54 protein-coding genes (1 of these 54 cut by a window edge) are annotated in these 57,671 nt (G+C 50.9%); 24 read left to right on the plus strand and 30 right to left on the minus strand.

What is annotated here, in order from left to right:
- Positions 1-80 precede the first annotated feature (80 nt).
- The gene (msrA, locus tag K6Q96_RS15175) at positions 81-716 is read left to right on the plus strand and encodes a peptide-methionine (S)-S-oxide reductase MsrA (RefSeq protein ID WP_251879656.1); all 636 of its coding nucleotides are present in this window, start codon (positions 81-83) and stop codon (positions 714-716) included.
- Positions 717-792: 76 nt separating this feature from the next.
- Here the strand turns inward: msrA and K6Q96_RS15180 are convergent, their stop codons facing one another.
- A complete protein-coding gene (locus K6Q96_RS15180; RefSeq protein ID WP_251876701.1) occupies positions 793-999 on the minus strand; it encodes a DUF1107 domain-containing protein in 207 nt (68 codons plus the stop codon).
- A 430-nt stretch (positions 1,000-1,429) separates the two neighbouring features.
- On the opposite strand from K6Q96_RS15180, the gene K6Q96_RS15185 reads away from it, so the two are divergent.
- Both K6Q96_RS15185 and K6Q96_RS15190 read left to right on the plus strand, forming a co-directional pair.
- The gene (locus K6Q96_RS15185; protein ID WP_251876702.1) at positions 1,430-1,984 is read left to right on the plus strand and encodes a YtfJ family protein; all 555 of its coding nucleotides are present in this window, start codon (positions 1,430-1,432) and stop codon (positions 1,982-1,984) included.
- Between the two features lie 292 nt (positions 1,985-2,276).
- Entirely contained in the window at positions 2,277-3,194 is a 918-nt protein-coding gene (locus K6Q96_RS15190) for a TIGR03899 family protein (RefSeq protein ID WP_251876703.1), read from the plus strand.
- Positions 3,195-3,289: 95 nt separating this feature from the next.
- Here the strand turns inward: K6Q96_RS15190 and cysC are convergent, their stop codons facing one another.
- From cysC to cysG, 5 genes are read right to left on the minus strand one after another with little or no spacing between them, the layout of a single operon-like run.
- Positions 3,290-3,910: an adenylyl-sulfate kinase gene (cysC, locus tag K6Q96_RS15195; RefSeq protein WP_251876704.1), complete on the minus strand. Its 621-nt coding sequence runs from the start codon at positions 3,908-3,910 to the stop codon at positions 3,290-3,292.
- A gap of 51 nt (positions 3,911-3,961) precedes the next feature.
- A complete protein-coding gene (locus K6Q96_RS15200; protein ID WP_062666566.1) occupies positions 3,962-5,689 on the minus strand; it encodes an SLC13 family permease in 1,728 nt (575 codons plus the stop codon).
- A 5-nt stretch (positions 5,690-5,694) separates the two neighbouring features.
- Complete coding sequence (gene cysN, locus K6Q96_RS15205) at positions 5,695-7,128, minus strand: sulfate adenylyltransferase subunit CysN (RefSeq protein ID WP_251876705.1); 1,434 nt, start codon at positions 7,126-7,128, stop codon at positions 5,695-5,697.
- A gap of 10 nt (positions 7,129-7,138) precedes the next feature.
- Positions 7,139-8,047 (minus strand): sulfate adenylyltransferase subunit CysD, encoded by a 909-nt coding sequence (cysD, locus tag K6Q96_RS15210; protein WP_002536513.1) that lies wholly within the window; start codon positions 8,045-8,047, stop codon positions 7,139-7,141.
- A 14-nt stretch (positions 8,048-8,061) separates the two neighbouring features.
- Positions 8,062-9,483 carry a siroheme synthase CysG gene (gene cysG, locus K6Q96_RS15215; protein ID WP_251876706.1) on the minus strand — a complete coding sequence of 474 codons (1,422 nt, stop codon included), beginning with the start codon at positions 9,481-9,483 and terminating at the stop codon, positions 8,062-8,064.
- Between the two features lie 271 nt (positions 9,484-9,754).
- Here cysG and K6Q96_RS15220 point away from each other — a divergent pair, with 271 nt between their 5' ends.
- Both K6Q96_RS15220 and K6Q96_RS15225 read left to right on the plus strand, forming a co-directional pair.
- Positions 9,755-11,707: a bifunctional 2',3'-cyclic-nucleotide 2'-phosphodiesterase/3'-nucleotidase gene (locus K6Q96_RS15220; RefSeq protein WP_251876707.1), complete on the plus strand. Its 1,953-nt coding sequence runs from the start codon at positions 9,755-9,757 to the stop codon at positions 11,705-11,707.
- Between the two features lie 166 nt (positions 11,708-11,873).
- Positions 11,874-12,326 (plus strand): GNAT family N-acetyltransferase, encoded by a 453-nt coding sequence (locus K6Q96_RS15225; protein WP_251876708.1) that lies wholly within the window; start codon positions 11,874-11,876, stop codon positions 12,324-12,326.
- Between the two features lie 60 nt (positions 12,327-12,386).
- Here the strand turns inward: K6Q96_RS15225 and K6Q96_RS15230 are convergent, their stop codons facing one another.
- Positions 12,387-13,010, minus strand: a complete 624-nt coding sequence (locus K6Q96_RS15230) for a LysM-like peptidoglycan-binding domain-containing protein (RefSeq protein WP_251876709.1) — start codon at positions 13,008-13,010, stop codon at positions 12,387-12,389.
- 243 nt (positions 13,011-13,253) lie between these two features.
- Here K6Q96_RS15230 and bamJ point away from each other — a divergent pair, with 243 nt between their 5' ends.
- The gene (bamJ, locus tag K6Q96_RS15235; RefSeq protein WP_002539493.1) at positions 13,254-13,874 is read left to right on the plus strand and encodes a BamJ family beta-barrel-assembly machinery protein; all 621 of its coding nucleotides are present in this window, start codon (positions 13,254-13,256) and stop codon (positions 13,872-13,874) included.
- A 56-nt stretch (positions 13,875-13,930) separates the two neighbouring features.
- Here bamJ and K6Q96_RS15240 read toward each other — a convergent pair whose 3' ends face one another.
- A complete protein-coding gene (locus K6Q96_RS15240; RefSeq protein WP_251876710.1) occupies positions 13,931-14,866 on the minus strand; it encodes a LysR family transcriptional regulator in 936 nt (311 codons plus the stop codon).
- Positions 14,867-15,014: 148 nt separating this feature from the next.
- On the opposite strand from K6Q96_RS15240, the gene K6Q96_RS15245 reads away from it, so the two are divergent.
- The 8 genes from K6Q96_RS15245 (at position 15,015) to K6Q96_RS15280 (ending at position 21,973) form a co-directional block, all read left to right on the plus strand.
- On the plus strand, positions 15,015-15,563 hold the full coding sequence (locus K6Q96_RS15245) for a rhodanese-like domain-containing protein (RefSeq protein ID WP_251876711.1): 549 nt from the start codon (positions 15,015-15,017) through the stop codon (positions 15,561-15,563).
- A complete protein-coding gene (locus K6Q96_RS15250) occupies positions 15,560-16,456 on the plus strand; it encodes a quinoprotein relay system zinc metallohydrolase 2 (protein ID WP_251876712.1) in 897 nt (298 codons plus the stop codon). The genes K6Q96_RS15245 and K6Q96_RS15250 overlap by 4 nt, the downstream gene beginning before the upstream one ends.
- 15 nt (positions 16,457-16,471) lie before the next feature.
- A complete protein-coding gene (locus K6Q96_RS15255; protein WP_251876713.1) occupies positions 16,472-17,257 on the plus strand; it encodes a quinoprotein dehydrogenase-associated SoxYZ-like carrier in 786 nt (261 codons plus the stop codon).
- 516 nt (positions 17,258-17,773) lie between these two features.
- The gene (locus K6Q96_RS15260; protein ID WP_251876714.1) at positions 17,774-19,582 is read left to right on the plus strand and encodes a methanol/ethanol family PQQ-dependent dehydrogenase; all 1,809 of its coding nucleotides are present in this window, start codon (positions 17,774-17,776) and stop codon (positions 19,580-19,582) included.
- A 117-nt stretch (positions 19,583-19,699) separates the two neighbouring features.
- A complete protein-coding gene (locus K6Q96_RS15265) occupies positions 19,700-20,149 on the plus strand; it encodes a plastocyanin/azurin family copper-binding protein (protein WP_251876715.1) in 450 nt (149 codons plus the stop codon).
- Between the two features lie 26 nt (positions 20,150-20,175).
- Positions 20,176-20,553: a hypothetical protein gene (locus K6Q96_RS15270; protein WP_062666584.1), complete on the plus strand. Its 378-nt coding sequence runs from the start codon at positions 20,176-20,178 to the stop codon at positions 20,551-20,553.
- A 9-nt stretch (positions 20,554-20,562) separates the two neighbouring features.
- Entirely contained in the window at positions 20,563-21,432 is an 870-nt protein-coding gene (locus K6Q96_RS15275) for a quinoprotein dehydrogenase-associated putative ABC transporter substrate-binding protein (RefSeq protein WP_251876716.1), read from the plus strand.
- On the plus strand, positions 21,419-21,973 hold the full coding sequence (locus tag K6Q96_RS15280; protein ID WP_251876717.1) for a DUF2380 domain-containing protein: 555 nt from the start codon (positions 21,419-21,421) through the stop codon (positions 21,971-21,973). Before K6Q96_RS15275 ends, K6Q96_RS15280 begins: the two co-directional genes overlap by 14 nt.
- Positions 21,974-22,124: 151 nt before the next feature.
- Here the strand turns inward: K6Q96_RS15280 and K6Q96_RS15285 are convergent, their stop codons facing one another.
- The 6 genes from K6Q96_RS15285 to nosP form a co-directional block, all read right to left on the minus strand.
- Complete coding sequence (locus K6Q96_RS15285) at positions 22,125-22,883, minus strand: phosphoadenylyl-sulfate reductase (RefSeq protein ID WP_251876718.1); 759 nt, start codon at positions 22,881-22,883, stop codon at positions 22,125-22,127.
- Positions 22,876-24,594 carry an assimilatory sulfite reductase (NADPH) hemoprotein subunit gene (gene cysI, locus K6Q96_RS15290; protein ID WP_251876719.1) on the minus strand — a complete coding sequence of 573 codons (1,719 nt, stop codon included), beginning with the start codon at positions 24,592-24,594 and terminating at the stop codon, positions 22,876-22,878. The genes K6Q96_RS15285 and cysI overlap by 8 nt, the downstream gene beginning before the upstream one ends.
- Entirely contained in the window at positions 24,594-26,417 is a 1,824-nt protein-coding gene (locus K6Q96_RS15295) for an assimilatory sulfite reductase (NADPH) flavoprotein subunit (protein WP_251876720.1), read from the minus strand. The genes cysI and K6Q96_RS15295 overlap by 1 nt, the downstream gene beginning before the upstream one ends.
- A 242-nt stretch (positions 26,418-26,659) precedes the next feature.
- Positions 26,660-26,890: a hypothetical protein gene (locus tag K6Q96_RS15300; RefSeq protein ID WP_002539472.1), complete on the minus strand. Its 231-nt coding sequence runs from the start codon at positions 26,888-26,890 to the stop codon at positions 26,660-26,662.
- Between the two features lie 117 nt (positions 26,891-27,007).
- Positions 27,008-29,638, minus strand: a complete 2,631-nt coding sequence (locus K6Q96_RS15305) for a hybrid sensor histidine kinase/response regulator (protein ID WP_251876721.1) — start codon at positions 29,636-29,638, stop codon at positions 27,008-27,010.
- A 3-nt stretch (positions 29,639-29,641) separates the two neighbouring features.
- Positions 29,642-30,844, minus strand: a complete 1,203-nt coding sequence (gene nosP, locus K6Q96_RS15310; protein WP_251876722.1) for a nitric oxide-sensing protein NosP — start codon at positions 30,842-30,844, stop codon at positions 29,642-29,644.
- Positions 30,845-31,157: 313 nt separating this feature from the next.
- Between nosP and K6Q96_RS15315 the strand changes: the two genes are divergently transcribed.
- Entirely contained in the window at positions 31,158-31,826 is a 669-nt protein-coding gene (locus tag K6Q96_RS15315) for a response regulator (protein WP_251876723.1), read from the plus strand.
- Positions 31,827-31,837: 11 nt separating this feature from the next.
- On the opposite strand, the gene K6Q96_RS15320 is transcribed toward K6Q96_RS15315, so the two are convergent.
- The 11 genes from K6Q96_RS15320 to pedF all read right to left on the minus strand — a co-directional run bounded on the left by K6Q96_RS15320 (position 31,838) and on the right by pedF (position 44,760).
- The gene (locus K6Q96_RS15320) at positions 31,838-33,868 is read right to left on the minus strand and encodes an insulinase family protein (protein ID WP_251876724.1); all 2,031 of its coding nucleotides are present in this window, start codon (positions 33,866-33,868) and stop codon (positions 31,838-31,840) included.
- 32 nt (positions 33,869-33,900) lie between these two features.
- A complete protein-coding gene (pqqE, locus tag K6Q96_RS15325) occupies positions 33,901-35,031 on the minus strand; it encodes a pyrroloquinoline quinone biosynthesis protein PqqE (protein ID WP_251876725.1) in 1,131 nt (376 codons plus the stop codon).
- On the minus strand, positions 35,003-35,269 hold the full coding sequence (gene pqqD / locus K6Q96_RS15330) for a pyrroloquinoline quinone biosynthesis peptide chaperone PqqD (RefSeq protein ID WP_165015652.1): 267 nt from the start codon (positions 35,267-35,269) through the stop codon (positions 35,003-35,005). The genes pqqE and pqqD overlap by 29 nt, the downstream gene beginning before the upstream one ends.
- Positions 35,270-35,306: 37 nt before the next feature.
- Positions 35,307-36,065: a pyrroloquinoline-quinone synthase PqqC gene (gene pqqC, locus K6Q96_RS15335; RefSeq protein ID WP_251876726.1), complete on the minus strand. Its 759-nt coding sequence runs from the start codon at positions 36,063-36,065 to the stop codon at positions 35,307-35,309.
- Positions 36,066-36,079: 14 nt separating this feature from the next.
- A complete protein-coding gene (pqqB, locus tag K6Q96_RS15340) occupies positions 36,080-36,997 on the minus strand; it encodes a pyrroloquinoline quinone biosynthesis protein PqqB (protein ID WP_251876727.1) in 918 nt (305 codons plus the stop codon).
- 102 nt (positions 36,998-37,099) lie between these two features.
- Positions 37,100-37,171, minus strand: a complete 72-nt coding sequence (gene pqqA, locus K6Q96_RS24940; protein WP_081796241.1) for a pyrroloquinoline quinone precursor peptide PqqA — start codon at positions 37,169-37,171, stop codon at positions 37,100-37,102.
- A gap of 119 nt (positions 37,172-37,290) precedes the next feature.
- Positions 37,291-39,432 carry a NosR/NirI family protein gene (locus K6Q96_RS15345; protein ID WP_251876728.1) on the minus strand — a complete coding sequence of 714 codons (2,142 nt, stop codon included), beginning with the start codon at positions 39,430-39,432 and terminating at the stop codon, positions 37,291-37,293.
- A gap of 216 nt (positions 39,433-39,648) precedes the next feature.
- Positions 39,649-41,157, minus strand: coding sequence for an acetaldehyde dehydrogenase ExaC (exaC, locus tag K6Q96_RS15350; RefSeq protein ID WP_062666612.1), 1,509 nt, complete (start codon positions 41,155-41,157; stop codon positions 39,649-39,651).
- A 304-nt stretch (positions 41,158-41,461) separates the two neighbouring features.
- On the minus strand, positions 41,462-43,219 hold the full coding sequence (locus tag K6Q96_RS15355; RefSeq protein WP_289623562.1) for a PQQ-dependent methanol/ethanol family dehydrogenase: 1,758 nt from the start codon (positions 43,217-43,219) through the stop codon (positions 41,462-41,464).
- A gap of 125 nt (positions 43,220-43,344) precedes the next feature.
- Positions 43,345-44,292, minus strand: coding sequence for a substrate-binding periplasmic protein (locus tag K6Q96_RS15360; protein WP_251876729.1), 948 nt, complete (start codon positions 44,290-44,292; stop codon positions 43,345-43,347).
- A 15-nt stretch (positions 44,293-44,307) separates the two neighbouring features.
- Entirely contained in the window at positions 44,308-44,760 is a 453-nt protein-coding gene (gene pedF, locus K6Q96_RS15365) for a cytochrome c-550 PedF (RefSeq protein WP_251876730.1), read from the minus strand.
- 192 nt (positions 44,761-44,952) lie between these two features.
- Here pedF and K6Q96_RS15370 point away from each other — a divergent pair, with 192 nt between their 5' ends.
- The 4 genes from K6Q96_RS15370 to K6Q96_RS15385 are packed head-to-tail and all read left to right on the plus strand — an operon-like array spanning position 44,953 to position 48,693.
- Positions 44,953-46,140, plus strand: a complete 1,188-nt coding sequence (locus tag K6Q96_RS15370; protein WP_251876731.1) for an ABC transporter substrate-binding protein — start codon at positions 44,953-44,955, stop codon at positions 46,138-46,140.
- A gap of 41 nt (positions 46,141-46,181) precedes the next feature.
- On the plus strand, positions 46,182-47,159 hold the full coding sequence (locus tag K6Q96_RS15375) for a PQQ-dependent catabolism-associated beta-propeller protein (protein WP_251876732.1): 978 nt from the start codon (positions 46,182-46,184) through the stop codon (positions 47,157-47,159).
- A gap of 20 nt (positions 47,160-47,179) precedes the next feature.
- Positions 47,180-47,902 (plus strand): ATP-binding cassette domain-containing protein, encoded by a 723-nt coding sequence (locus K6Q96_RS15380; RefSeq protein WP_251876733.1) that lies wholly within the window; start codon positions 47,180-47,182, stop codon positions 47,900-47,902.
- Positions 47,899-48,693, plus strand: coding sequence for an ABC transporter permease (locus K6Q96_RS15385; protein WP_251876734.1), 795 nt, complete (start codon positions 47,899-47,901; stop codon positions 48,691-48,693). The genes K6Q96_RS15380 and K6Q96_RS15385 overlap by 4 nt, the downstream gene beginning before the upstream one ends.
- A 77-nt stretch (positions 48,694-48,770) precedes the next feature.
- Here K6Q96_RS15385 and K6Q96_RS15390 read toward each other — a convergent pair whose 3' ends face one another.
- From K6Q96_RS15390 to K6Q96_RS15405, 4 genes are all read right to left on the minus strand, one after another.
- A complete protein-coding gene (locus tag K6Q96_RS15390; RefSeq protein WP_251876735.1) occupies positions 48,771-49,418 on the minus strand; it encodes a TIGR04219 family outer membrane beta-barrel protein in 648 nt (215 codons plus the stop codon).
- Positions 49,419-49,560: 142 nt separating this feature from the next.
- Positions 49,561-49,827, minus strand: coding sequence for an envelope stress response protein PspG (pspG, locus tag K6Q96_RS15395; RefSeq protein WP_251879658.1), 267 nt, complete (start codon positions 49,825-49,827; stop codon positions 49,561-49,563).
- Positions 49,828-50,271: 444 nt separating this feature from the next.
- Positions 50,272-51,312: a tRNA dihydrouridine(20/20a) synthase DusA gene (gene dusA / locus K6Q96_RS15400; RefSeq protein WP_251876736.1), complete on the minus strand. Its 1,041-nt coding sequence runs from the start codon at positions 51,310-51,312 to the stop codon at positions 50,272-50,274.
- 198 nt (positions 51,313-51,510) lie between these two features.
- Positions 51,511-51,771 carry a DUF2024 family protein gene (locus K6Q96_RS15405; RefSeq protein WP_251876737.1) on the minus strand — a complete coding sequence of 87 codons (261 nt, stop codon included), beginning with the start codon at positions 51,769-51,771 and terminating at the stop codon, positions 51,511-51,513.
- Between the two features lie 261 nt (positions 51,772-52,032).
- Between K6Q96_RS15405 and K6Q96_RS15410 the strand changes: the two genes are divergently transcribed.
- The 3 genes from K6Q96_RS15410 (at position 52,033) to K6Q96_RS15420 (ending at position 53,702) form a co-directional block, all read left to right on the plus strand.
- Positions 52,033-52,596, plus strand: a complete 564-nt coding sequence (locus tag K6Q96_RS15410; protein ID WP_251876738.1) for a MarR family winged helix-turn-helix transcriptional regulator — start codon at positions 52,033-52,035, stop codon at positions 52,594-52,596.
- Positions 52,597-52,764: 168 nt separating this feature from the next.
- Positions 52,765-53,223: a zinc uptake transcriptional repressor Zur gene (gene zur / locus K6Q96_RS15415; protein WP_251876739.1), complete on the plus strand. Its 459-nt coding sequence runs from the start codon at positions 52,765-52,767 to the stop codon at positions 53,221-53,223.
- Positions 53,224-53,240: 17 nt separating this feature from the next.
- On the plus strand, positions 53,241-53,702 hold the full coding sequence (locus tag K6Q96_RS15420) for a chemotaxis protein CheX (RefSeq protein WP_251876740.1): 462 nt from the start codon (positions 53,241-53,243) through the stop codon (positions 53,700-53,702).
- 236 nt (positions 53,703-53,938) lie between these two features.
- On the opposite strand, the gene pgi is transcribed toward K6Q96_RS15420, so the two are convergent.
- Positions 53,939-55,591 (minus strand): glucose-6-phosphate isomerase, encoded by a 1,653-nt coding sequence (pgi, locus tag K6Q96_RS15425; RefSeq protein ID WP_251876741.1) that lies wholly within the window; start codon positions 55,589-55,591, stop codon positions 53,939-53,941.
- Positions 55,592-55,947: 356 nt separating this feature from the next.
- Between pgi and K6Q96_RS15430 the strand changes: the two genes are divergently transcribed.
- Together K6Q96_RS15430 and K6Q96_RS15435 are read left to right on the plus strand one after the other, a co-directional pair.
- Positions 55,948-56,373, plus strand: a complete 426-nt coding sequence (locus tag K6Q96_RS15430; protein WP_251876742.1) for a secondary thiamine-phosphate synthase enzyme YjbQ — start codon at positions 55,948-55,950, stop codon at positions 56,371-56,373.
- Positions 56,374-56,487: 114 nt separating this feature from the next.
- Positions 56,488-57,671 carry the 5' portion of a GGDEF domain-containing protein gene (locus K6Q96_RS15435; RefSeq protein ID WP_251876743.1) on the plus strand. 580 nt of this gene lie beyond the right edge of the window, so 1,184 of the gene's 1,764 nt are visible here — the first part of the coding sequence; its start codon is at positions 56,488-56,490; its stop codon lies off the right edge, out of view.

Here is a 57,671-nt window from a genome sequence, read left to right on the forward strand (position 1 = left end):
CTGCCTGTCCGGTTCCGATTGTGGATACCTTACAGAAAAACAGGCGCAACCCAGACACGACAAGGAGTCGACATATGCTTATCAACCACAAGCAACTCTCCATCACAGCGGATCAGGCGTTGCCAGATCGACTCGAGGAAATTATTCCGGCTGAAGCGCATGCCGTCAATGGCTCAATGTTGAGCAAAGAGGCACCTGCAGGCCAAGCTCAAATCCTTTTGGGTATGGGTTGTTTCTGGGGCGCAGAACGACTGTTCTGGAAGCTCGATGGCGTAACATCCACGTCAGTCGGCTACAGCGGTGGTTTTACCGTGAACCCCACTTACAGAGACGTGTGCAGCGCCCAGACAGGTCACACTGAAGTGGTGCAGGTCGTTTTCGACCCTGAGCGCATTTCACTGGAAGAAATTCTGACACAATTTTGGCAGAGCCACGATCCAACGCAAGGTATGCGTCAGGGAAATGACAAAGGCACGCAGTATCGCTCGGCTATTTATTACTTCGATGAAGATCAAAAGGCGGCAGCAATAGCCAGCCGAGATGCGTACCAAGCAGCATTGACTTCAGCAGGTAAAGCAGAGATCACGACAGAGATCGCCCCAGCAGGCCCGTACTACTTTGCTGAAACGTATCACCAGCAGTACCTGGAGAAGAATCCAAACGGTTATTGTGGCATCGGTGGAACCGGAGTTTGTCTGCCTCCTTGGGAAAGATAACTTAATAAAAAATGCTGCACTTTAAATGCAAAACGCCCGTCAAATGACGGGCGATTTTATATGTTCTTTAACGAAGTCAGGCTGCGGCTGCCATGGCCTTGATTTCATTATTTACCTCGGTCATGACCGCTAACGCACGTTTGTCTTTTTTGTGCGGTGGCAGCAATCTCCCACGGTCAAACTCAAAGGCTCCCACGCCATCGATGTAAACTCTGCCGCGGAAAAAGCCTTTAACATAACGGGCAACCTGACGAGGGCGGTATTGATGAAAAATGCGCAACATTGGTGAACTCCTCCATGCCTATGATAAAAGACCTGCATCACACACCAATGCTTTCCACATTGGCCGACATTTGTACAATGCAATCTAAATGCCAAGTATTCGGGGTTGTCGCCATTACTTTTTTGACAACAAAATCGTCACAGGTTTCCGAACAAACCAAAACAATCAGAAAGCCGAAGATTGTTTAGTTATCTATCACGACCAGATAAGCGTAGACAAAAATTCTCACATGGTAAAATTACGACACACTGTCTTGAAAAAGATTCAATTTGAACTGGGTTGAATTTCTCATTTTGAGTGGTTGGGCCAGTTATTGGTTCGGGCTCACTTTCTGTATCAGCTATATTCAATACCGTACCCCGTAAACTGAACAAATTCAGAGGGGTTACGCATAAAAACAAATACATCAATGAACAGGAAATAATCACTCATGCGTCGTATTAAAACTCTAGCCTTGGCGACTGCTCTCATCTCAACCTTTGCCTCGGCTCACAATCTCTCTAACGGGCAGGCATTGCCTTCCGTATCCGTTGAAAAGCACGGTGAACTCACCCTGAATGGTGACAAAATCGGTTACGAGACCTGGAACAGTGCTGACCTTGACGGAAAAGTCCGTATCATTCAGGCCATTGCTGGCCGTAGCAGCGCAAAGGAAATGAATGCGCCTTTGATTGAAGCGGTAAAAGTCGCTGATTTCCCTCGTGATAAATATCAAACCACCACCATCATCAACCAAGATGATGCTATTTGGGGGACGGGTGGTTTTGTGAAATCTTCTGCGGAAGACAGCAAAAAAGAATTTAGTTGGTCGTCCATTGTATTGGATAAGAGCGGTGCTGTCGCTGGTGCATGGCGGCTTCAGGACGAAAGCTCGGCCATTGTCGTGCTGGACACCGACGGCACCGTCCGTTTTGTCAAAGAAGGTGCCCTGAGCGAAGCTGAAATCACTCAAGTCATTGATTTGGTGAATAAGCTGATGAAGTGATCTGGCTCACTCCCTGAAACGAAAAAACCCGCTCTTTGCGGGTTTTTTTAATGTTTAGCGGAATTTAGCCGATAAACTGAGAAAGATAGAGCAGCGTGGCAATGTAAAACGCGACAAGCAGGAGATTGACAGGATTCATTTTGAACTTCTTCACCGCAATGATCCTCCTTTCGCTTCCACACACTGAGTAAATGTTAACAAGTTTAATTTAATTTTAACATAGTTGATTGCACACGAATTGCGCTAAATCATCGCGAAAACATCACCTTAACGTGTTCAAAGCGGGTACAGCATGGCCGAACCAAACAAACCTGTCGTGATTGAAGCAGAAAGCGTCGAAAAAGAGAGCCCGAAGCGTGGCGAAAAGTCACAAAGCCAGCAGGAGAGCCACATTAAATCCAGCCAGCATCGTCTGGCCGCCATTGCTGCTGCTCACCATATTGATGCAAAGTTGCACGATATTGAACACGACACCCTGACTACCCGAGCTGCTTACCGCCAACTTGAGATCAAACAAAAGCAGCAGGAAAATCTCGAGCAAATCATCAAGATCTGTAACGATCTTTGCCGCGATGAAACGGCGAGCTCACCGGATCCTGACTGGCTGTACCGATTCTTTGAAATGGCGAAGAACATCTATGGCGATGGCATGCAGAATTTGTGGGCGCGAATTCTGAAACAGGAAATCATCAGACCCGGTAGTACTTCGCTGAAGGCCCTGTCATTGCTGGAGACCATGACACAACGCGAAGCACAAGCTCTTCAACGTGCTTGCGCATTGGCCTGTACCTTCGGCGGCGATGGCAGCAACAAGCTGATTACGGGATTTAGAAAACCGGAAGATGGCATGAAGCGCTATTTCAAACCGGACATTGCCGAGCGTTTGGCGTTGGGAAATTTCAAATTGCCATTCACCGACCTGATGCTCTTGATGGATTTGGGACTCATATTGAGAACCGAATTGGAATCCGGTTTGCTTGAGCCGCCAGCTTCCTTCCCGCTGATAGGACAAAACAAAACCTTTATGCTGACACCGCTGCGAAAAGGTATCCGGATTTACTACTATCGCTTCAGCCCAACAGGCAATGAACTGGCAAAACTGGTGGGTCAAAAAGCCCACCCTGAATATCTCGATGCCCTGATGGCGCTGCTTTCGAAAGCATTTGTGGTAGAGAGCGATGTAGGCTCCACCGTCAACGAGAAAGCCTAATCTCCACCCTATTTTGGGGATGAAGCGCTGAAAGGCTAAAAACAAAAACGGCCGGGAAACCCCAGCCGTTTTTCATTTTTCAGCAACTATCAAAGTCAGCCGATAATGCCTGCCTGGCGCAGTGATGCGATGCACTGATCCACCAAAGCTTCAACCGAATGCTCGTCAGTATGAAGATGCACTTCCGGTGCTTCCGGCGCTTCATACGCAGAGCTGATACCGGTGAAGGCTTTGATCTCACCCGAACGGGCTTTTTTGTAGAGGCCTTTCGGGTCGCGTGATTCACACACTTCCAAAGGCGTATCGACAAAGACTTCCAAGAACTCCCCTTCAGGCAGAAGTTCACGCACTAATTGGCGCTCTTCGCGGAACGGAGAGATAAACGCGGAGAAGACAATCAAACCCGCATCAGTCATCAGTTTCGCCACTTCACCCACACGGCGAATATTCTCGCGGCGGTCGTGATCGGAAAAGCCTAGATCACGGCAAAGACCATGACGTACGTTATCACCATCAAGCAGATAGGTGTGGTAACCCATCTGTGCCAGTTTACTCTCCAGAGCGCCAGCTACAGTGGATTTGCCAGAGCCTGAAAGGCCAGTAAACCAAAGCAGCGCCGGACGCTGTTTTTTCTGTTCTGCGCGGTATTGTTTGTCGATAACGTGCTTGTGCCAAACGACGTTTTCATCCGGATGCGGCGTATCCGCTGCACTCATAACTCAATCCTTTGTTGACCTCATCTCAGGCTCTATTGGCCTTTGAGGTGATTAAAATGGAAAAAACAGAGGGATAAGACCCAACACCAATGCGGAGTACACCAACGACAACGGCAATCCAATCCGCAGGTAATCCGTTAACTGATAATTACCCACACTGTAGACCAGAAGGTTAGTCTGGTAACCATATGGCGAAATAAAGCTCGCACTGGCACCAAACAAGACTGCCATAATAAACGGCATCGGATCTACGCCATATCCGAGAGCGAGGCTATATCCGATCGGAAATGACAGTGCCGCTGCGGCATTGTTGGTCACAAGCTCAGTTAACACTAGCGTCAGCAAATAGGTTGCAATCAAGGCGCCATAAACGCCCCAGCCGTTAAACCAGTAGATAAACAGCTCGCCCATTTGCTCAGAAAGCCCAGACTCAATCATCAACTGTGCAAGACTTAGCGCGCTGCCGACAATCACCACGATCTCAACCGGGAAGCGGCGTTTCAGCTCCACCAGATTCACGACACCTGTCAGCAACAGCACAGTCAGATAGGCAGCCAAACCATTCAGCAGTGGCATCCACTCCATTAAAGCGGAACCAATTACTGCGGCAAAACCTGCCAGCACCCAAGTGCTCATTTTGCTATCGAGACGCGCACTGGAGTCCAAACCATTCACCAGCACGAATTCGCGCTGCATGCGTTGTTGTTCTTTCGCAAATCCTTTACCAGGGACAATCACCAAAGTGTCACCGGCAAGCAGGGTAATATTGCCTAAACCGCCTTCGAGCTTTTCATGACCGCGACGGATAGCGACGACGACCGCATCAAAGTTTTCACGGAATTTGGCCTCTTTCAGCGTCTTACCGAGAATCGATGCACTGTGGCTCACCACCACTTCAAGCAGGTTCTGTCCGTTGATGTGATGCTGACCAAACAGCGCCAAACCCTCGATTTCCTGCAAGGTGGCCACGCTTTCCACATCGCCACAGAACTGAAGCTTATCGCCTTCGCGCATCACAGTATCCGGGCAAACCGGGGCGATCAGCTCACCATCGCGAACAATTTCGGCCAGATACAAACGGCGAAGCGCACGCAACCCATTTTCAGACACGGTTTTACCCGCTAATGGAGAGCCCCTTTTGACTTCTGCTTCCAATACATATGGCAAATCGTCATCGCTATCGTCGTCATAGTTAGGAAGGAGATAACAAAATGGGATCAACACCAGAAGACCGCCAGCCAATACGGCAAGGCCAATCGTGGATGGCGCAAAGAAGCTCAGTGTAGGCAGACCAGCACTTTCCACAAAGCTGTTGATGATGAGGTTTGTCGAGGTGCCAATCAGGGTAAGGGTACCCCCAAGAATGGCTGCGTAAGAAAGAGGAATGAGCAGTCGTGATGGCGCATGACGACGGTTACGCTTCACCGCACCAATAAGGGAAACCACGACAGCGGTGTTGTTGGTAAACGAGCTTAGAAACGCGGTCGACACGCCTAATTTAGCAACGACAGTTCCTAAACGGCCGCTGGCAAGTTGCCCGCTGACCCAACTGACCAAACGTGTTTTTTCCAGTGCCGCAGAGGCAAGGATGAGGAGTACCAGCGTTAACAGGGAACTGTTGGTGAAGTTCCCTGCCATCGCTTCCACCGATACCAGCCCGGATTGAAATGCAACGAAAGCTACACCTGCGAAAAGCACGGCAGGTTTGATTTTGGTAAACACCAAACCTGCCACAATCGCCAGCAGCAATCCCAATACCAGAGACTGATCCCAGCTCATTGGAATTACCCCAACAGCTTACTGATGTCGCGTGCATTCCAGTGTGGGAAGTGCTTGCGGATCAGCGCGTTGAGTTCTACCTCAAACGCAGAAATATCAGTACCTGAAGTTTGGGCAACGCTGTCTTCAAGCAGCTCGCTGATCATTCCTGCACCCACGGTCACGTTGGTCAGGCGATCAATCAGGATGAAGCCACCGGTGTCGGCGCAATCAGTGTAAACGTCGAGCGGCACAGATTCGGTCAGTTCAACCTCACATTCAGCGATGCCGTTCAGTGGCAGGCTTTCAGTGTTGAAAGTTTCCAGCGAGTTGATGTCCACCTGATGACGGATTTTGCTCACGGAACCCACGGTTTTCTTACCCGCGACTTTGACATCGTACTGGCGACCCACTTCCAGTGGTTGCTCAGCCATCCAAACAATGCGTGCAGCCAGTTTGTTGGTCGCTTGCTGGGTATCAGCAGCTGGCACAATCAAATCACCGCGGCTGATGTCGATTTCATCAGTCAGAGTAATCGTTACGGCCTGACCTGCGTGTGCATAATCCAAGTCACCATCAAAGGTAACGATACGCGCGACTGTCGAGGTTTTACCCGATGGCAGCACTTTGATTTCATCACCTGGGCGTACTTCACCACCAGAGATGGTGCCGGAGAAACCACGGAAGTCGAGGTTTGGACGGTTCACGTACTGCACTGGGAAACGGAATGCACCGTTATCTTTCTCCGCAGTCACGTTTACATCTTCCAGCAAGGTCAGCAGGGTGTCACCGTCATACCAAGGGGTGCTTGGGCTGCGGTCTACCACGTTATCGCCTTCCAGTGCTGACAGTGGCACCAGTTTGATGTCGATGTCCGCATTCAGCTTTTCAGCAAACGCCAGGTAATCATCACGGATGCTTTCAAAACGTGCCTGATCGAAATCCACCAGATCCATTTTGTTCACCGCAACCACAAAGTGGCGGATGCCCAAAGAGCTCGCGATAAACGAGTGACGACGGGTTTGATCCAATACGCCTTTACGCGCATCAATCAGGATCACAGCGAGATCACAGGTCGACGCACCGGTCGCCATGTTACGGGTGTACTGCTCATGTCCCGGAGTATCCGCGATGATGAACTTACGTTTTTTGGTCGAGAAGTAGCGATATGCCACGTCGATGGTGATGCCCTGCTCGCGCTCCGCGGCCAGACCATCTACCAACAGCGCCAGATCGGGTTTTTCACCTGTGGTGCCCACTTTCTGGCTGTCTGCGTGGATCGCTGCCAGTTGATCTTCATAAATTTGCTTAGAGTCATGTAGCAGGCGGCCGATCAGCGTACTTTTGCCGTCATCCACCGAGCCACAAGTCAGAAAACGCAGCAGGGATTTGTTCTGATGTTGGTCCAGATAGGCCTCAATACCCAGCTCGGCCACTTGTTGTTCAATAGCACTATTCATGTTTAATCCCTTAGAAATATCCCTGACGCTTCTTCAATTCCATGGAGGCAGACTGATCGTGGTCGATCGCACGTCCCTGACGCTCACTCGACGTCGCCACCAGCATCTCTTCAATGATCCCTGTCAGGGTGTTGGCTTCCGACTCCACAGCACCAGTCAGTGGGTAACAACCCAGGGTGCGGAAACGGACGCTCTTGTGTTCAATCTCCTCGCCTTCCTGCAGCTTCATACGGTCGTCATCGACCATGATCAGCATGCCGTCACGCTCAACCACTGGACGCACGTCGGACAGGTACAGCGGCACGATATCGATGCCTTCGAGGTAGATGTATTGCCAGATATCCAGCTCGGTCCAGTTCGACAGCGGGAACACGCGGATGCTTTCACCTTTGTTCACCTGACCGTTGTAGGTGTGCCACAGCTCAGGACGCTGGTTCTTTGGATCCCAGACGTGGTTCTTGTCGCGGAAGCTGTAAACACGCTCTTTAGCGCGGCTTTTCTCTTCGTCACGACGCGCACCGCCGAATGCTGCATCAAAACCGTATTTGTTCAGCGCCTGCTTCAAACCTTGGGTTTTCATGATGTCAGTGTGCTTGGAAGAACCATGGTCAAACGGGTTGATGCCCGCTGCCAGACCTTCTGGGTTTTTGTGTACCAGAAGTTCGAAGCCATATTTCTTCGCCGTTTCATCGCGGAACTTGATCATTTCCTTGAACTTCCAGTCAGTGTCGACGTGCAGAAGAGGGAAAGGGATCTTGCCCGGATAGAAGGCTTTACGAGCCAGGTGAAGCATCACGGAACTGTCTTTACCGATGGAGTACATCATCACCGGGTTATCGAATTCCGCCGCCACTTCACGAATGATGTGGATACTTTCTGCCTCAAGCTGTTTGAGGTGGGTAAGAGTTTTGGCTTCCATTCTATGTTGTTTCCTTAGCCTAAATTAACCACGGACGGTGCACGAACATCACCTACCGCTTCGAATGATTGCTTTCCGTACCAGTTCAACTGGTCTGCGAGCTGCACCACTTCACCGACGACGATCAATGCAGGGGAACCTACACCTTCCGCCAGCGACTCCAGCTCGTTGAGTTTGCCTTTATAGATTTTCTGATTGGTACGCGTGCCGTTTTCTATGATTGCAACCGGGGTCTCCGGGTCACGTCCATGCTGAATTAATTGCTGCTGAATATGGGCGCTTTTCATCAGACCCATGTAAATCACCAGCGTCTGGCGACCACGCGCAAGTGTCGCCCAGCGGAAACTGTCATCTTCTTTCTTGAGGTGTCCGGTAATGAACATCGCCGTTTGCGCATAATCGCGGTGTGTCAGCGGAATACCGGCATACGCGGTTGCACCGGCTGCAGCAGTAATGCCCGGTACTACCTGAAATGGAACGCCCGCTTCCTGCAGCACTTGTAGCTCTTCACCACCACGGCCAAACATGAAGGGGTCGCCGCCTTTCAGGCGCACCACGCGGTGGCCTTTCTGCGCATACTTCACCAACATGGCGTTGGTTTCTTCCTGCGATACGCTGTGATAACTCGCGCGCTTACCGACACAAATCAGCTCGGCATCACGGCGGCAAAGCTCCATGATTTCGTCAGACACTAAGTAGTCATAAAGCACCACATCGGCTTGCTGCATCAGTTGCAGCGCACGCAGGGTCAGAAGACCCGGGTCGCCCGGACCAGCACCAATCAGCGCCACTTCACCTTGCAGGGAAACGCCGTCAGTCAGTCGCTCGAGCTCTGCTTTGGCACCTTCTTCGTCGCCAGAAGCAACCAGTGAGGAAAAACGGCCATCAAACGCCATTTCCCAGAACTTGCGACGACCATTCAGGGTCGAGATTTTCTGTTTTAAGGTGTCACGGAAATCGCCAGCCAGTTTTGCCATTCGGCCAACGTGCGACGGGATCAGGGTTTCGAGTTTCTCTCGAATCAATCTTGCTAACACCGGTGATTTACCGGCAGAAGAAATCGCAATCACAATTGGGCTGCGATCAACAATAGAGGGAACAATGAAGCTGCACTTTGGGGTGTCATCCACAACGTTAGCCAGCACACGACGTTTGTCGGCAGCTTTAGAAACCAGCTCATTCACCAGCGGGTTGTCAGTCGCGGCAATTACCAGAAACACGTCATCGAGGTGCTCTGGTTTAAAACCTTCTTTCAGCCACACCAGCTCGCCATTTTCAGCCGCTTCAATAACTTCATGATCCGCTTCAGGTGCCACGATGGTGACAGACGCCCCGGCTTTCATCAGCATGCGCGTTTTGCGCCATGCGACTTCACCGCCGCCGACGACCAGACAAGCACGTCCTTCAAGCTTTGCGAAAATTGGCAAGTAATCCATAGTGTCAGCCCTTTCAATCCATTGAGGCCACTATAGAGAGTTGATGTTATTACTTGAAATTCTAAAAATTCATTTTTTATAACGTTATGGCTATTAGACCTTCACTCTCTTAGCGACGAAATTTTCTCCAACCGCCGCAAAGCCGCGCCAGCACTGCATTCGATTACATATCACTTAATCAAGTCATAGATCACAGTTAGAGATGAAATGTAACTATTCCTAGTCGTCGATATGCAAAATACAGGCACATTTCTGTCCTTGGGAGATAATCATGACTCTTTCAGCCCGTCCGCTTTCCATCGCTGTACTGACCGGTATGCTTACAATGGCAGGCCCAGCAATGGCGGACACCATTAAACTGCGCATCATCGAGACTACCGACATTCACACCAATGTGATGGATTACGACTACTACAAGGACAAGCCGAGTGAAAAAATCGGTCTGGTGCGCACTGCAACGCTCGTGAAGGCTGCACAAGAAGAGGTCGAAAACAGCGTATTGGTCGATAATGGTGACCTAATTCAGGGCAGCCCGATGGGTGACTACATGGCTACGAAAGGTATCGAGAAAGGCGAAGTTCACCCCGTCTATAAGGCAATGAACCTGCTGGACTACGATGTGGGCAACATCGGTAACCACGAATTCAACTACGGCCTCGACTTCCTCGACCGTTCGCTGGAAGGCGCGAAGTTCCCCTATATCTCCGCTAACGTTATTGATGCCAACTCCGGTAAGCACTACTTCAACCCTTACATCATCAAAGAACACACCTTCAAAGACACCGACGGCAACGCTCATCTAGTGAAAGTCGGTTATATCGGTTTTGTACCACCGCAAATCATGGTGTGGGACAAAAAGAACCTTGAAGGCAAAGTGATTGCTGAAGACATCAAAGCCAGCGCTGAAAAGCTGGTGCCAGAGATGAAAGCCAAAGGCGCAGACGTGATTGTGGCAGTGCCGCACTCTGGCCTGTCGCAAGATGAATATAAAGCTATGGCGGAAAACTCGGTGTACTACCTTGCCGATGTTGAAGATATCGATGCCATCGCCTTCGGCCACTCTCACGCCGTGTTCCCAGGCAAAAGCTTTGACAACATCATAGGCGTCGATAACGAAAAGGGCACCATCAAAGGTGTTGCTGCCGTAATGCCGGGCCGCTGGGGCAGCCATGTCGGTATCATGGATCTGCAACTCGACAAGCAAGGCGATGAGTGGGTTGTAACGCCAGTGCAAAGTGAATCGCGCCCTATTTTTGATGGCAAATCACTGGCAGCTGCAGATATGGAAATGCGTAAAGTACTGGCGCATGACCATAAGGGCACCCGCGATTTCGTCAACCAGCCTATCGGTAAAGCTAACGACGTGATGTACAGCTTCCTCTCGCTGGTGCAGGACGACCCAACGGTACAAATTGTTAACCTGGCGCAGAAAGATTACGTCGAACGTTTCATTCAGGGTGACCCGGATCTGGACGGCATTCCAGTACTGTCAGCCGCAGCGCCTTTCAAAGCTGGTGGCCGTAAGAATGACCCAGCGAATTTCACCGAAGTGGAAGCGGGCGAACTGACGTTCCGAAATGCAGCAGATCTCTACCTTTATCCGAATACCTTGGTGGCACTGAAAGTGACCGGTAAAGAAGTGAAAGAGTGGCTGGAATGCAGTGCGGGTCAGTTTAATCAAATCGACCCTCAATCCAGCGCCCAGCAATCACTCATCAACTGGGATGGCTTCCGCACCTACAACTTCGATGTGATTGATGGCGTGAACTATCAGGTAGATATCACCCAGCCAGCACGTTACGACGGTGACTGTACACTGGTTAACGAAGGTGCCGAGCGTATCCAGAACCTGACCTTTAACGGTAAACCTGTCGATATGGCGCAGTCGTTCCTGATTGCAACTAACAACTACCGTGCGTACCTGGGTAAATTCCCTGGTACAGGTAATGACTTCATCGCCTTCGCCTCTCCCGACGAAAACCGCACCGTGGTCGCCAACTACATCAGTGCCGTGACTAAAGAGAAAGGGGAAGTGAAACCGACTGCAGACAACAACTGGTCATTTACTCCTATCGAAACCGACGCTGATCTGAACGTGGTGTTTGAAACCTCACCAAGTGACAAAGCCGCTGATTTCGTAAAAGCCAAAGGTCAGTACCCAATGGAGAAAGTGGGTACTGATGATGTGGGCTTCGCACAGTACCGCATTGACCTGAAAAAATGATTAACGATTGGTTAACTCAATGTTTAATTATTGAAAATCTCCAAAATTGATACAGAAAAACCGCGGCTTTGATCGCGGTTTTTTTATAAGTTATCCGGCTACCCAAAGGGAAATGGGCTATGAAAAAAGTAGCCCAAGAGATTTTTAAAAATCAGGAATAACAATAATGCAATGGATAACCCTGACCTTTGGTCAGTTGTCGACCCGGCAACTCTATGACCTATTGAGGTTGCGCACCGACGTGTTCGTCGTAGAACAGAACTGTCCGTATCCGGAGCTGGACGGTCACGATACCCATCCCGAAACCCGACATTTACTGGGTTACCGTGATGACAAAATGACAGCCTACGCCCGCATTCTGCCAGCCGGCCTCACCTATCCGGAAATGAGTATCGGACGCATTGTGACCGCCAATACCGAACGCGGAAACGGCTGTGGCAGTGAGCTGGTCAAACAAGCCATCATTCAGGCGCATGACGTGTGGCCAAAAGCGCCGATCACCATTGGTGCTCAATATCACCTGCGGGAGTTCTATCATCGTCACGGCTTTGAAGAAATTTCCGAGCAGTATCTGGAAGACGGGATTCCGCACATCGACATGCGCCGCGTCGCAGCCTAATTGGCGGTAAACAGATGTAAAAAAGGCTGCTCCATGGCAGCCTTTCTCTGTTCTCAGCATTTACTTGCGGCGGGCAAAGCTGCCATCTGACAACCGGAAGAAAATCACTGATGCACCCGACGTTTCAATCTGCAGCATGTCCAAGGTACCTTGGTCATTACGCTTAAAGCGAAGCAATTGTCCCGGCTGGATTCGGCTGAGAGGCTTATCGTCACCCTCAATCGATGAGATGGCGTAAAGGTCTGGCAGCGGCAAGTCCTGTGCACGGAAGATGTTAGACAGCGTATCACCGCCCTTCACTTCGTAATTCACCCAATCCGTACTGGCGTTTTGTGAACCCACAGTCTGCGTAGAAATCACCTGCTCACCGTCAGCATCAAAGCCATCGTCGTTGCTGGCTTGCTGTTGTCCAACCGCAAGTGGCAAGGATACGCGCTCACCAACCGTATTAGTCTCCGGCAGAGAGTCCTCGCTTGATGGCCAGATTAAAAGCACGACCAACAACGCGCCCAATACTGAAATCGCGGTGCGGTGTAATTTCGGCAGAGATTGCCAGTGAGGTTGAATACGCTCAACCAAAGGACTCAGCGCAGCCTTCACTTTTTCCAACGCGTTTTTCACGACCTCGCCCAGAGGCGGCGTGGCGGATGCAGTTCCTTTTTCGCGCTTTCCTTTCAAGGTCATTACCTCTCCCAATTTCCTCATGGGGTAGTTCCAGTATCTCAGTCAATCCAATAACTCTGAATACTAGATCTGCAATATCAGCAAAATGTCAGACAGTCGACTTAACCTGAACAATTGTCTGACATTTGTACTTTCAAAGAATTCCGTCCTAATTACAACCTTAAAGCTGTAAGTCGATTTGTCCCGTACGCCCTGTAACTGTTATCCTTGCCCACTTTAAACCCGCAAATAAAGAGAGACGACATGTCTGATGTAAAACTGGAAACCGTAGAGCAGAAAGCAAGCTACGGCATCGGTCTGCAAATGGGTCAGCAACTGGCAGGTTCTGGTCTGGAAGGTCTGAACGTAGATGCAATCGCGAAAGGTATCGCAACCGCTCTGGCGGGTAACATGCCTGAGATTGAGATCGACGAGATCAACAACGCACTGCGTGAACTGCACACTCAAGCGGAAGAAGTTCGCCAAGCGGCAGCAAAAGAAGCAGCGGCAGAAGGCGAAGCTTTCCTGGCTGAGAACGCGAAGCGTGATGAAGTGACTGTGACCGAGTCTGGCCTGCAGTACGAAGTACTGGTTGAAGGTAACGGCGAAATCCCGACTTCTGACAAGCAAGTACGTGTTCACTACCACGGTACCCTGACTGACGGCACTAAGTTCGACAGCTCTGTAGAGCGCGGTCAACCAGCTGAATTCCCGGTAACCGGCGTGATCAAAGGTTGGGTTGAAGCCCTGCAAATGATGCCTGTTGGTTCTAAGTGGAAACTGTACATCCCACAAGACCTGGCATACGGTGAGCGCGGTGCGGGTGCAGCGATTCCTCCTTTCGCGGCACTGGTATTCGAAGTAGAACTGCTGGATATCCTGTAAGTTCTGCTAAAAAAGCCAGCATTTATGCTGGCTTTTTTTGTGCCTGTTGTGCAGCCTTATCCCGCAGCTTCACGATGCTCATCGTCATTGTCTGGATGCTCTTCTGCCATCCACGGCAAGTGGTGCTGGAAGTGATCAGACAGGAAGTCCACAAACAATCTGACCTTAGCTGACAGGTTTCGGTTAAACGGATACACCGCCCAGACTGCTGAATCCGGTGGCTGATAATCAGACAAGACTTCGACCAGCTCGCCGCTAATGATTTTCTGGCTTACGTAATAGTCCGGTAATTGCGCCAAACCCAAACCATGCAAAGCGGCATCCAGTACGGCACTGCCACTGTTTCCATGCCAGCGCCCTTGCGGTTTGATGTTCACCGCGTTGCCGCCATCCTGAAAACTCCAGCTATCCACCAGCCCTATCAGACAATTATGGTTTTGCAGTTCGTCTAAATTGGCAGGTGCGCCGAATTCCTGAAGGTAGGCAGGCGAAGCGCAAACAAAAAGTTTTCGCGGCGCGAGCTTTTTCGCCATCAGGGTACTGTCTTTCAGATCCCCGGTGCGAATCGCCAGGTCATAGCCGTCATGCACCAAATCCACCACGTCATTGGTGAAATGGAACTCCACACTGAGCTTAGGGTGCACCTCAATGAAATCGTTCGCGAGCGGCGCAATGAACTTCTCACCAAACACCGACGGTGCCGTGATTTTCAATGTGCCGACCGGCTCGGTCTGCATTTGGGTGACCAATGCTTCCACCTCGGCGAATTTCTCAATGAGATCGTTACATTGCTCAAAGTACATTTTGCCGACTTCAGTCAGCGTGATTTGTCGTGTTGTACGATAGAGCAAGCGGGTAGTTAGCCGACTTTCCAACGCGTCGATACGACGACTGACATGGGAAGTAGATACCCCCAACTTGCGTGCGGCGGCGGTAAAACTGCCACTGTTGACAACTTCAACAAATTCTTCAACACCACTCCAACGGTTCATCTTTGCCCCACTGAAAAGAAGTTTATTGATGGCTGCAACAATAAAACCCGCCCCTTGACGGTCTGATTGTTATCCTAATGTTAACCCATAATGTGTAGTGCTCTGCCCGACTCCTACTAAGGTATGAGTATTATCAGAATAAAGTAGTATGAGTATCCTTAAATTATTCAAGGAAATCAGTTTTATATGCGCGATATTGTATAGCTTACAAGTCATAAGCATCAGCGCTGAAACAATCCCTGAACCCGATGACTACCGCACCGAGAAGTATCGGGCGGCAGTTCCTGAGACATTAAGTGGTGGTCAGGTCATCGCCTCTGCCGAACAGCTTGCGACTTTTATTAAAGCGCGACGCCCGGTGCTGATTGATGTCTACCCTGCTCCGAACAAACCCGACAACCTTTCACCCGATACGCTATGGATAGAACCTTCACGCGAGACCTTGCCGGGTGCCATCTGGCTTGCCAACGCCGGTCACGGCATTGCACCGGATTCCCTTATCCAACTGCTGAAAAACCAACTCCCTGATGACGCCCCCGTAGTAGTATTTTGCGAGCCCAATTGCTGGCATTCGTGGAATGCCGGAAAACGGGCAATTGAGCTAGGAGCTAAAGAAGTCTATTGGTATCGAGCGGGTGTCAAAGGCTGGAAAGAGGCGGGTTATGCGCTCGAAACGCAGCATCCGGTCAGGCCATGAATCGTCTGCGGGCCATGCTTTTTCTGATGCTTCCATTCTCCGTGCAAGCATCGCTGGAACTTGCATTTAGTGAGGTCGCACCGGGTGTTTTCATGCATCAGGGGAAGATTGCTGATCTGTTTACCGTCGACAGCGATCCGGTCGCCAATATCACCTTTATTGTCGGAGACGAAGCGGTTGCTGTGATTGATACTGGCGGCAGCAAGCAGGCGGGCGAGGCGGTGCTTCGGGCGATTAGGCAACAAACCCACTTAACTATCCGCTTTGTGATCAATACGCATGTCCATCCCGATCATCACTTCGGAAACATTGCCTTTGTCGATGAAAAGCCCGAATTTGTCGCTCATGCCCGTTATCCCGGCGACTTTGACGCCAAATCAGGTTATTACTTGCAACGGCTGACCAATCCATGGTTTACCGGCACCACACCGATTGGGGCAACGCGGGTGATCAATGAAACCACAGAGCTTGATCTCGGTAACCGAACGTTAGTATTGACGCCCCATGAGCGTGCGCACACCCGCCATGATCTCTCAGTGTTCGATCAAAGCTCAGGGACACTGATCACTGGCGATCTGCTGTTTATCGATCATCTACCGACACTGGATGGCAACCTGATTGGCTGGTTGGCAGAAACTGAAAAACTTGAGGCCATGCCCTATAACCAAGTGATCCCGGGGCATGGCCCACTACAAAAATCAAAACAGGCTTTTGAAAAGCAAACGCGCTATCTCTCTTCTCTGGCACAAGCTGTTCGTGCCGCTATCAACGATAACATCGATATCAACACAGCCAGCACCACCGTCATGCCGTCTCCCGGGGGGTGGAAACTTTATGGAGAGTTTCATCCTCGCAATGTGATTCAGGCTTACAAGGAGTTGGAATGGGAATGATGAGAGGATTCTCCTATGAAAATAACGCCCCTGCTGCTGTCAGTACTGCTCACTGCCCTGCCACTGCAAAGCTTTGCTGAACCCGAAACCGAAAGCGCCACCTGGCCCCTGATCCGTGACAGCCTGTTTCCCGGCTCACCTGACATTGTCGAAAGTGAAGAGATTGTTTCGCTGACCGCGCCGAAACGCGCTATTGATGCTGCACTGGTGCCACTTGAAGTGAGGGTCAATGTGCGTCAGGGCGATACAAACCCTATTGAGCGCATACATCTTATTGTCGATAACAACCCATCGCCGATTGTCGGCAGCTTCGACATGAGCCCCAATAATGGTATCGCTAATATCGCTACCCGCGTCAGGGTCAATGCCTATAGTCCGGTTCGGGTGATAGCCCAAACCGCCGATGGCAAGCTCCATATGCACAGTAAGTTCGTCAAAGCCTCGGGGGGTTGCTCAGCCCCTGCAGGTGCTGATGACATGCTGGCGCGCCAGCGAATGGGCAGGATGAAACTGAAAGATCTGGCGGGTGAGAACTCGCGCATGATGCAACTTTTGATCAGTCATCCCAACTACAGCGGCCTGCAAATCGACCAGCTAACGCGTCACTGGATTCCATCCGACTACGTGAGTGACGTAAATATTACGCTCGAGGGTGAACCTGTCATGCGCTTTAACGGGGGTATCTCCATCAGTGAGAATCCCACATTTACTTTTCATCTTGATAAAGGCAAAACCGGTAAATTGAAAGCCGACGTGAAAGACTCTACTGGTCGTGAATTTTCCAGCGAATGGGACATTTGATATCAGCTCTGCGAAGTCTCATAAAAAAACGTTACAACAGCGGTGCCGTATCCCAATGACTTTTAAGGGTATGGCACCTGATGCTTATGCCATCTATTGACTCCCTTCCCTGAAATAAGACATATAAAGTGTCAGGTTTTTCGAAGACTTAGCGCCACAATCCCACCCCTAAAACATTGTTGCCCGCGGACAAAAGTGTTGTGTCCTTTTCCTCCTCACACAACCCCAAAAGCTGCCATACACTCAATTCACGACGTTTTGACCTCAACATGCGGCACGGATTGCTGCGCCAGATAGTTGAATCGAAATGATCTCTGGATTTTTCAATAAACGCGAAACCGCCTAAGTTGTAGATCGCGAATGTCGCCAACACGCCACGATGGGGTTACAGACAGAGCGAACATTGGCTAACACAGCGTCCCCACAACTCCGCGGAACACGCAAACAAATTGAGTCAAGCCGAAGTCAGGATGCCCTTGGTGTCCGGCTTAACGTGCTGTCACGGAGGAAGTAAATATGATCGGTGCTGTAAGGTTACGACGCTGCCTGGCGGCAGTCGCCACGTTATCCCTCACCCTGCTGTTTCCCGCAGCTTCGCAAGCGAATGATGAGCTCATCAAGCTACAGAACGATCCAAACCAATGGGTCATGTGGGGCGGTGATTACTCGGGGACTCGCTATAGCCCTCTCAATCAGATCAACGCAGAAAATGCCAAAGATCTTCAGGTGGCCTGGACATTCTCAACGGGCGTTTTAAGAGGTCATGAAGGCGGTCCACTTGTGTTGGGTGACACCATGTTCATCCATACCCCTTTTCCCAACAAAGTCTTCTCTATCGACCTCAAAACCCAGGCACTTAACTGGGTCTATGAACCAAAACAGGATTCCTCGGTCATTGCTGTGATGTGTTGCGACACAGTTAACCGCGGCCTTGCCTATGCTGACGGCAAGATCTTCCTGCAACAAGCTGATACCACGCTCGTCGCGCTGGATCAGAAAACCGGTAAGGTGGCCTGGAAAGTGGTGAACGGCGACCCTAAAGTCGGCGCGACCAATACTAACGCGCCATTAGTGGTGAAAGACAAGATCATCACAGGTATCAGTGGCGGTGAATTTGGTGTTCGCGGTTATCTCACGGCTTACAACATCAAAGACGGCAGTGTTGCTTGGCGCGCCTACAGCACAGGCCCGGACGAAGAAATGCTGGTCGACCCTGAAAAAACCATGGAAATGCTTAAGCCCATCGGCAAAGATGCCAGCCTGAAAACCTGGGAAGGCGATCAGTGGAAGATTGGTGGCGGTACCACCTGGGGTTGGTTTAGCTACGATCCTGAACTGAATCTTATCTACTACGGCACAGGGAACCCAAGCACCTGGAACCCTTCCCAGCGCCCTGGCGACAACAAATATTCCATGACCATCATGGCGCGCGATGCGGACACGGGTATGGCGAAATGGCTCTACCAAATGACACCGCATGATGAGTGGGATTACGACGGCGTCAACGAGATGATCCTGGTTGACAAGAAGTTCAAGGGTAAAAACCGCAAACTGCTGGTGCACTTTGACCGAAATGGCTTTGGTTACACTCTGGATCGTGTCACAGGCGAGCTGCTGGTCGCAGAGAAATTTGACCCTGCAGTGAACTGGGCGACCCATGTGGATATGGAAACCGGCCGTCCACAAGTTGTTGCTAAGTACTCGACCGCCCAAAACGGTGAGGATGTCGATACCAAAGGCATATGTCCTGCCGCGCTTGGTTCAAAAGACCAACAACCGGCGACTTATAGTCCACGCACTGGCCTCTTCTACGTTCCAACCAACCATGTATGTATGAACTACGAACCGTTCGAAGTTTCCTACACCGCAGGACAACCTTATGTCGGTGCAACCCTTTCTATGTTCCCTGCCCCGGATAGCCATGGCGGTCTGGGTAACTTCATTGCCTGGGATGCGGAGAAAGGTGAAATCGTCTGGTCGGTGCCGGAGCCATTCTCTGTCTGGAGTGGCGCGCTGGCGACAGGTGGCGGCGTGGTGTTCTACGGTACGCTGGAAGGCTACCTGAAAGCAGTGGATGAGAAGACCGGCAAGGAGCTTTACCGCTTCAAAACCCCATCCGGCATCATCGGCAACGTCAATACCTACATGCATGATGGCAAGCAGTATGTCGCCGTACTCTCCGGTATCGGTGGCTGGGCTGGCATCGGCATGGCCGCCGGGCTTGAAGGAGATACTGATGGCCTGGGTGCAGTAGGTGCATACCGCAAATTGTCTGACTACACCCAGCTGGGCGGTGTGTTAACAGTCTTTGCTCTGCCTAACTAAATCAAAAATAAAAACTAAGGGGAGTATCTACTCCCCTTTCTCAGCTCTGATGCACTGCATCAGGTTGAGTTGCCTTTGGGGCATCTAAACTCAACAAGCAGCAAAAGGATAATGCGTATGGCTAAGACGTTAATAGGGTCACTCTTATTGTTTTTGGGGCTGGTAAGTAGCGCTTTTGCAGAAGAATACGAAGTACGCGCCGTCGGCGTGAAATTCGACCCCATGTTCGTCATTCTCCAACCGGGAGATAGGGTAAGTTGGACCAATATGCCCGCTCATCTTATTGAAACCATTGATGCCATGGTGCCGGAAGGCACAGAGAAAATTCAGACTGAACTCGGCGTAGACGTAAGCTTTGTCTTTGATAACGAAGGCATCTATGTCTACAAATGTACCCCGCATTGGGGTGCGCGCATGGGTGGTATTTTATTGGTCGGTAACCCATCCGATATCGAAGGCACCATCGATGCATACTTCGCCGAAATCAAGAAAGACAAATCTCTGCTCCCTGCCAAAGGGCTGCTGAAAAAATTCAAAAAGCATCTTGAAGCCGAAGGCGTGCTTTAGAGGTGTTGATGTAAAGGAGTCAGCTTATGCAAGCAGTTAAAAGAATAAGCGTACTTGTTATCCCTGCCCTGTTTTTACTGGCAGCACCAGCCAGTGCCAACGACTTTCCGACCCTTGAGCGCGTGAAATATGTGCAGGAGTGTATGGCTTTGAAAGGCGGACCAACCTACGTGAACATGTATGGATGCAGCTGTGTGATTGACAAAATTGCCAGCCAAATGACCTTCGAAGAATACGTCCATGCCGATGCGTTCGTGCGTCTTCGCAACATGCGTGGAGAACGGGGCGGTTACTTCCGTTCGTCCAAAGACAGCCGCAGCGCGCGCAAAGGACTTCTGACCATTCGCGATGACGCCGAGCACGAGTGCTTTGTGTCCCAGCAAGTCACCGCAGCTGCCAAGTAGGAGGTCAGCATGAAGTCTTTGTTTTCGCTTTTTGTCATATCGCTCTCACTGGCGTTCACCAGTTCATCTCTCGCGGCAGAAAAATCCTTTCCATCCCCCCTGCCGGACAAACTCCGTGTCTGCGCAGATCCCAATAATTTGCCCTACTCCAACCGTGAGCAACAAGGATTCGAGAATAAAATCGCAGAGCAACTTGGTGATTATTTCGGGCTCGATGTGGAATATGCCTGGTTTCCCCAGCGTATGGGCTTTATCCGTAACACGCTGAAGAACTGGTCTGATAATAACGGTCGCTTTGCCTGTGATTTGGTCATTGGTGTACCCGTTCAGTTTGACATTGCGGCCACCACCAAGCCCTATTACCGCTCAGCCTATTCACTTCTTTTCAAAAAAGAAGGGGCGTTAGCAAAGGTAGATAGTCAACAGGCGATGGCTGATTTGCCAGCATCGGTGAAACAGTCATTAAAAGTGGCTGCCTTTGCGCCGTCCCCTGCGGTTTCATGGCTGCGTGAAAACGGTTTTAAAGATAATACCGAGTTTTTCCGCATCATGAACGGAGACCCGGAAGACTACCCAGGCAAGATGGTAAAACGGGTAGCGGATGGTGAGTACGATGTCCTGGTGATTTGGGGGCCTATTGCCGGTTATTTTGCCAAGAACCAGTCTGAAGTCACCGTCGTCCCGATGACCTCAGAAGGCAGTAAGGTGTTTGATTTCGCCATCTCGATGGGAGTGCGATACGGTGAGCGTCCGTGGAAAGAAACGGTCGAAATGGCAATGGATGCCAACGCTCCGCAAATTGCCATGATCCTTCAGGATTATGGCGTTCCTGTCGTAGAGGCATCATCCAAACCAAGGCGAGATGATGATGATGATTGACCGCTATACGGGCAGCCTGACTGCCCGTTTTTTCTTGTCTACCCCCACAGCGCTCGTGATAACAGCGCTGTTTTTCAGTGCCTCCTCACTCTCCTCTGGTATTGCTGTCCTCAATTTTGAGCTTGCAGACTTAACCCAGGTCGACAACAACACTGAAGAAGTCATACGCACTGCCAGCCTAGCTCCAATGCTACGAAAGGCGCTGAATGGCGAACATGGATATGACACGGTACAGATTCCACTCGACGCCTATGAAAATGCCAATCAAGGGTTTGGTTACCTGTTTGAACATGCGGACTCCGCTGCTGAACTTGGCGAGAGTCTTGGCGCTGACTGGATAGTCATCACCCGGCTCCATAAACCCAGCTTCCTGTTTTCCTATCTGATTGTTCAGGTCGTCAACGTGAAATCAAAGCTTGCTTACCCTGAACTGATTGTCGAAATCAAAGGCCAGCAAAGTGAATTGAATCAACGGGGCATCAAAAAACTTGCTGAGAAGATTCATAGCCAGATAAAGCGGTTATTACGAACCACACCTTAATGGGCCTCAGAACTGATGTTTCTGGCTTTACCGCATGTAAACCATTTTACGCCAGACACGGAGCGTACTTTCGAAAATTACTGACTCGTCACGAGCGGCAATAAAAAAGCGATGCTAGATAGCATCGCTTTTTTCGTTCTGTTTGGGCGTTTTAAATGCCCGCGCCGTCGCTCACATCGTCTTCATGCAGACCACATTCGCGCTTTAGGCCGAAGAAGCGGGTTTCTTCTTCTGACATGCCATCTTCCAGCTTACGGGTGGTATGCACATCACCCACAGACACATAACCTTGATCCCACAATGGATGATACGGCAGGTCATATTCTTTCAGGTAGTAGTGCACGTCTTTGTTCGTCCAATCGATGACTGGCAGGAACTTAAACACACCGTTCTGGATACCCAGAATAGGCAGAGTCTGACGTGAACTGGACTGGTCGCGGCGAAGGCCAGAGAACCAGGTGCCAACGTTCAGCTCGTCCAGCGCACGGCGCATTGGCTCCACCTTATTCAGGCGGTTGTAGCGCTCGATGCCTTCGACACCTTGCTCCCAAAGCTTACCGTACTGCGCTTCCTGCCATGCTGAGCTCTGCTCTGCGCGGTAGACGCGAAGGTCGAGTTTCAGGCGCGCTGTCAGTTCATCAATAAACTGATAGGTTTCCGGGAACAGGTAGCCAGTGTCAGTCAGGATAACCGGAGTGTCCGGCTTTTCCTGTGTCACCAGGTGCAGCATCACCGCCGCCTGAATACCAAAGCTTGATGACAGGGCGAACTCGCCCTGCAGGTTTTCCAACGCCCAGCGAACCCGCTCCTGCGCTGACATGCTTTCAAGCTCAGCATTAATTGGCGCTAGTTCTAAAATTTGCTCAGCCTTAGTGCGGCCAAGCAGATCGGACAGTTGAAACTTAGGCATAGAAATCCCTCTTAGAGACTTTCACTTCCGCAATAATGCCAGCGCGGATAACAAAATCACCGAAGCCTTCGCCGTCGTTGCGCTCGGTTGCCCAGCGGCCAACAAGCGCATCGATCTCTTCCAGGATCTGTGCGTCGGTAATGTTCTCTTTATACATTTTAGGCACGCGGGTACCTTCACGGTTACCACCCAGGTGCAGGTTGTATCGACCCGGCGCTTTACCCACCAGACCAATTTCAGCCAGCATCGCGCGGCCACAACCGTTTGGACAGCCAGTGACACGGAAGATGATGTGATCATCACCTACGCCGTGCTTCTCCAGCACGCTTTCAATCTCGGTCACAAAGCCCGGCAGGAAGCGCTCTGCTTCAGCCATCGCCAACGGACAGGTTGGGAAAGCCACACACGCCATCGAGTTCTTACGCTGCTCGCTTACGCCGTCATCCATCAGGCCGTGCTCACGGGCAATCTTCTCGATTTTCGCCTTGTTAGACTTGGACACACCCGCGATGATCAGGTTCTGGTTAGCGGTCATGCGGAAATCACCCTTGTGGATTTTCGCAATCTCAGCCACACCGGTTTTCAGCGGCTTGCCTGGGTAATCCAGTAAGCGACCGTTTTCGATAAACAGCGCTAGGTGGTGCTTACCGTCGATGCCTTCAACCCAACCCAGACGGTCACCACGGTCAGTGAACTCGTACGGACGGCTTGCTTGGAACTTCACGTCTGCGCGCTTTTCCACTTCCGCTTTGAACACGTCAGTGCCAACGCGATCCAGTGTGTATTTAGTCTTCGCATTCTTACGGTTAGAACGGTTACCCCAGTCACGCTGTGTGGTCACAACCGCTGCCGCGACATCCAACGTTTTATCCAGCGGGATAAAGCCCAGATCGTCCGCTTTACGCGGATAAGTGCTGGTGTCACCGTGGGTCATTGCAAGGCCACCACCGACCAGTACGTTAAAACCAACCAGCTTGCCATTATCTGCAATCGCCACAAAGTTCAGGTCGTTTGCATGCACATCCACATCATTTTGCGGTGGGATCACGACAGTGGTTTTAAATTTACGTGGCAGGTAGTTGGAACCCAGGATAGGTTCTTCATCCTGATGTCCTTCTACCTTCTCACCGTCCAGCCAGATTTCCGCGTAAGCGCGGGTTTTTGGCAGAAGGTGCTCACTAATCTTGGCTGCCCACTCGTAGGCTTCCTGATGCAGCTCAGATTCCACAGGATTCGTGGTACACAGCACGTTACGGTTCACGTCACCCGCTGTTGCTATGGAATCGATACCGATTTTGTTCAGCGTCTGGTGCATCAGCTTGATGTTTGGTTTCAACACACCGTGGAACTGGAACGTCTGGCGCGTAGTCAGACGGATACTGCCGTACATGGTGTGTTCTGTCGCGAACTCATCAATCGCCAGCCACTGTTTTGGCGTGATAATACCGCCTGGCATACGGGCACGCAGCATCACATTGTGCAGTGGCTCCAGCTTCTGCTTTTGACGCTCAGCGCGGATATCACGGTCGTCCTGCTGATACATGCCGTGGAATCGGATCAGCTGGAAGTTGTCTGCGGTAAAACCACCTGTCACTGGATCAGACAGATCCTGCTCGATAGTGCCGCGAAGAAAATCACTTTCGCGCTTCAGACGTTCGTTATCTGACAATGGGCCCAGCTCTTGGCCCAACACGACTTGCTTGTCACTCATTAATACACATCCTTTTGATAGCGCTTCGCCTTACGCAGTTCGTTCAAATAGTTTTCTGCGTCTTCTCGGCTCTTACCGCCCTGCTCCTGGGCAACCGTAATCAATGCTTCATGAACGTCTTTGGCCATGTAGGTCGCGTCACCACAGATGTAGAGGTAAGCACCGTCTTGCAGCCATTGCCATACTTCTTTGCCTTGCTCGACAATCTTATGCTGAACATACACTTTCTCAGCTTGATCGCGGCTAAAGGCGAGGTCGATTTTGCTCAGCAGACCGTCTTTGAGGAATTTCTGCCACTCGACTTGATACAGGAAGTCTTGGGTGAAGGTACGGTCGCCAAAGAACAACCAGTTCTTACCTTCTGCACCACGGGCATCACGCTCTTGCATGAAGGCACGGAATGGCGCAATACCTGTACCTGGGCCGACCATGATGACAGGTGCCTTGTCGTCTGCTGGCAGTTTAAAGTTGTTATTGTGTTCGATGAACACTTTCACAGACTCTGCGTCTTCAGCACGTTGCGACAGGAAGCCTGATGCACCACCAAAACGGGTGTTGTCACCGTTTTGGAATTCCACCAGACCCACAGTCAGGTGCACTTCTTCACCCACTTCTTCCTGGCTTGAAGCAATCGAGTACAAGCGAGGCGTCAGCTTACGAAGCAGACCAGCCAGTTGCTCAGCGGTCAGCTTGGTTTTCTTCTCGCCCAGCACGTCAACCACTTGGGTGTTGTTGGCGTATTGGCGCAGCTTGTCTTTGTCTTCTGCGAGCTTTTGCAGTTTTTTGCTGCCAGAAAGTTCTGCAATCGCAGCCACTTGTTGCGGGTTCGCTGCAGTGATTTCGAACTTCTCGATCAACGCTTGGCGCAGTGGAAGGGATTCACCCGCCACTTCAACCGTTTCATCACCTGTCAGACCCACTTTCGCGAGGATTTCATCAGCAAGTTCAGGACTATTGGTGTAGTAAACACCCAGGGCATCGCCCGGCTGGTAAGTCAGACCTGACTCACCCAAATCGATTTCGATATGGCGAACGTCTTTGCCTGAATCACGGCCAGTGATCTTCTGGTTTGCTACCAACTCTGCCGCATAAGGGTTTTGCTTGTTATAGGCAGAAGCCGCGCCTGCAGTGGTGGCTGCGTGCAGTGGCACAACCACTTCATCTTCACCACCGCCAATGGTTTCTTTCACTTTCGCCAGAACGTCGCTGCTCCAGCTTTCTGCTTCTGCTTCGTAATCCACGTCGCAGTCAACACGCGGTGCGATAGCTTTCGCGCCCAGCTTAGACAGGTAAGTGTCGAAGTCTTTACCGGTCTGGCAGAAGAACTCGTAGCTTGAATCACCCAAGCCCAACACCGCGTATTGCAGTTTGTCGAGTTTCGGCGCTTTCTTTGATTGCAGGAATTCGTGCAGGGAAATCGCATTATCTGGCGGCTCGCCTTCACCGTTGGTCGACGCCACGATGATAAGGTGCGTTTCTTTCGCCAGGTCACGCGGTTTGTAGTCATCTGCTGAATACAGAGAAACCTCTACGCCATCCGCCTTGGCTTTTGCTTCCAAAGCTTCCGCCACGCCTTTTGCGTTTCCGGTTTGAGAGGCATAAATGATAGTCAGCTTACCCGCAGGTTTCGCCGCAGTGGCAACCGCTTGGGCAAGAGGTTGAGGGTTAGCACCCGCTGCCGCCGGAGTTTGGCTCAAACCCCAGAAATAACCGCTGATCCAAGCCAGCTGTTGTGGCGACAACTCTGCCACGGCCTGCTGCAGTTGGCCGATCTGCTGGTCATTAAGCGGACTCGCCAGCGCAGAAAGTTCCTTGAGTAACATGTCACGACATTCCTTTATTATTGCGTGAGCATAGATTAGCTATTCGCCGTAATAACTAGAAAGAATAGAAATGCATGTTTTATAACCTTGCGTTAGATCACACAGGTATAAGGAATGATGCCTGAAAGCTGAATAACTGAGATCACTACAAAATCACAGCAAGCCACACACCCAGCCTACAGCCGGGTGATTCCGGAAAGAACTTAAGCAAAAGATTTTTGCAGGAAGGGAAGGCCGTGCGCTTAGGCGTCGACGATTCTCACTTGGTGAAAGCCAATGTCCAACGCGTTTTCAGTGGCCATATCGACATCACCGAAGCATTGTTCAATGCCGTTGCCATCCGTTAAAGGTACCAATCCGCCACGGGCATGACGGAATTCAACAATCCAACCATCACTGGACAGTGATGGCTCTACCACGGCTTCGACTAACATTTGCTGGGAATAGAGATTACGAAGTTCTGATTTTGTCATCGCACTTTCCTGCTGCTTTGCCAAATCAACGCGTTACGTCGAAACAAACGTAACAATAACCACACGTTTCGTTAGGAAAAGCATAGACCCGCACCGTACGATGTGCCACAGCGGGATCTATCGATTGTGAGACGCTCCCACTCTCGCAGGAATGGGATCTGCCTGATCGCCCGTGAGAAGGTGCACCATGGTCATTTTCAGACGCATTGGCGAGACCGGTTTGTGCATCACCAAATAGCCGCAATCCCGCGCCTGATGCTGAAGTTCTTCACTGCGGTTGGCAGTGACAATCACAGTAGGTACTTTCTGCATACGTTGCTGGTTGATGGATTTTGCCAGCGACAATCCTGTCATGCCGTTATCGAGGTGATAATCAGCAATCAACAGCTCAACAGGGCTCTGCACTGTGTCGCAGCTGATTTGCAGCTCTTCAAGGGAACCCGCGCAGGTCACTTCACAGCCCCAACGTTGCAGTAATTCTTCCATCGCGCGACAGATGTTCGGATCGTTATCAATGACCCAGACCCGCGTACCTTGAAGCACCACGCTGTTATCAGAAACCAGTGATTCGACGTTACGGATACTTTGTGTCTCCGGTCTGCCATAAGGCACCAACACAGAGAATCGCGAACCTTCGCCCGGTACAGAATCTACCGTTACCGTATGCCCCAGCACACTGGCAATCTTGTCTACAATCGCCAGCCCTAAACCAAGCTGGGTATGGCTTTCATCCTGCTTAGCGGTTAAGCGTTTGAACTCCTGGAAAATCTCATTCTTTTTGTCTTCAGGAATACCAACCCCTGTATCCAGCACCTCGATGCGAAGCCCCTCTTTGCAGCGGCGACTACCCAACAAAATCTTCCCGCTCGGTGTGTAACGAAGGGCATTGGTCATCAGATTACGGACAATCCTCGCCAGCAATTGTGAGTCGGTATAAACGTAGGACGAGCTATGCACATAGCGCACTTCTACACTGGTACCTTCCGCTGCATGACTGAAATCATCCGCAATGTTATCGAGCAGATCGCTGACCGGAAAAGACTGCTTGTCAGCCCGCACCACTCCGGCATCCAGCTTGGAGATATCCACCAGCGTGGTGATAAGGGACTCAACATCTTCCAGCGAGTGCGCCAATGAGCTAACCAGTTTTCTCGCGGATGGCGACATACGATGGCTCAGCAGAGAACCGAGATAGAGCTGCGCGGCATTCAGCGGTTGCAGCAAATCGTGACTGATCGCGGCAAGAAACTTGGTTTTGGAGAGGTTTGCCCGTTCGGCTTCTTTCTTGGTTTCCAGCAGACGCTCTTGGATAACGCGACGCTCTTCCACTTCACCCTGAAGCTGATCATTCAATGTTTGCAGCTGCGCCGTTCGCTCCTGAACGCGTAGCTCCATGGTTTGATAGGCCTGCTCAAGCTCTTCGGCGTTTTGTTTGCGTTCGGTGATGTCCCAATTGAGTACAAACAGTCCGGTAATGTTTCCGTTCGAAGCCTGGTTCGGCACATAGCTTTTCACCACATAGCGTGCGTCACCAGATGCATTAAACTCTTCGATTTCAAACACCACAGACTCACCATCAAGCGCACGCTCGACGTAAGGGCGCAACGCCTCAAACGTTGATGAACGGCGGGATACCGAGATATGTTTACCAATCAGCTCACCCCGCGGAAAGCCGTACCATTCATCATAGGCACGGTTTGTGAATTGGTAGTGAAGGTCATCGCCAACATAAGCAATCAGTGCTGGCACGTTATCAGTGATTAGCCTTAGCCACTGTTCGGTTTCACGTAATTCTTTCGCGTCGAGATACCGCTGGGTGATGTCGGTGTAGGTGTTGACGTAACCCTGATCTTCCATCGCGTGGCTACGCACCTCAATCACGCGGCCATCGGGCAGGGTTTGCACCCGAATCCCTTCCGGCGGACGAATTCCCCCACGGCCAATACGCCAAAGCGTCACCGGTGACTCTTCGGTCAGAGGTTCAATCTGCGCCCCAATCAATCGGGATTGTTCAAAGCCACTCATATCGAGGAAACGCTGATTGAATACCTGCACTTCACCGCTTTCACTGACCATCAACACACCCTGCGACAGGTTGTCCACCATGTTCTGCAGAATGCGGCTTTTCTCCGCCATTGCCGCTTCAAAGCGCGCAGTCTCCGCCAGTTTCAGCTGGGTAATGTCTGAATACAGCATTACCACGCCCCCATCACTGGTTCGGCGTTCCTTGATTTGCAGCCAGCGGCCATTTTGCAACTTCAGGGTATGGCCATTGCGGTTGCCCGCGACTTCACGCACGATCAGACCACGATCTCTAGCGAGTTGCTGGATTTTTTCTGGCGTCAGAGATGGCGTGTTGAGGGAAATGGCATTGTCCTGCCAATAGCGTTGAAAGCGGCTGTTCGAATACACCAGTTCGCGGTTAGGGTCATAAAGTGCGAAACCGTCTGAGATAGACTCAATAGCATCGATAAAGCGCTGGTGCGCCTGCTCGGCATGTTGGTTGGCCTGCGTTAACTGGCGGTTGGTGGACTCAATGGAGTGGAGCGCGTGATTAAGCTCTTCAGTTTTCTCGCGCACCTGATCGGCGAGCACCACGGAGTGCTGAAATGCCCCCCAGGCGTCTACCTGACCGCTGCCACCTTGCTCAACCCTTTTTACCAAGGCATCAATCATCTTTTTCTGGCGCGCGTTTTCTTCCTTGAGCGCAGCGAGCTGCTGTTCTAGCGACAAGTCCTTTTCAGCCACTGATCACCCTGCCTTGCGCTCAACTGCTAGCGACACTTTGGGCGGATGAGCGGGCGGTTTACCTATCATCACCCCTGTCAGCGTCTGGTTCATATGTATGCCATTGAGCTGTTCGCCATAGGTGTTGAAGCCGACGAAGTTGAATCGTCGGAACATCATTTTGGCTTTGTCACGCATCATCTTCTGTTCGATTTCAAGGCGGCGGAGAAAGCAATCACAAGCCAACGTGAGCTCAGGCTCACCAATGCGTGACTGAATCGCAGCAAGTTTGGCGTCCATATCGGCAAACAAATCGCCCGGACGCATAGCGGTCACTACAATCCCGTCGTCTACTGCGCAGTAAAAATCGAGGCTCAAATCTTCGTTTACTTTCTGAATAGAGCGGACGTAGTACTGATCACCAATCAGCACCGCAAGGGGATGAAGGGCATAGATTTCAGGACGGAGATCTTCGAGCGAAATCCCCGCTTCTCTTGCATACACTGCCGCTGCAGGTTCGGCATTGAACTCGTGTACCCGACGCGCGGTACAATCAGCATCAGTCACCACCAGCTTGCTATCAAGGCTTTCAATGTGGTGAGTAGTAAAGACTTCGAACGGGCAATGGGTGTTGAACATGACCACGATGGCAGATTCACTATGAAACGCACCTTCACTATAGACATGAGTATTGGCGAGATTGACATCGTCGCCGGCTGAACCACCGAAATGCGGTAACCGGCCAAGAGCGGTATCCAATGTCACCAGAAATCGCTCTTCGTTTGGTGAGAGGCCATCAATCAGGGTTAGCACAAACGTATTGGTGTTGATGGGCGCTTTGAGATCTTGCTGGCAGGCATCCATCAGATCACTGACACAAAGCTGCGCGGACTGAAGATCGAAGCCATCAAGTGAGACCCTCTGGCCGCTGACCTTGAAGTCACGCCGCGAAAAGCCCAGCGCACTGATGCTGCTTTTGGCATAGCCAGACGGCATCAATTCGCCCGCCGTGGTGCAGCCCATCACTTCGCAATGGGAAAATGCCTGATTCATCTCGCGGCCAAGTGCATCCAAATCATACGCGGCGGAGCAGAAGAAAAGCACAAAGCCGATATCTTCATCATCAAGCTGCATCGCCAGCTCACGCGCCGCTTTAGTGGCGTCTAGCTGGTATGTCGCCGCGCTGAATATCGCACGGTGTTTTGCGGAAGGTTGAAGTGCTGGCATGGGCTCTCCTGCTCACTTTTAAGACAACTTGGCATACCCACTGATCGTTAGGCATATGACCTAAGTTTAATCGCTCGCAGGTCGGAGTAACGTCATACTTAGGAAGGATATTTACAAAATTGCAAACTTTGCATATCAAAAGTTTCAAGATTGTGACACCTCAACCACCACAAATGGAATCAGGGTCACTACACTGAATAGCACACAAAACCTTAGGGACTAAGTGGCTATTTTAGTGACTCCTTAAAGGGTCATTTTTGATGTGAAACCCGTTGGGACGACGGTGTTTGCAGTATTAAAAAAGGATTGAATCATGTACAAATTTCTCGTTGCAGACGACCACCCGCTGTTTCGCGATGCCTTAATTGCGGTGATACGCGGACGTTTCGAAGAGTGTGAAATCCTACAGTCTGAAGACATTGAACGTACACTGGATGTGACCGAAGAAAATCCTGATCTTGACCTTATCCTTCTCGATCTGAACATGCCTGGTATGGCTGGGTTGAAAGGCTTGTTAGAGCTTAGAAACCAACACCCCACGATTCCCGTTGCCATTATCTCTGCGGAAACCAACAAGCAAATCATTCTGCAAACCATCGCCTATGGCGCAGTCGGATTTATCGCCAAAAGTGCGCCGCGTGAAAAAATGCGGGAAGCGTTCGAACAGATTCTGGATGGACATGTGTATCTACCTGCCGATATCATCCGCGCGGAAGGTGAGAGTGAAGGGTCGCACCGGCGCAAAGAAGACCCACAATTTTCGCCAGAAATGCTCCATACCCTCACACGTCGCCAACTACTGGTGTTAAAGTCCATGGCGCAAGGCGCAGCCAATAAGCAGATTGCTTATGATCTGAATATCTCAGAAACCACAGTAAAATCACACGTCTCTGCGATATTGAAAAAGCTTGGTGTACACAACCGAATCCAGGCCGTAGTCGGAGTAACCAATATCGACTTTGACCGCTATCTGAAACGCTGATATTCGAGGCATCAGTGCACGGTGGGATGTTTAAGCGCAGTCAACACATTAGTGGCAATGTCAGCCAGACTGGTGGGTGTTATCGCGCTAAAATCTACCGCCGTTGACTGGCCAACAGATTCCAACAGTGAGGTGTGGAAACGTGCGTGGGATTTTCGGTAGCTAGCTGAAACCAAACCCAAACCGCCTTGACAACGCTTTTCCAACTCTGCCAGTTCCATTGGCTTTGTTAGCCCTTCAATCGCATTGAGCAAAGCAACAAAGCTGACACTTGGGTCGCTGTCCGCTACTGTGTCAAAAGCCAGTTCGTAAGTCATCAAATCAATCGATACCCCAAAGCTGTAGCAACGCCCACCGAGACGGCGTTTTTTCACCATGTCGCTCGCCATCACTGCCTGACCAAAAGTCGCTATATCGCCTGCTTCTACCGTGTGTGGGAACGAAAGCGTCACATGCATCGCGCCCTCTTCGTCTTTGTGGCTGGCCATGATACTGCCAGCACGGAAGACAGGTGTGCTGTGCGCGACATAAAACTCAATGCCGTTTTGGGTGTGCTCCCATTCACCGTCCAGTGCATTGATCTCATCAGCGCTCAGATGGTTGTGCCAGAAATGACGAAGCGCATCGACCTGCTCGAGGGGCAAGTCCACTGTGTATCCAAGTAATAGCGCATTGGCGCAATGCCACTCGCCCATACTGCCCAGCACAGGTTTTCCCTGCATCCATGCCCAGCGCAAGGTTCGCTGTTGACAGAGGATTAGCCAGCGTTCCAGTGCTGCTTTGGTTTCTTCATCACGCGCGTTGCAACGACAGAGGATCGCCATTCGCGTCAACGGTTTACAAGGGGAAAGCCATTCGGTATTGGCAATGGAAAGCTGCGCCTCTTCAAGCAGAGGCTCACTGACATCGCCTTTAAGATAAGGCGGGGCAAATGGTGTCACTGAAAAATCATGGTAGAGCCGCTGCAGTCCATCTCCCCATCGCCTAACCATGTCCCGCCCTTGTTGCAATGAGAAGTAACCGGATTGCCAGTTAACACGCCGTGAAGGCATGCGCTTTGCTACCTCCTCAACATGGCAATGTAGCGCCTCAGTATCCGCGTTTTCATCCAATCTGAAACGCAGTGCTGGTACCGGCTGAAAATCGGTAATTAGCGGCAAAAGGGTCGCCCCATGTGTTTTCAACATTTGCTGGTTTCTCAGAGAACAAAGCGTTGGATAAAGTGCCGCCGCCCAATGTGGAGAATAGGAAAGGGTTTCAACGGATATGTGATTCTCTGATGCCACATCAGCCCGCAGCAACAGTTCTGGTACCTCTGCCGGCAGCGGCTTTCCAACGTTGCTGAGAGATTTGGAAATCTGCCGCCAAAGTGCCACCATGGGCCAACTGCCGGCTGTGAGGATCATCATGGACTCGGGCCGATAGTAATGGTTGTGGTAACGGCGAAGGTCATTGATATCCAGCAGCGGCACAGTCTCAGGCATACCGCCATATAATGGCGCACGGGGCTCGCTCATTGCCGCTTGCTCAGTGGATTGCTGGAACCGCTCGTGGCGCATGTATTCGCCAAGCTCACGATATAGCGCGCCATCGTGACCATTCCCCTCTTCACGGACGATTTCATCGTCAAAATCATCGTCGGCTAGTTGCGGTACCAGCACAGAGTCCGCCATGAACCCGATGCCCCGCAGTACCGAGTGGGGGTCGTATCCAGTAAGGTGAAAACGGGTGCTTTCCTTTTGGGTGGTGGCGTTAAATTCGAGCAGCGCCAGCTCGGCGCGCAAGGTCAGAAAGGTATCAGGCTCGGGATAGCGTGCAGATCCGCGAAGTACCATGTGTTCAAGCGCATGAGTGATTCCACTGTCATCATCTGCAGGCGTTCGAAACACAATCGCTGCGCTTAATCTGTCCTCATCTGACGCGGCATGATGCCAGTGCATGGCGCCGCTGACATGACGATACCCAACCCAGCCTGTTTCCAGTTGCTGTTCATCTGGCGGCAAAAGCAGCCAATCCGGCGCAGCAGGATGCGGTTTCGCCATTGCAGCTCCTCACTCATTGTGTTCATCAAAACTTAGGGTTTGACGGACAGAATCATCTGGCTGTTCTTCACGGTTCTCGCCAAGGCTGCGCTGTGACACCCCTGATTGGCTTTCGCTACCGCTTCCTCAATCACGTGATGATGCGGGGATTTGTTGCACACCGGATCGGCATTCGCCGGATCGCCGGTCAGCAACATGGCCTGACAACGACAACCACCAAAGTCTTTTTCCTTCTCATTACAGCTTCGGCAAGGTTCCCGCATCCAGTCAAATCCGCGGAAGTGATTAAAGCTCTCTGATTCGTTCCAGATGTAGGAAAGTGAGTGTTCCTTCACGTTTGGATGGGGCAAATCCAACATCGCTGCACTGTGGCAAGGCAGGGCTTTTCCATCCGGTGCAATGTTGAGGAAAATGTTTCCCCAGCCGCTCATGCATGGCTTTGGGCGGGATTCATGATAATCCGGCGTGACAAAGATAAACTTAGGCCCCACGCCGTTTTGACTGTCGCGAAGTGCGTTCACCTTGGCTTCGGCTTCTTCTATCTGGGGTTGGGATGGCAGCAGTGCATCTCGGTTATGCAGCGCCCAACCATAATATTGCGAGGTGGCCAGCTCAACGAAATCCGCTTCCAACTCAATCGCGAGCGCCATAATTGCTTCAATCGATTCAATGTTCTGGCGGGTAATCACCACGTTCATTACCATTGGGAAACCGTTGTCTTTGACAGCTTTGAACATGGCTTTTTTGTGCTCGAAAGCGTGACGCTTTCCGGCTATCGCATCACTTAAATCCGGGTCGGCCGACTGAAAACTGATTTGGATATGATCAAGCCCTGCTTCTTTGAGTGCCAGGATACGCTTCTCATTAAGTCCAACCGCAGAGGTGATCAGGTTGGTGTAGTAGCCCAGTCCTTTGGCGTGGGCGACCAATTGTTCCAGGTCTTTGCGCATCAAGGGCTCGCCACCGGAAAATCCAAGCTGAACCGCCCCCAGCTCCCGACCTTCTTCCAGCACGCGGAACCAGTCGTCGGTAGACAGCTCGTCATCGGGATCACCGAGATTCAGCGGGTTGGCGCAATAGGCGCAATGCAGCGGGCAGCGATAGGTCAGCTCCGCCAACAGCCAGAGCGGCGGATTAACAGGCTTCGAGCCATTTCTTGTCACGGGCGACCTCCACGAACTCGTTCACGTCATCAGCCAAATCCACACCGGGAAACTTTTCTTCCAGACGTGAGATCACGGCATCTACCGAGCTTGGTGCGTCAAACTGCATCAGAATCTCAGCGGCACTTTCGCTCAGTTTCACCATCCCTTCCGGGTAGAGCAGTACGTGGCAGTCCTGCGCTTTTTCAAACTGCATGCGGAACATGCTGTTGCGCTGATAGACAGTATCGCTGTTCATGTCGCCTCCCTGCTTTAGTGTCGTCTTCTCGTTTTAATTATCTGTCGAGCGCATGATGCCAGACAGGTTTGTCGGTAATGCCAACATAAGGTGGACGCTCAAATTCGTATGCCATGCTGATGGCATCGAGCAGCGACCAAAGGATATCGAGTTTAAATTGCAGAATATTCAGCGCTTGCGCCTGTAGCTCAGCCGTCTGGAAATGATCGAGCGTGATAGACAAGCCATGCTCCACATCACGACGGGCCTGACTGAGACGCTGGCGGAAATAGGTCAGCCCTTCAGGGTCAATCCAAGTGTAATGATTCGGCCAAGAATCAAGACGGGACTGGTGAATTTCCGGTGCGAACAGCTCGGTCAGTGATGAGCAGGCGGCCTCCTGCCAGGTGGCCCGGCGGGCAAAATTCACATACGCATCCACCGCAAAGCGTACGCCCGGCAGCACCCATTTTTCATCGAGCACTTCTTGTCTATCCAGACCAACGGCTTCGGCCAAACGCAGCCAGGCTTCAATGCCACCCCATTTGCAATCCAGGCTCTTGTGACCGTCATGGTCAAGGATGCGCTGCACCCACTCGCGGCGGATTTCCGGGTCGCGACAGTTCGCCATAATGGCAGCGTCCTTCACCGGAATAGAGGTCTGGTAATAAAAGCGGTTTGCTACCCAGGCACGGATTTGCGCTTTGGTGCACCTGCCCGCGTACATGGCTTGATGAAAGGGATGGTGAATGTGGTAGTACTGCCCTTTGGCGAGCAGTGCCTGTTGGAATTCATCACGTGTCATTGGCTGTGCCATGGCGCCTCCCAGAATCAAATCTCAATCGTCATGCCGTCGAAGGCAATTTCCACTCCAGCATCCAACACCGCCTGATGCTGCGGCGAGTCAGGATCCAGAATGGGGTTGGTATTATTGATATGAATGAGCACCTTGCGCGGCTTGGTGAAATCTTCCATCAGCGCCAACATGCCGTCGTCGCCAGAGACCGAAAGATGGCCCATTTCCGAGCCCAAAGAAGTGCCAAGCCCTTCACGAATCATTTCATCGTCCGTCCAGAGTGTGCCATCCATCATCACGCAATCGGCATCGCGCATGGCAGCCAGCACAGTATCTTCCGGTGCGCCCAGACCCGGTGCATAAAAAAGAGTAGCGCCAGTGCGGGTATCGACAATCTTAAGACCAATGTTGTCTCCGGGGCGCGGACGGTTCCGGTAAGGCGAAAACGGCGGCGCATTGGATGATAGGGAAATCGGATGGAATTCGAGATTCGGCACTGAAGGAATGCGCCAGCCTTCCCGCGAATGGATATCGACGGTACAGGTTTGGTAGCCCCCTTCCCAATGCTTCATCATCGACAAAATCGGATAGCTGCTGCTGAGCTCTTCTGCCACTTCAGGCGTGCAGTAAAGCTCGAGCGGTAATCCTTCGCGAAGAATGAGCAATCCGGTCGTGTGGTCAATCTGCGCATCGGTGACCACCACGGCGCTAATGGCAGAGCCTCTTGCGCCATCAGCTTTCGCAAGTTGCGGAGAGGCGTTGATTTGTTGACGGATATCGGGGGAAGCATTAATCACCACCCAATGTTCACCATCATCGCTCACGGCAATGGAAGATTGAGTGCGTGGCTCAGCGCGACTGGTACCATTTCGCACCGACTGGCACATACGACAATGACAATTCCACTGGGGAAATCCGCCTCCGGCGGCTGAACCTAATACAACAATTTGCATCCATTCACCTCGTCGATTGCTATCCTGTCGACAAACAGCAGGGAATTAAAAACGGGATGCCCCTCTGTGAATCAGCGAAGGTGCATCCCGTTTGTCAGCTACTTAGCGGTTACTGATGTAAAGAGTTACTTCAAAACCGAGTCTGAGTTCTGTGTAGCTTGGTTTCTTCCACATACTGTCGCTCCTTGTACCGATACGTCGAGGCACAACTTGCCTCCTGATTTAGCCTATGCACAAGCGCCGGATCTACCAATCCTACTTTGTGATGATTTCTCTCATCTAAGACACTGATTTCATATCTCTGATGGGCCTTGTTGAGTGCTCTCCAACGGGTCACAGATGGCAACCGGAATCGCCTCGCCCGACGTCCTCGTTTTGCGTCTGCGTTTGCCATATTTATCCGCCACACAACGGGTGTTGTCATTGATGATCGCCAGGCAGGCAAAACACTGTACACACTCGTTGTAATCTATCGCGCCATCTTTATGGATAGCGTTGATCCCACAGTGTTTTTCACAAAGTCGACAGGGGCTTCCGCACTCTTTTCTTCGGGTCAGCCAGCTGAAGATCCTGAGCCTTCCAAGCACTGCTAAACCCGCTCCAAGAGGACACAAATACCGACAGTAAGCCTTGTGGATTTTGGCGCTGATCAGCAGCAGTAAAACCGCATAAATGACAAAGGGGGCGCTGCGCTCAAACATCAGGGTAACAGCGGTTTTAAAGGGCTCAATTTCGGCCATGGTTTCGGCTAAAGAGAGACTGTAAAATGACGTTCCCACCAGCACCAAAAGCATGCCATATTTTAGGTAAATCAATCGGCTATGAAGCACGTCATCGACCTTCCATTGCCGGATACGAAGCTTCTCAGCCACCGCTGCCACCAGCTCCTGCATGGCACCAAACGGGCATAGCCAGCCACAGAAAAGTCCCCTTCCCCATAGAAAAAGACTGATAAACACGTAACTCCAGAGAATAAACAGCATGGGATCGAGTAAAAAAACTTGGATATCAAAGCCTTGCCAGAGTGATAACAGCAAGGTGTAGATGTTAACCACCGACAATTGCCCCTGGGTATAAAACCCAATAAAAAGAATGATAAAACAGAGAGATACCAATCTTACCGGCGTTAAATATTGACCGAGCTTGGCCAGCCTGTGCTGAAAGACAAATGCCCCCGTCAGCAACACCAAATATACCGCTAACACGCTGATTTCTAGCGTTCTATCCAGCCAGATACGCTGCCAGAGCGGCAACGGCTTCTCCGGAGGCTCAACCGGGGTTTGCACCGATTTGGGGAGTAAATAATCGGTAGAAATGGCAATTGTTTCCGATTCCAGAAAATTCTTTTTCACCTGAACATTTATTCCAACGGTGATCGGAAGCAAAGGATCGAAGCCACTTTGGTCTGAAAAGGTAAATATATGGGTACGCTCGAATGGCGCAAGCGCAACGGAAAAAGCAGGAGGTTGTGCGTGGAACAAATCAGCATCCCGTAGGGCGAGCGGGCTGGCTTCCTGCTTCAAGGTCAGGCGCTGGGGCGCAGTGCCCGCCACAAAGTCTTCCGCCACTTGATTATAGCCACCGCGAGAGCCCACCAGCACTGCCACTTCACCCGGCTCCAGTGTTGCCATAATGCGGGCGTATTCCTCCTCCCCCAGCAGATTTTTGCCTATCAGCGGAGGGTTTAGAACTGCAAAGGTTAAATCCAAAAATGGCGCATCTTTGTCTGCGGAGTCTTCTCTTGCCTCGGCGATTTTGTCCGGTGAGGTGTTGAGGACAGTTTCAGCCTCTTCATTCCCCATTTGCCATCGGAACAGCAGGCCTTCGCTTCGAAGATCGTCGAGGGTTTTCGGGTGATAGCTTTCCGTATTCAAAATCGCCTGAGTTGCTGTGCCAAACCCAGTCAACCGCGACTGTGCCACTTTCCTTGCCGCTGCGATGATGGTGTCATGCACCACCATCACTGACACTGTCGCCTTGGTGACACCATCAAAGTAAGCAATATCATCACTCGCGATACGTTGTTGGTCGCTGCCCACCAGCACCTGTTGTTTCAACGACAACCCCTGATATTGGCCGATAAAATCAAGCAGCGGCTTTTCGCCAAGACCGTGCAGGAATATCGGTTCATGGTGGCCGAGCAATAGCAGCCCCACAATGCGCCCTTCTGTATCAAGTCCTACGCGCAGGTTAATCGTATCGCCGGAGAAACCGGGAAAGTTGGTGAGGTTATCGGTTTCAAACAAATAGCCGATGGGTTGGTCGAGCTGGTAGATTTCAGTGACAGGCAGCGCGTCTTCCGAGGCTTTCATCCGGGTGGCGCTGGGAAACAATGATGCCGCTTCCTCGCTCACTTCCAGCCAAGGGGAAGCCATCGAGAGGAAGGGCAATAACATGAGAAGCAGCCACACAATCAGGGCACTACGCCAACGCATGATACACCTCTAGGCTCAAGCACCAGAAAGCGCGTGAGAACAACCGTCCTTTGAAAGAAAAAAGCGGGGCATATGCCCCGCAAAAGCTCTCGCCTCAGGCAGCACCGGGAGGATTAACTGCCTTCGAACAAGCGGATATCGAACAAACGGACTTAGAACAAAGTGCGTGTTACTGCTGTCGACTTTCACCTCGCAGCAACACGCTCTCAGACTGACTTAGAAGAAACCCAATGGGTTGATGTCGTAGCTCACCAGCAGGTTCTTCGTTTGCTGGTAATGGTCGAGCATCATCTTATGGGTTTCACGGCCGATACCGGATTTCTTGTAGCCACCGAACGCAGCGTGCGCCGGATACAGGTGGTAACAGTTCGTCCAGACACGACCGGCTTCAATTGCACGACCAACGCGATAAGCGCGGTTGATGTCACGGGTCCACAGACCGGCACCTAAGCCGTATTCTGTGTCGTTGGCAATCGCCAGCGCTTCCGCCTCATCTTTAAAGGTCACCACGCTCACAACCGGCCCGAAGATCTCTTCCTGGAATACGCGCATGTGGTTTTCACCTTTCAGGATGGTTGGCTGGATGTAATAACCACCACCGAAGTCCGCGGCATCACCACCAATCAACACTTCAGCACCTTCCGCACGGCCAATGTCGAAGTAACCTTTGATTTTCTCAAACTGCTCATTAGAAGCCTGCGCACCCACCTGAGTTTCGGTATCCAGCGGGTTACCGTGTTTGATGGCTTTCGCACGCTCAATCACTTTGGCAATGAAGTCCTCGTAGATGCTTTCCTGAACCAGCAGGCGTGAAGGACAAGTACATACTTCGCCTTGGTTGAAGAACGCCAGCACACAACCTTCTACGGCTTTGCTGATGAACTCGTCTTCTTGCTGCATCACGTCTTCGAAGTAGATGTTTGGCGACTTACCGCCCAGCTCAACCGTAGATGGGATCAGATTGTCAGCGGCGCAGCGCAGTACGTGGTTACCGATTGCGGTTGAACCGGTGAATGCGATTTTCGCAATGCGGTCTGAGGTGGCCAGTGCCTGACCGGCTTCTGGACCCATGCCGTTCACGACATTCAGAACACCCGGTGGCAACAGATCACCGATGATTTCCATCAGCAGCAAAATGGTAGTTGGGGTTTGCTCAGCGGGTTTCAGAACAATACAGTTACCTGCAGCCAGCGCCGGTGCGAGTTTCCACGCTGCCATCAGCAGTGGGAAGTTCCAAGGAATGATTTGACCGACTACACCAAGTGGCTCATGGATATGGTAGGCCACGGTATTGGAGTCAATTTCAGCCGCAGAGCCCTCTTGCGCCCTAATCGCGCCGGCGAAGTAGCGGAAATGGTCGACACAAAGCGGAATGTCAGCGGCAAGGGTTTCGCGCACTGCTTTGCCGTTCTCCCAGGTTTCTGCCACGGCCAGATATTCGAGGTTGGCTTCGATGCGGTCAGCGATTTTAAGCAGGATGTTGGCACGCTCAGTGACCGAAGTTGCGCCCCAAGTAGCTTTTGCCGAATGGGCGGCGTCCAGCGCGAGCTCGATGTCTTCTGAGGTTGAGCGCGGGATTTCAGCGATGGGATCACCTGTACAAGGCGAGGTGTCCGTGAAGTACTGTCCCTTGACTGGCGGAATCCAATCACCACCGATGTAGTTTGCATAACGCGCCTTAAAGTTTACGACGGCTCCGTCGGTATTTGGTTTTGCGTAAATCATTATCCACCCCTGTTTTGGCGAAATTCCCTGTGTCCTCCCTGACGAGCCGAAGAAACGGAGTCAGGCGTTGTTGTAGTAACAGTATGGAATGACCACCAAATCTCTCCATCGCTCCTTGGTTGGCAAAATCTCATACTTTGGAGGGAGACAGAGAGGAGGATAATGCTGCTTTCACTTCAGTATCTGAGGATTTCCGGAAGGGAGACCGTCACAAATTCAATACCCCGCCGGATTGTTATGCACCAAAACGCAGCAAGGCCGGACATCATCCGGCCTTGTTGGCTATTGCTTTAGTTTGAAAGCATCAGCTTTTCGGCAGCTTAAAGGTCCAGACCATGCCACCCTGGTTGAAGTCTTTGACGCGTTTGGCCACGTCCCCCCCCCAAAGCGGCACGGCACCGCCCCAACCGGAAAGCACGGACACATACTGCTCACCGTCCATTTCCCAGGTCACAGGGCTGCCCACGATGCCAGAGCCAGTGTTGAACTTGTAAAGCAGCTCGCCAGTCTTGTCATCGAAGGCCATCAGATAGCCTTCCGGGTTACCCGTGAACACCAGACCACCTGCCGTGGTCATCACACCGCCCCACAGTGGCGCGTAGTTTTTGTATTCCCAGACACGCTCGCCGGTCTTCGGATCGTAAGCACGTAGTGCGCCAATGTACTCATCATTGAGTGTTCTGATGGTAAAGCCCGCACCGAGGTAAGCCGCGCCTTTTTTGTAGGCGACGGGCTCATTCCAGATATCCATTTTCCATTCATTGGCAGGCACATAGAAGAGGCCGGTATCTGGGCTGTATGCCATTGGCATCCAGTTTTTCCCTCCGAGGAAGGAAGGGACTGCCTCTACCGTTTTGCCTTGCTTATCACCGGAAGGGTCTCCGGGACGGTTGTCTTTGACGTAAAGCGGACGGCCTTTGTCATCAAGCCCCGTCGCCCAACTGATTTCATTCACGAACGGGAAGCCGCGGATGAAGTCTCCATTAGTGCGATCAAGCACATAGAAGAAACCGTTACGGTCAGCGGTTGCAGCCGCTTTCACTTTCTTGCCGTTTTCGGTGTAATCAAACGCAATCAGCTCGTTCACACCGTCGAAATCCCATCCATCGTGCGGCGTGGTCTGGAAGTGCCAGACAATTTTGCCGTCATCCGGGTCGATCGCGAGACGTGAAGAAGAGAAGAGGTTGTCGCCCGGACGCATGTGAGAGTTCCAAGGCGCAGGGTTACCCGTGCCGAAGAATAAAAGGTCAGTGTCGGCATCATAAGTACCACCTAGCCAAGGTGCTGCGCCGCCGCTTTTCCAGAGGTCTGCTGGCCAGGTTTTCCCTGGCGCACCGCCCGAGATCCCGTTTTCAGTTTTCTTACCGTCTTTCCAGACGTAGCCCATGTGGCCCTCGACCGTTGGACGTTCCCAGACCAACTTACCGGTTTTTGCGTCATAAGCTCTCACCTTACCCACGATACCAAACTCACCGCCTGATACACCGGTGATCACTTTGCCTTTCACCACAATGGGTGCCGCAGTGATGGAGTAGCCATCCTGGTAATTATCAACGGTTTTTTTCCAGCGGGTTTTACCGGTTTTCGCATCCAGCGCCACAAGCTTGGCGTCCAGCGTACCGAAGATAACCAAATCGTCGTAAAGCGCGACACCACGGTTAATCACGTCACAACAGGGCATGATGCCATCCGGCAGGCGCGCGTCGTATTGCCACAGCTCTTCACCGGTTTTCGCATCAATCGCGAACACGCGGGAATAGGAGCCCGTGATGTACATAACGCCGTCTTTGACCATGGGCTGGCTTTCCTGACCACGCTGTTTTTCCCCACCGAGAGAGAAGGCCCACACAGGACGGATTTCTTTGACCGTCTCGCGGTTGATGGTGTCCATCGGGCTGTAGCGCTGACCACGAAGCCCAAGACCATAAGTCACCACGTCCTCTGTGGTCTCCTGATCGGCGAGGATGTCTTTGTCCGTGACACCCGCGTAAACGGGCGAAGCCGTCATCGCGAGCGAGAGTGCGGCATAGAGTCCGCAACGTTTAAATGACTTAATTGTCATAGGGATACCTCATTGTTGGCTGAATGCTTAGGTAAGCAAGCTCTGTCGTTTTAGTCATGCCTGTCCTGCCCCCGCATCGCCATGAGGGAGAGTTCGGTTCGCGAGACGTAACAGGCTGTTTGGAATTACGGTGTCTGTGCAATAGCCCCTTCATCGGCGACATCAGGCTCAGGGCGGAAGCGTTCAGGGAGTTTGAAATCCACCCCGAACTGCTCACCCCACCGGACAAAGTCGCCGTTGTTGATATGAACCATCACAATGTCTTCCAGTGCGTAGGCCAATTGACGGTAGTTCGAGTGCACCGCAATACCGAGCTCCCATTCGCTGCGCCCCAGAAGTGGGAACGCGAGCTCAGTGAGTTGCTCGTTGGCTTGCGGCTTTTTGTTGTTGTGATGCAGCCATTCCAGCTGCGAAGCAGTGCCCATGACGATAGAAACTTCGCCATCGTTGAGCGCTTGAAAAGCGTCGGGGGTAGAGGGATAAGTGCGGCTTTTTTCGCGGAAACGTCCGCCATAGGCCGTGGTCACGAAGAACTGGGGAACCGTGTCCACTTCAACACCCACCGGGTGATACATAAAACGGGCGGCAGTTTGTGGTCTGTCGAGCTTGGCCGCATCGAAAGCCATCAACCAACGCTCTTGCTGGTAGGGTGCGAACATATGTACCAGTTCATGCGCGGGATGACCGATATCGTCACGTTTCATCGCAAATTCACGGTCATACGGCACCCGTAGCATCACGTCGGCTTTCACCCGCTGGCCGTCTTCGCTGGTAAGATTCATCCCCTTCCAAAGGTAGTTGCGCATGTCATCTTCGACCGTTTCGTCTGGCGTCATCCAGCGAAGGTCGAGTTCGACATCCAGCCCCTTAGCGAGTGCTTTAGCAAGCTCGACATCAATGCCCGCCGGATTTCCATTCTCATCCTTGAACGAGTACGGCGGGAAATCGTTGTAGACCGCAATGGCAATCACGCCGCGGGCTTGAATATCGTCAAAGGAAAGCGCCTGGGATGGCGCAGTCAGCGCCATGCATAGCAGCAAGCAAAGTGTCCGAATGACAGTGACCAACTTCATCCCGTCGCCCTCCTGTTAACCGTTATCCGGTGCCACAGATTCCAGCCAGGTGCGGATCGCCCAAAGTGCTTCCTGGTTGAGGTGTTCGGTCATTTTCGGCATGTAAACCGCACCATTTCGAACCGCCCCATTCTGAACACGATAGACATACCACTCGTCACCGTCATAGTCCGGCTCGAGCATGCGAAGGTCTGGCGCGATACCGCCCGAAATGCCTTCAAGACCATGGCATCGTGCACAGTTCTGGTTGTAGGCCGATGCACCCAAGCGCTCAATTTCCACTTTCACATCACCATCCAGCTCTCGGTAAGGGTTGGTCTCAGACCACTCTTGTCCAAGCGTGGGAATGGTGGAGGTATCAATGGATTGTGGGGTGACATCCCCGTGGGCGAATGCCAGTTGGGTACTCAGCACAGAAACCAGTGCCACGGTAGTCAGAATACAAATATTACGTTCAACCTTTTCCATGTCTCTCGACTCCTTAATTGGTCAGCGTTGGAAAAAGTGTAGGAGCGGCGAGAGTTTGAGGACATGGTACAAAAGCGGGGGTATTCCTCATTCTTTGGGAGGATTTTTTAAAAAGTCTCGTTCTTGTTTTTGGCAAATATGCCAGCGCTGCATACAGTAAAAAACGTATGCGACGACGGAGCAGTATTTGCGATGGATAAAGCAATAAGACAAATTAAAACAATATATTACACCACTTCACTGCTGGTATTCCTTAGCTGGCTACCTTTCTCTTCCCATGCATCAGTTGAGGTGGAGATAGGGCTGTTGAGAGTACCGGTTGAAACCACCACTGCTGTTCCGGACTACCTTGCTGAGCCGGAAAGCAATGGAGAAGCAGGGGCAGAGCTCGCGGTGAATGATGCCAACGGCACAGGGAAATTTCTGGGGCAAAAATATTCATTTCGAGCGGCAACCAACGACGATATTGACGTGCTGAATACCACCGCGAAAGCCTGGTATGACGAAGGGGTGAGATATTTTCTTGCCGACCTCGACACATCTTCTTTACAAGCGATCCGTAAAGCACTACCGGAGGATGCGCTGCTGTTTAACATCGGCAATCAGGACGATGCATTAAGACGCGATGTTTGTCTCTCGAACACTCTGCAAACTGCACTTAGCTATACCATGCGCGCTGACGCCCTTGCGCAGTGGATGCGGGTTCGCCGCCTTAATAACGCCTTCTTGGTCTCCGGTGTATCAGACGCTGATAAGGCTTATCTTTCCGCAGTGAAAAACGTATTCAAGAAGTACAACCTCAAAGTCGTCGAAGAGAAAGTCTGGAATTTTGATACTGACCTTCGCCGCACTGCTTCAGCAGAACTTCCACTTTTCACCCAGGCAGATGACTACGACTTGGTGTTGGTGATTGATGAGGGCAACCTGTTCGGTCAACACCTACCCTACAACACCTGGCTTCCCCGCCCTGTGATCGGCACACATGGTCTGCGGGCCGACGGCTGGCATTACGTCATCGAGCAATGGGGTGCGATCCAGCTTCAGAACCGCTTTACCAAGCAATTCGACCGCCCAATGACGGCCAAAGACTACGCAGGATGGGTGGCCGTTCGCTCCATTAATGAAGCGGTGACCGTGCTCAACAAAGGCGATGTGAAAACTGTTTTGCCTTTCATCATGAGCGACAAATTCCAGCTTGCGGCCTATAAGGGTCGAAAGCTGACCTACCGACCATGGAACGGTCAACTCCGTCAAACCGTGCCTTTGTTTGACTCGCAAGCACTGGTGGCAAGCGCCCCATTTGAGGGTTTCCTTCATCCACGTAACGAGCTTGATTCGCTCGGTATCGATGAAGCACAGAGCCAATGCCGCCAGTTTTAACTTTGTGTTATCGAGCAACAGCTAACAATAAGGACATCACAATGAATTATTCGAAATCGATTCTCGCCGTGATCTTCTCGGCGCTATTATCCACTCCCGCTTTGGCAAAGGAGGTGGCTTATGTGGCAAACGAAAAGGATGACACCGTCAGTGTGATAGACATGGACACGATGGAAGTGATTGACACCATTGAGGTGGGTGATCGGCCCCGCGGTGTGGAACTCAGTAAAGACGGTACCAAACTGTTTATCTGTGCCAGTGAATCCGACACCGTACAAATTCTCGACCTTGCCACCAACACCATTGTTGGCGACCTTCCTTCTGGCGATGATCCTGAGCTCTTTGCCCTGCATCCTGATGGCAACCGCCTATACATTGCTAACGAAGACGACGCCCTGATGACAGTGGTCGATATCCCAAGCTCCAGCGTGATCGCTCAGGTGGAAGTGGGTGTTGAGCCAGAAGGCGTAGCCGTGAGCCCAGATGGAAAAATCGCCATCATCACCTCTGAAACCTCCAACATGGCGCACTGGATTGATACCCAATCTAACCAGATGGTGCATAACACTTTGGTTGATGCCCGCCCGCGTTACGCTGAATTTACGCCAAGCGGTGAGCAGCTTTGGGTAAGTGCTGAAATTGGCGGCACGGTAGCGGTGATCGATACCGACACCAAAGAAATCATCAAGAAAATCGGTTTTGCGCCGAAAGGCGTCCACAAAGACAAAGTGCAACCGGTCGGTGTGAAAATCACGGCGGATGGCAAAACTGCATTTGTCGCATTGGGACCAGCAAACCATGTTGCCGTCGTTAATACTGAGACCTTGGAAGTGGAAGATTATCTTTTGGTTGGGCGCCGCGTGTGGCAAATGGCCTTCAACGGCGAACAGGACAAATTGCTGGCGACAAATGGCGTGAGTGGCGACGTGTCGATCATTGACGTTCCGAACCGCAAGGTGGTGAAAACCGTCAAAGTGGGTCGCTATCCCTGGGGAGTGGCTGTTGGTCAAGCGGAATAAGGAGAGGTGAGACACCTGACATGATTGAAGTTTCCGGTTTGTCTCACAACTATGGTTCGCGCTGCGCCCTGAGCGATCTCTCCTTTACGCTTGGGCGCGGCCTTCATATGCTTCTTGGCCCAAATGGTGCTGGGAAAAGCACCCTGTTTTCCTTGCTCACCCGTTTAACGCCGCTCCAACAGGGCGAAATCGCTTTGCTAGGAGAAGTACCATCCCGCCAGACCATGGCGAAGCTCGGCATGGTGTTCCAGCAAAACACCCTCGATCTCGATTTAACCGTAGGCCAAAACCTCAGTTATTACGGCGCGCTTCATGGCTACAGCAAAAAACAGAGCCTCGAAAAAGCTGAGCCTCTTTTGACGCATTTTTCCCTTACTGACCGCATAAACGATAAAGTCCGCACCTTAAATGGCGGGCATCGGCGTCGCACCGAACTTGTCCGTTCATTAATGCATTCACCCTCTATTTTGTTGTTGGATGAACCCACCAGCGGGCTAGATCCTAAAGCAAGGGCTTCACTGTCTGAAGCAGTAAGAAGCCTTTGCGAGCAACAGCCATTATGTGTGCTCTGGGCAACTCATCTGATTGAGGAAGTGGATGACCATGATGATGTATTGATTCTGCATCGCGGCACCTTAAGAGCGCACAACAAGGCCAGTGAACTCAGATCCTTGCACCAGCATCCCACGCTTACGAAAGTCTTCGCCACCCTGACCTCAGATAACGAGGGGGACGGCCGATGAGCTATTGGTATGCGTTTGTCGGGATTTGCTATCGCGAATGGCTGCGTTTTTTCTCCCAACGGGCCAGGTTTGCAGCAAGCCTTGTCAGGCCACTTTTGTGGCTCGTCGTATTTGCGGCAGGTTTCAGGGCAGCGCTTGGAATTGCCATCATGGAGCCCTACGCCACTTACATCAATTACGAGGAATATATCCTGCCCGGTCTTTGCGCCATGATTTTGCTGTTCAATGGCATGCAAAGCTCACTGTCGATTGTCTATGACCGGGAAATGGGCAGCATCAAGGTGCTTTTGACCAGCCCACTGCCGCGCCCTTTTTTGCTGCTTTCCAAACAAATCGCCAGCGCTTTGGTGAGTGTGCTTCAGGTCGGTGCCTTTTTGGTGATTGCTGCGTTGTATGATAGGCCACTGGATCCCATGGGTTATGTGCTGGTGATCCCCACCCTTTTCCTCGTCGCCTTGATGCTGAGCGCCTTGGGCATTGTCATCGCCTCACGCATCAAACAACTGGAGAATTTCGCCGGGGTGATGAACTTTGTCATCTTCCCGATGTTTTTCCTTTCTTCGGCGCTGTATCCACTTTGGAAAATGCAGGAAGCGAGCATCTGGCTGTATGAAATCTGCCGTTTCAACCCCTTTACCTTTGGCGTGGAACTCATCCGGTTTTCGCTGTATCAGCAATTGAATATCACCGCCCTACTGGTGGTGACTGGCTGTACACTAGCGTTTGTGATTCTCGCCGTCGCCGGTTTCCAACCTGTGAAAGAACAAGGAAAACCTGGCGGAAAACCGTAAGCAAACCAGCAGTTTTCGCTAAACCGAAGACACAAAAAAACCGCGCCTTTGCGCGGTTTTTTCAACGTTTTCAGGGCTTAGAAGTTGAACTCTACGCCACCGAAGAAACCGTCGTTATAGAACTTACCTGGGGTATTAAAGTAAGCAAAATCGTAATCCTGAACGCGGTAACCCGCTTTGAAGTTCAGATCAGCGGCAACTAGACCCAGAGTAAAGAGCACACCCGCTTCTGCATCAACGGTGCTGGTGTCGTCGTAGCTACCAAAGCTAAAGGTACCAAACAGAGAAACTGGGGTTGCTGGAATGCCCAGACGCACATCAGAGTAAACCGCTGGCTGCCACTCATCGAAGTCATTATTACCAAAACAACCATCGAATTTTTGTAGGTTTAAGCCGATATCGAAGGAGATCAAGTCGTTGTCCAAGATCTCGTAATAAGCGATCAAATCGTACTGAGTGAACTCAACCTTTGGAGTGGTCTCGCCTTTCGAATTAACACCGGTATAACGGATTTTCGCATTAGGCACGAGTGGAATAAAGTGTTCGAAAGCGGCGTAGTAAGAACCTTGAACGTTAGTATCATCTGCGCGGACATCATTGACTTTCGCATCTGCATACCATGCATCAGCACCCGCTTTAGCCCCTAAAAGCACAGCTGCCTGTGCAGGCATTGCAAATGATCCAGCTACGGCAAGTGCAACAAGAGAAAGGTTTAGTTTTTTCATTGAAAGGGCTCCGCCTTACATTCTTTCGGTTTATGGTTTGCGTCGACTATAGCAAAACCATGGCAAAGATTCCGCACAAACTGCCGGAAATTCATGCGGAATCTTTTATGCTACTAGCAAGCTTCTTTCATTATAGTCACGTTTAGTATCGACGTGCTCGATGGTAACGGCGTGAGCGTTTATAGCAGTAATCGCGCGCTTGTGAAGCTGTTTTATCACGGCCTTTGAGCAACCAGACAATCACCGCAGCCAACAAAATCCATGGCAGCATTTTGAATACCAGGCCAATCATACCTGCCAGTGCCATCACGATAAATCCCACCGCTATTGCAGCGACAATACCCAGAAAGCTGATACCCGTTGCTAACAGTGCAATCGTAAAACCAACAATAAACAGAAACTCGATCATCATACCCTCCTAAGGTCAGTGACTCTTTCTTGTTTGTATACCCAAACGACCTGGAGATGCTCGCATTCAGAGGTCATCAATGCGTTCAATTCGAGGCAAATTCCACGAGGAATAGTCGCTCTATTTCCGTGGTATTTAACAAAGAAGTGGGCGCATTGAAGGCCTCCCTCCGGGCGAGTTGACTGACGCAGTGCTCTTTGTTGTTCCTTTTTGATGGAGGTGACTACACCTACAAAGGAACGCCGCAATCACAACGCCAGTCAAACTCGCTGAATCCTGCATCTTCAGGTTGTTTGGGTATATTAGTCTTTGCACGAAGCAGGCCAACTTTATCATCTCTTTTAAAACAAACAGATAAAGAAAAAGCGCCGCAGTTTGGCTGCAGCGCTTCGTTTATTCTTGGTAAATTTTACCGACTATTGCGTCAATTTTAACCAGCCGGATTTACACATCCAGATGTGCGGGGATTTTCGCCAGTGCGGCTTCCAGCACTTCAACGCCTGAGCCTGGTTTGTGCGCATTTTCACTGATGTATCGACGCCATTGACGAGCACCTGGCATGTTTTGGAACAAGCCCAGCATGTGACGGCTAATATGATTCAGGTAAGTGCCCTTACTCAGTTCCGCTTCAATGTAAGGGAACATGGCTTTTACAGCATCACTGCGTTTGATGATTGGTGCATCACCACCAAAAAGGCAGTTATCCACTTCTGCCAGCATGTACGGGCTTTGGTAAGCCTCACGGCCAATCATTACGCCATCTAGATACTTCAGATGCTCTTCCGCTTCTTCCAGAGATTTAATACCACCGTTGATCGCCATGGTCAGGTGCGGAAAGTCTTTCTTAAGTTGGTAAACGCGTGGGTAATCCAGTGGCGGAATTTCACGGTTCTCTTTCGGGCTAAGGCCAGAAAGCCACGCTTTTCGGGCGTGAATCGTGAAGTTATCACAGCCGCCTTTCTCGCTCACTGTGCGCACGAAATCGACCAGAAACTCATAGCTGTCCTGATCATCGATACCGATGCGGGTTTTTACGGTGACCGGAATATCAACCACTTCTTTCATTGCCGATACGCATTGCGCTACCAGTTCCGCTTCGCCCATCAGGCAAGCACCGAAACGACCATTTTGAACGCGATCAGACGGACAACCCACGTTAAGGTTGATTTCATCATAGCCGCGTTCGACAGCCAGTTTGGCGCAGGTCGCCAAATCCATAGGGTTTGAGCCACCCAGTTGCAGCGCGACAGGATGCTCTTCTTCGTTAAACGCCAGAAAGTCACCTTTGCCGTGAATGATGGCACCCGTGGTGACCATCTCGGTGTACAGCAAAGCGTTCTTAGACAGAATACGGTGGAAGTAGCGGCAGTGGCGGTCAGTCCAATCCAGCATCGGAGCCACACTGAAGCGCGCTGACGGGTAGGACACACCCTCAGACACAACGCCTGATGATGAGTTTTGGATGTCAGTTGTTTCGTTCAGCATGGATAAACCTCATTGCACTTGGTTACGCAAAAGCACCGTCTTATACAGTACCTGATAAAAAAGTGTGCGGATTCTACCCTAACTCGGGCGTTTGCCCAAGTCGTGAAGGTGCAGTGCTTTCACATCCATTCTGGCGCTAGAAACATAAAGGGCATAGCCCGCGGCTATGCCCTTCATTTTCTGAAGATTTACCCATCGTCACACAGGGCACCCTTCCAGTTTGTATATCGCGTACCCTTTTTCATCGATCTCGCTATCAAACTGAGGCAAGTCAGCGGTGGTGTGGCAAAAAGCACAGTTGCCAGATTTTACCATGGCATCCGCCTCGCCAATCTCAGCCAGCCAAGCTTTAGCATATTTCACCGCTAACTCATCGCTTTTCTCCCGAAGCAACACATCAAAGTGTAGGATTTTCCCAGAAGATGAGGTCGCGTAGGTGTCGTAAACATGTATTGCCATTTCTACTTCCTTATTAAATGCTTTAAAAATAGTCACTCAGTTCAGTTGAGAAACACCTCTTCAACAATCAGTCATCACATTGATTTTATTGAAAATACTAGAATTTAAGACCACTACTCATAGTCATGCCTAATTTTTCATTATGAGATATCGCTCCAAATAGTTTCGCATCGAAACTATAATCAATTTACGCACCCTGCTAGAATTGTCAACTAAGAGTTGTAGTTTCGAATAAAAACTGTCCTCCAACAGAGACAATACATGAGCAACATCAATCCATTAACTGACATCTTGGAACGCATTGTCACCCTGCACCGAAATGAAGTGCGTCTTGTGGGTGTAGAGTATGGCCTTCATCCAGTGCATCTTGAGGTGCTGTATTACCTTTCCCGCTGTAACAAATTCAGCGACACCCCCGCTGCTGTCACCGAGTTTCTGGGGATCACCAAAGGTACAACCTCTCAATCCATCACCTTGTTGGCATCGAAAGGCTTTTTGACCAAGAGAAAAGATCCGCATGATCGTCGCGTCACCCATTTGGTATTAACGGAAAAAGGCGAAGAAATCGCGAAAACCGCGATTCCTCCCACAGTGCTGAAAAATGGATTGGAGCAGTTAGGCGAAAGCCAACAAGCACTGAGAGAGCTACTTGAGACTCTGCTACGTAGCATGCAAAAAACCACCAATAGCGCCAGCTTTGGGCTTTGTAAAACCTGCAAATTCCATCAACCCATTGCTGACGGTAAGTTCTTCTGCACGTTAACCAAGGAAACGCTCGATGCGGCAGGAAGGGAGCTGATTTGTCGGGAACACACGCTCGACTAGCACTCAACCATTTTGCTAGAAAGCGCGATCACGCACTGGTTGTCGTCGCCATTCGATGATTGAGTATCATCTACAATTATTCAAAGGCAAACAGCGGTCACGGCTTGGCGGGTGCGTGAATTGTTTGCTGTGATAGAATATTGCCCTCAGCCTGATTTTTGAGGTCTTATGGCCAATCTTTCACAACTAATTGCCCGAGCTCAGTCACTTTGTGAGCAGCGCGGTGTTCGACTGACAGCACAGCGCGAGCGGGTATATGAGATTATCGTCCAGAGCAAAAGGGCGATTAGCGCCTATGATTTGCTGGATGTATTGCGGGAAACAGAGCCGCAAGCCAAACCACCCACGGTTTACCGCGCGCTCGATTTTTTGCTTTCTCAAGGCTTTGTGCACAAAGTGGAGTCAACAAATAGCTTTATTGCTTGCTGCTTGCCTGGACATGAGCAACATTGTTCACAGCTATTGATTTGCGACTCATGTGGCACAGTTGAAGAGTGTCACACTGATACACTGTCGACAGCCCTTCAGCAAAAAGCCAATCAGGTTAACTTTGCGGTGAATCATCACGTGGTTGAAACACATGGAACCTGTCACACCTGCCAGGTAGCGACACAGAAAATGCAGTAGGACGGTAAAGAACTATTATGCGCGCTGAATTTGTAAACCCTTTTTTGTCTTCGTTGGTGAACGTGCTGACCACCATGGCGCAGCTAGAAATTACGCCCAAAAAACCTCAGCTAAAGACATCTGAAGTCGCCAAGGGCGATGTGTCCGGTCTTATTGGCATGGTCGGCCCAAAGACCAAAGGCTCTTTCTCTGTGACCTTTGAAGAAGAACTGGCGCTGGAAATCATGAACCGCATGCTGGGCGAAAGACCCACTTCTATTGATGCGGATGTCACCGACATGGTGGGCGAAATCACCAACATGGTGACTGGTGGGGCCAAACGCCTACTGGCGGAAAAAGGCTTTGATTTTGATATGGCGACCCCGATTGTAGTCTCTGGCCGTGAACATACCATCACCCATAAAAGCGAAGGTCAGATCATCATCATGCCGTTCGATTCCGAATTTGGCCGTGCCTATATCGAAATTTGTTTCGACTAAGCCGAAAATACCCTCATAAAAAACGCCGCATCAATGATGCGGCGTTTTTGTTTCTGACATTCAAACTTCAGCGGTTATACCAATCACAGTGGGTAGGTGATCAGAAATGGCGCAGGAAAACGCTCGAGAACAAGGCGGAAAATTTCGATAAGTAGTTATTCTACAATTAAATTTTTCAACGCAGTTATCGAGCATTTTAACAAACTAGGATGAGCAGATATTTACTACGATTGGTATTATGCACGCCACTGTTTGAACGCATTGATCAAACCATTGGTTGAGCTGTCATGGCTGGTCACTTCATCCTGATCCGCCAGTTCTGGCAGGATTTGGTTCGCCAGCTGTTTACCCAGCTCTACGCCCCACTGATCGAAACTGTAGATGTTCCAAATCACGCCCTGTACGAAGATTTTGTGCTCGTACATCGCGATGAGGGCACCCAAGCTGCGAGGAGTGATTTGCTTCACCAAGATTGAGTTGGTTGGGCGGTTACCTTCAAATACTTTGAACGGCACCAGATCCGCCACTTCCTCAGCCGATTTACCCGCGGCTGCGAATTCTGCTTCTACCTGTTCACGGGTCTTACCGAATGCCAGTGCTTCAGTTTGCGCGAAGAAGTTTGCCATCAGTTTAGGATGGTGATCACTCAGCGGATTGTGGCTGATAACAGGCGCAATGAAATCACATGGGATGAGCTTGGTGCCTTGGTGGATAAGCTGGTAGAACGCGTGCTGACCATTGGTACCCGGCTCGCCCCAGATGATTGGGCCAGTTTGGTAATCAACTGGCTTGCCGTCGCGATCCACGTACTTACCGTTTGATTCCATGTTACCTTGCTGGAAGTACGCTGCGAAGCGGTGCAAGTATTGGTCATAAGGCAGAATGGCTTCTGATTCCGCGCCGTAGAAGTTGTTGTACCAAAGACCAATCAACGCCAGCAGCACAGGCAGGTTTTCAGTGAACGGCGAGCTTTGGAAGTGCTTGTCCATGTCGTGCGCGCCAGCCAGCAACTCAATAAAGTTGTCGTAGCCAATGGCCAGACAGATTGACAGGCCAATCGCAGACCAAAGTGAGTAACGGCCACCCACCCAGTCCCAGAACTCGAACATGTTGTCGGTATCGATGCCAAATTCAGCAACGGCTTGTGCGTTGGTAGACAGCGCAGCGAAGTGTTTCGCTACGTGCGCCTGATCTTCTGCTGACGCCAGGAACCAATCACGCGCAGACAGAGCATTGGTCATGGTTTCTTGCGTCGTGAAAGTTTTTGATGCGATCAGGAACAGGGTCGTTTCTGGATTCAGATCTTTCAGGGTTTCCGCAACGTGTGTGCCGTCAACGTTAGAAACGAAGTGCAGGTTCAGACGTGTTTTGTAAGCAGCCAGCGCTTCGCTCACCATGTAAGGACCCAGATCAGAACCGCCGATACCGATGTTCACGATATCCGTGATTTCTTTGCCAGTGTAACCTTTCCACTCACCACTGATAAGACGCTCGGAGAAACCTTTCATTTTGTCCAGTACAGCGTTAACTGCAGGCATCACGTCTTCGCCATCGACCATCACTGGCGTGTTGCTGCGGTTGCGCAGAGCAACGTGCAGTACTGAACGGCCTTCAGTGTGGTTGATCTTTTCACCACGGAACATCGCTTCGATAGCGCCTTTTACTTCCGTTTCATCAGCCAATGCGAACAGTTTGTCCAGCGTTTGCTCGCTGATCAGGTTCTTTGAGTAGTCCAGCAAGATATCGTTGCCGAATTGCACAGAGAACTTATCGAAACGGTTTGGATCGTTGGCGAAAAGCGAGGTGAGGGTCAAATCCTGCGCATCTTCAAAGTGAGCCGTCAGCGCTTTCCACGCTGCGGTTTGCGTCGGATTGATGGACTTCAACATAATCATTGTTCCTTTGTAGACAGAGTCTGTTATCGCGGGCACTGCCTTCCCACGTTACAGAGGTAGACCGCCTTGTTTAGGGGCAGCCTCCAGAATCGCATAATGGTATACCCAAACTTCCTGAAGGTGTAGGTTTCAGGGTACCTGAGTACAAGATGTCACCGACATCAACTCCAAGTCCTGTATACTTTTAGCCGCATTCAAATATCGCCGCTAGATTACAGGCACCAAGGGCGTGACAGTTTGCCACGAAAAAATTGCTGCTATCTTGCGCTAGGTCAGTGACGACCTATTAACCAACTTGAACTCGCAGCGTCACGCACTCTACCCAAAATTTTTAAAGCAGGTTGTTTTAAATGTGGACACAAAAAACAATTAGCCTACGTCCCCGCGAGAGAGGTTTCCACCTGATCACCGACGAAGTGGTAAAACAATTACCGGAAATTCGCAGTCTGGATGTCGGCTTGGTGAACCTGTTCATTCAACACACTTCGGCCAGTCTGACACTCAATGAAAACGCTGACCCAACGGTTAGAAGCGATATGGAAGCGCACTTTAACCAGTTCGTGCCAGAGCGCGCATCCTACTATCAGCACACCTACGAGGGCGACGACGATATGCCAGCGCACATCAAAGCATCGCTGTTGGGCGCAAGTGTCGTTATTCCAATCAGCAACGGCAGATTGGCATTGGGAACCTGGCAGGGTATTTACCTTGGCGAGCATAGAAACCACGGTGGAGCAAGAAGAGTGATTGTTACAATACAAGGCGGGCAAAACTGATGCCGTTCAGGCGAAATGTAATGCCAGTCCATAGAAATATGAATGTCACCGCATAAACAATCTCTCATTTGGCTATGCACTTCCTATACTTTTCAAAGGACTTGGGGAGGTCAAATGCTAGAAAACGTCAAAATCACAAGAAAACTGCCGCTGGTTATCATTTCTTTCGCACTGATATCTTCAATTAGCACAGGAATGATGAGTTATAAGTTCGCTTCAGAACAGCTCATCCTCTCTGCCGAGTCAAAGCTTGTTGCATTGCTCGACTCCAGAAAGGAATCGCTACTCCAGTACTTTGATACGGTAAAACGTGATCTGTTTATTCACGCCCGCTCACCTCAGACACGAGATGCGGTGGTTGAAATCACCGAGGCATGGGCAGATTTAGGAAGCCAGCAGCAATCAACCCTTCAATCGCTTTATATTACTGATAACCCATTCGATGTCGGCCAGAAAGAAGCTTTGCTGAACGCCGAAGATGGTTCTGCATATAGCCAAGCCCATAAAAAATATCACTCTTTCTTCCGTAACCTAGCTGCTGAGCATGGATACTTTGATATTTTCCTCGTCGATAAAGCAGGCAATATCCTTTATACCGTCAAAAAAGAAGATGACTTTGCCACCAATCTTCTCAATGGTAAATGGAAGGACACTCACTTGGCCCGCGCATTTACTATGGTCAATAAGAATCCTTCAGTAGGTAATGCCTACCTCACTGATTTCGAAAAATATGAGCCCAGTTTTAATCAACCTGAAGCCTTTTTCGCGACACCAATACACAAAAATGGTGAGGAGTACATAGGCGTCCTCATCTTCGAAATGCCAATTAAATATATCAACAGTGTCATGCAAATCAGCGCGGGTATGGGGGAGACCGGTGAAACCATTCTGATTGGTTCTGATGAGCTGATGCGAAGCAATTCCCGATTTCTTGATGGAGAAAATATTCTGGAAGCCTCTGTTCATACCGAGTCTGCTGTGAAAGCACTCAGCGGTGTTTCTGGCGTTCAGTTTGAGGAAGATTACAGAGGGATGGAGGTACTCAGTGCCTATGCTCCTTTTGACTTTATGTCACTCCATTGGGCAATCATCGCTGAAATAGAACGAGACGAAATATTGAGTCCTCTTCGCGTTTTTGTTAGTGCATTAGCCTTTTCTGTGCTGGCAGGAACAGTCGTTATTTTTATCGTCGGGTATTTTCTTGCTTCAGACATTGCAAAGCCGATCGCTGCCATGTCATCAATGATGAACCGTATTGCTAATAATGAATTGGACATCAACATTTCTGTATCAGAGCG

The organism is Grimontia kaedaensis, from assembly GCF_023746615.1.
In the GTDB taxonomy this organism is placed as follows: domain Bacteria; phylum Pseudomonadota; class Gammaproteobacteria; order Enterobacterales; family Vibrionaceae; genus Enterovibrio; species Enterovibrio kaedaensis.

Excerpts from the sequence above, each read along its gene's own strand:
- K6Q96_RS15180 (WP_251876701.1), bottom strand. The coding sequence starts at position 999 with ATGTTGCGCATTTTTCATCAATACCGCCCTCGTCAGGTTGCCCGTTAT.
- K6Q96_RS15185 (WP_251876702.1), top strand. The coding sequence starts at position 1,430 with ATGCGTCGTATTAAAACTCTAGCCTTGGCGACTGCTCTCATCTCAACC.
- K6Q96_RS15190 (WP_251876703.1), top strand. The coding sequence starts at position 2,277 with ATGGCCGAACCAAACAAACCTGTCGTGATTGAAGCAGAAAGCGTCGAA.
- cysC (WP_251876704.1), bottom strand. The coding sequence starts at position 3,910 with ATGAGTGCAGCGGATACGCCGCATCCGGATGAAAACGTCGTTTGGCAC.
- K6Q96_RS15200 (WP_062666566.1), bottom strand. The coding sequence starts at position 5,689 with ATGAGCTGGGATCAGTCTCTGGTATTGGGATTGCTGCTGGCGATTGTG.
- cysN (WP_251876705.1), bottom strand. The coding sequence starts at position 7,128 with ATGAATAGTGCTATTGAACAACAAGTGGCCGAGCTGGGTATTGAGGCC.
- cysD (WP_002536513.1), bottom strand. The coding sequence starts at position 8,047 with ATGGAAGCCAAAACTCTTACCCACCTCAAACAGCTTGAGGCAGAAAGT.
- cysG (WP_251876706.1), bottom strand. The coding sequence starts at position 9,483 with ATGGATTACTTGCCAATTTTCGCAAAGCTTGAAGGACGTGCTTGTCTG.
- K6Q96_RS15220 (WP_251876707.1), top strand. The coding sequence starts at position 9,755 with ATGACTCTTTCAGCCCGTCCGCTTTCCATCGCTGTACTGACCGGTATG.
- K6Q96_RS15225 (WP_251876708.1), top strand. The coding sequence starts at position 11,874 with ATGCAATGGATAACCCTGACCTTTGGTCAGTTGTCGACCCGGCAACTC.
- K6Q96_RS15230 (WP_251876709.1), bottom strand. The coding sequence starts at position 13,010 with ATGACCTTGAAAGGAAAGCGCGAAAAAGGAACTGCATCCGCCACGCCG.
- bamJ (WP_002539493.1), top strand. The coding sequence starts at position 13,254 with ATGTCTGATGTAAAACTGGAAACCGTAGAGCAGAAAGCAAGCTACGGC.
- K6Q96_RS15240 (WP_251876710.1), bottom strand. The coding sequence starts at position 14,866 with ATGAACCGTTGGAGTGGTGTTGAAGAATTTGTTGAAGTTGTCAACAGT.
- K6Q96_RS15245 (WP_251876711.1), top strand. The coding sequence starts at position 15,015 with ATGAGTATCCTTAAATTATTCAAGGAAATCAGTTTTATATGCGCGATA.
- K6Q96_RS15250 (WP_251876712.1), top strand. The coding sequence starts at position 15,560 with ATGAATCGTCTGCGGGCCATGCTTTTTCTGATGCTTCCATTCTCCGTG.
- K6Q96_RS15255 (WP_251876713.1), top strand. The coding sequence starts at position 16,472 with ATGAAAATAACGCCCCTGCTGCTGTCAGTACTGCTCACTGCCCTGCCA.
- K6Q96_RS15260 (WP_251876714.1), top strand. The coding sequence starts at position 17,774 with ATGATCGGTGCTGTAAGGTTACGACGCTGCCTGGCGGCAGTCGCCACG.
- K6Q96_RS15265 (WP_251876715.1), top strand. The coding sequence starts at position 19,700 with ATGGCTAAGACGTTAATAGGGTCACTCTTATTGTTTTTGGGGCTGGTA.
- K6Q96_RS15270 (WP_062666584.1), top strand. The coding sequence starts at position 20,176 with ATGCAAGCAGTTAAAAGAATAAGCGTACTTGTTATCCCTGCCCTGTTT.
- K6Q96_RS15275 (WP_251876716.1), top strand. The coding sequence starts at position 20,563 with ATGAAGTCTTTGTTTTCGCTTTTTGTCATATCGCTCTCACTGGCGTTC.
- K6Q96_RS15280 (WP_251876717.1), top strand. The coding sequence starts at position 21,419 with ATGATGATGATTGACCGCTATACGGGCAGCCTGACTGCCCGTTTTTTC.
- K6Q96_RS15285 (WP_251876718.1), bottom strand. The coding sequence starts at position 22,883 with ATGCCTAAGTTTCAACTGTCCGATCTGCTTGGCCGCACTAAGGCTGAG.
- cysI (WP_251876719.1), bottom strand. The coding sequence starts at position 24,594 with ATGAGTGACAAGCAAGTCGTGTTGGGCCAAGAGCTGGGCCCATTGTCA.
- K6Q96_RS15295 (WP_251876720.1), bottom strand. The coding sequence starts at position 26,417 with ATGTTACTCAAGGAACTTTCTGCGCTGGCGAGTCCGCTTAATGACCAG.
- K6Q96_RS15300 (WP_002539472.1), bottom strand. The coding sequence starts at position 26,890 with ATGACAAAATCAGAACTTCGTAATCTCTATTCCCAGCAAATGTTAGTC.
- nosP (WP_251876722.1), bottom strand. The coding sequence starts at position 30,844 with ATGCCAGCACTTCAACCTTCCGCAAAACACCGTGCGATATTCAGCGCG.
- K6Q96_RS15315 (WP_251876723.1), top strand. The coding sequence starts at position 31,158 with ATGTACAAATTTCTCGTTGCAGACGACCACCCGCTGTTTCGCGATGCC.
- K6Q96_RS15320 (WP_251876724.1), bottom strand. The coding sequence starts at position 33,868 with ATGGCGAAACCGCATCCTGCTGCGCCGGATTGGCTGCTTTTGCCGCCA.
- pqqD (WP_165015652.1), bottom strand. The coding sequence starts at position 35,269 with ATGAACAGCGATACTGTCTATCAGCGCAACAGCATGTTCCGCATGCAG.
- pqqC (WP_251876726.1), bottom strand. The coding sequence starts at position 36,065 with ATGGCACAGCCAATGACACGTGATGAATTCCAACAGGCACTGCTCGCC.
- pqqB (WP_251876727.1), bottom strand. The coding sequence starts at position 36,997 with ATGCAAATTGTTGTATTAGGTTCAGCCGCCGGAGGCGGATTTCCCCAG.
- K6Q96_RS15345 (WP_251876728.1), bottom strand. The coding sequence starts at position 39,432 with ATGCGTTGGCGTAGTGCCCTGATTGTGTGGCTGCTTCTCATGTTATTG.
- exaC (WP_062666612.1), bottom strand. The coding sequence starts at position 41,157 with ATGATTTACGCAAAACCAAATACCGACGGAGCCGTCGTAAACTTTAAG.
- K6Q96_RS15355 (WP_289623562.1), bottom strand. The coding sequence starts at position 43,219 with ATGACAATTAAGTCATTTAAACGTTGCGGACTCTATGCCGCACTCTCG.
- K6Q96_RS15360 (WP_251876729.1), bottom strand. The coding sequence starts at position 44,292 with ATGAAGTTGGTCACTGTCATTCGGACACTTTGCTTGCTGCTATGCATG.
- pedF (WP_251876730.1), bottom strand. The coding sequence starts at position 44,760 with ATGGAAAAGGTTGAACGTAATATTTGTATTCTGACTACCGTGGCACTG.
- K6Q96_RS15370 (WP_251876731.1), top strand. The coding sequence starts at position 44,953 with ATGGATAAAGCAATAAGACAAATTAAAACAATATATTACACCACTTCA.
- K6Q96_RS15375 (WP_251876732.1), top strand. The coding sequence starts at position 46,182 with ATGAATTATTCGAAATCGATTCTCGCCGTGATCTTCTCGGCGCTATTA.
- K6Q96_RS15380 (WP_251876733.1), top strand. The coding sequence starts at position 47,180 with ATGATTGAAGTTTCCGGTTTGTCTCACAACTATGGTTCGCGCTGCGCC.
- K6Q96_RS15385 (WP_251876734.1), top strand. The coding sequence starts at position 47,899 with ATGAGCTATTGGTATGCGTTTGTCGGGATTTGCTATCGCGAATGGCTG.
- K6Q96_RS15390 (WP_251876735.1), bottom strand. The coding sequence starts at position 49,418 with ATGAAAAAACTAAACCTTTCTCTTGTTGCACTTGCCGTAGCTGGATCA.
- pspG (WP_251879658.1), bottom strand. The coding sequence starts at position 49,827 with ATGATCGAGTTTCTGTTTATTGTTGGTTTTACGATTGCACTGTTAGCA.
- dusA (WP_251876736.1), bottom strand. The coding sequence starts at position 51,312 with ATGCTGAACGAAACAACTGACATCCAAAACTCATCATCAGGCGTTGTG.
- K6Q96_RS15405 (WP_251876737.1), bottom strand. The coding sequence starts at position 51,771 with ATGGCAATACATGTTTACGACACCTACGCGACCTCATCTTCTGGGAAA.
- K6Q96_RS15410 (WP_251876738.1), top strand. The coding sequence starts at position 52,033 with ATGAGCAACATCAATCCATTAACTGACATCTTGGAACGCATTGTCACC.
- zur (WP_251876739.1), top strand. The coding sequence starts at position 52,765 with ATGGCCAATCTTTCACAACTAATTGCCCGAGCTCAGTCACTTTGTGAG.
- K6Q96_RS15420 (WP_251876740.1), top strand. The coding sequence starts at position 53,241 with ATGCGCGCTGAATTTGTAAACCCTTTTTTGTCTTCGTTGGTGAACGTG.
- pgi (WP_251876741.1), bottom strand. The coding sequence starts at position 55,591 with ATGTTGAAGTCCATCAATCCGACGCAAACCGCAGCGTGGAAAGCGCTG.
- K6Q96_RS15430 (WP_251876742.1), top strand. The coding sequence starts at position 55,948 with ATGTGGACACAAAAAACAATTAGCCTACGTCCCCGCGAGAGAGGTTTC.